Source organism: Microbispora sp. NPDC046933 (genome assembly GCF_040644635.1).
GTDB lineage: Bacteria > Actinomycetota > Actinomycetes > Streptosporangiales > Streptosporangiaceae > Microbispora.
Window position 1 is genome coordinate 229,344 of the sequence record NZ_JBEYWW010000007.1, and the last position, 54,187, is coordinate 283,530.

The 54,187-nt window shown below is 71.6% G+C and carries 60 protein-coding genes (2 of these 60 only partly in view); 29 read left to right on the plus strand and 31 right to left on the minus strand.

The window, feature by feature from the left end; translation table 11 throughout:
* Both ABZ857_RS12215 and ABZ857_RS12220 read left to right on the plus strand, forming a co-directional pair.
* Positions 1 to 24: the end of a GNAT family N-acetyltransferase gene (locus tag ABZ857_RS12215; RefSeq protein WP_357041679.1), read on the plus strand. The gene continues 498 nt to the left of window position 1, outside the view; the window shows 24 of its 522 coding nt (coding positions 499–522); its start codon lies beyond the left edge, outside the window; it ends in the stop codon at positions 22 to 24.
* A 98-nt stretch (positions 25 to 122) separates the two neighbouring features.
* Positions 123 to 620 carry a hemerythrin domain-containing protein gene (locus ABZ857_RS12220; protein WP_357041682.1) on the plus strand — a complete coding sequence of 166 codons (498 nt, stop codon included), beginning with the start codon at positions 123 to 125 and terminating at the stop codon, positions 618 to 620.
* Between the two features lie 21 nt (positions 621 to 641).
* On the opposite strand, the gene ABZ857_RS12225 is transcribed toward ABZ857_RS12220, so the two are convergent.
* Genes ABZ857_RS12225 through ABZ857_RS12235 form a run of 3 tightly spaced genes read right to left on the minus strand, consistent with a single transcriptional unit; the run spans position 642 to position 2,745 of the window.
* Positions 642 to 1,193, minus strand: coding sequence for a hypothetical protein (locus ABZ857_RS12225; RefSeq protein WP_357041685.1), 552 nt, complete (start codon positions 1,191 to 1,193; stop codon positions 642 to 644).
* Positions 1,194 to 1,253: 60 nt separating this feature from the next.
* Positions 1,254 to 1,868: a class I SAM-dependent methyltransferase gene (locus ABZ857_RS12230; protein ID WP_357041687.1), complete on the minus strand. Its 615-nt coding sequence runs from the start codon at positions 1,866 to 1,868 to the stop codon at positions 1,254 to 1,256.
* Positions 1,869 to 1,872: 4 nt separating this feature from the next.
* A complete protein-coding gene (locus tag ABZ857_RS12235; protein WP_357041690.1) occupies positions 1,873 to 2,745 on the minus strand; it encodes a LysR family transcriptional regulator in 873 nt (290 codons plus the stop codon).
* Between the two features lie 83 nt (positions 2,746 to 2,828).
* On the opposite strand from ABZ857_RS12235, the gene ABZ857_RS12240 reads away from it, so the two are divergent.
* The gene (locus ABZ857_RS12240) at positions 2,829 to 4,064 is read left to right on the plus strand and encodes an MFS transporter (protein WP_357041693.1); all 1,236 of its coding nucleotides are present in this window, start codon (positions 2,829 to 2,831) and stop codon (positions 4,062 to 4,064) included.
* Positions 4,061 to 4,288, plus strand: a complete 228-nt coding sequence (locus ABZ857_RS12245) for a hypothetical protein (protein WP_357041696.1) — start codon at positions 4,061 to 4,063, stop codon at positions 4,286 to 4,288. Before ABZ857_RS12240 ends, ABZ857_RS12245 begins: the two co-directional genes overlap by 4 nt.
* 111 nt (positions 4,289 to 4,399) lie before the next feature.
* Here ABZ857_RS12245 and ABZ857_RS12250 read toward each other — a convergent pair whose 3' ends face one another.
* Positions 4,400 to 4,798, minus strand: coding sequence for a hypothetical protein (locus ABZ857_RS12250; protein WP_357041699.1), 399 nt, complete (start codon positions 4,796 to 4,798; stop codon positions 4,400 to 4,402).
* A gap of 330 nt (positions 4,799 to 5,128) precedes the next feature.
* On the opposite strand from ABZ857_RS12250, the gene ABZ857_RS12255 reads away from it, so the two are divergent.
* Positions 5,129 to 6,061: a hypothetical protein gene (locus tag ABZ857_RS12255; RefSeq protein ID WP_357041702.1), complete on the plus strand. Its 933-nt coding sequence runs from the start codon at positions 5,129 to 5,131 to the stop codon at positions 6,059 to 6,061.
* A 200-nt stretch (positions 6,062 to 6,261) separates the two neighbouring features.
* On the opposite strand, the gene glnA is transcribed toward ABZ857_RS12255, so the two are convergent.
* On the minus strand, positions 6,262 to 7,686 hold the full coding sequence (gene glnA / locus ABZ857_RS12260; protein WP_357041705.1) for a type I glutamate--ammonia ligase: 1,425 nt from the start codon (positions 7,684 to 7,686) through the stop codon (positions 6,262 to 6,264).
* A gap of 169 nt (positions 7,687 to 7,855) precedes the next feature.
* On the minus strand, positions 7,856 to 8,878 hold the full coding sequence (locus ABZ857_RS12265) for a hypothetical protein (RefSeq protein ID WP_357041708.1): 1,023 nt from the start codon (positions 8,876 to 8,878) through the stop codon (positions 7,856 to 7,858).
* 130 nt (positions 8,879 to 9,008) lie between these two features.
* Here ABZ857_RS12265 and ABZ857_RS12270 point away from each other — a divergent pair, with 130 nt between their 5' ends.
* The gene (locus ABZ857_RS12270; protein ID WP_357041711.1) at positions 9,009 to 9,470 is read left to right on the plus strand and encodes an RDD family protein; all 462 of its coding nucleotides are present in this window, start codon (positions 9,009 to 9,011) and stop codon (positions 9,468 to 9,470) included.
* Between the two features lie 22 nt (positions 9,471 to 9,492).
* Here ABZ857_RS12270 and ABZ857_RS12275 read toward each other — a convergent pair whose 3' ends face one another.
* Positions 9,493 to 10,149, minus strand: a complete 657-nt coding sequence (locus tag ABZ857_RS12275; protein ID WP_357041714.1) for a response regulator transcription factor — start codon at positions 10,147 to 10,149, stop codon at positions 9,493 to 9,495.
* Positions 10,150 to 10,152: 3 nt separating this feature from the next.
* A complete protein-coding gene (locus ABZ857_RS12280) occupies positions 10,153 to 11,172 on the minus strand; it encodes a histidine kinase (RefSeq protein ID WP_357041717.1) in 1,020 nt (339 codons plus the stop codon).
* Positions 11,173 to 11,364: 192 nt separating this feature from the next.
* On the opposite strand from ABZ857_RS12280, the gene ABZ857_RS12285 reads away from it, so the two are divergent.
* Both ABZ857_RS12285 and ABZ857_RS12290 read left to right on the plus strand, forming a co-directional pair.
* Positions 11,365 to 11,637 (plus strand): hypothetical protein, encoded by a 273-nt coding sequence (locus tag ABZ857_RS12285; protein ID WP_357041720.1) that lies wholly within the window; start codon positions 11,365 to 11,367, stop codon positions 11,635 to 11,637.
* Positions 11,638 to 12,000: 363 nt separating this feature from the next.
* Positions 12,001 to 13,287 (plus strand): ArsB/NhaD family transporter, encoded by a 1,287-nt coding sequence (locus ABZ857_RS12290; RefSeq protein WP_357041882.1) that lies wholly within the window; start codon positions 12,001 to 12,003, stop codon positions 13,285 to 13,287.
* 11 nt (positions 13,288 to 13,298) lie between these two features.
* Here ABZ857_RS12290 and ABZ857_RS12295 read toward each other — a convergent pair whose 3' ends face one another.
* The 4 genes from ABZ857_RS12295 to ABZ857_RS12310 all read right to left on the minus strand — a co-directional run bounded on the left by ABZ857_RS12295 (position 13,299) and on the right by ABZ857_RS12310 (position 17,052).
* Complete coding sequence (locus tag ABZ857_RS12295) at positions 13,299 to 14,093, minus strand: class I SAM-dependent methyltransferase (protein ID WP_357041723.1); 795 nt, start codon at positions 14,091 to 14,093, stop codon at positions 13,299 to 13,301.
* Positions 14,094 to 14,098: 5 nt separating this feature from the next.
* On the minus strand, positions 14,099 to 14,770 hold the full coding sequence (locus ABZ857_RS12300; protein WP_357041726.1) for a DUF4191 domain-containing protein: 672 nt from the start codon (positions 14,768 to 14,770) through the stop codon (positions 14,099 to 14,101).
* A 29-nt stretch (positions 14,771 to 14,799) separates the two neighbouring features.
* Entirely contained in the window at positions 14,800 to 15,741 is a 942-nt protein-coding gene (lipA, locus tag ABZ857_RS12305) for a lipoyl synthase (RefSeq protein ID WP_357041729.1), read from the minus strand.
* A gap of 135 nt (positions 15,742 to 15,876) precedes the next feature.
* Positions 15,877 to 17,052 carry a hypothetical protein gene (locus ABZ857_RS12310; protein ID WP_357041731.1) on the minus strand — a complete coding sequence of 392 codons (1,176 nt, stop codon included), beginning with the start codon at positions 17,050 to 17,052 and terminating at the stop codon, positions 15,877 to 15,879.
* Between the two features lie 83 nt (positions 17,053 to 17,135).
* On the opposite strand from ABZ857_RS12310, the gene ABZ857_RS12315 reads away from it, so the two are divergent.
* Together ABZ857_RS12315 and ABZ857_RS12320 are read left to right on the plus strand one after the other, a co-directional pair.
* A complete protein-coding gene (locus tag ABZ857_RS12315) occupies positions 17,136 to 17,789 on the plus strand; it encodes a helix-turn-helix domain-containing protein (protein ID WP_357041734.1) in 654 nt (217 codons plus the stop codon).
* The gene (locus ABZ857_RS12320; RefSeq protein ID WP_357041737.1) at positions 17,786 to 18,073 is read left to right on the plus strand and encodes a DUF6204 family protein; all 288 of its coding nucleotides are present in this window, start codon (positions 17,786 to 17,788) and stop codon (positions 18,071 to 18,073) included. Before ABZ857_RS12315 ends, ABZ857_RS12320 begins: the two co-directional genes overlap by 4 nt.
* A 3-nt stretch (positions 18,074 to 18,076) precedes the next feature.
* Here ABZ857_RS12320 and lipB read toward each other — a convergent pair whose 3' ends face one another.
* The 6 genes from lipB to ABZ857_RS12350 form a co-directional block, all read right to left on the minus strand.
* Positions 18,077 to 18,748, minus strand: coding sequence for a lipoyl(octanoyl) transferase LipB (lipB, locus tag ABZ857_RS12325; RefSeq protein WP_357041740.1), 672 nt, complete (start codon positions 18,746 to 18,748; stop codon positions 18,077 to 18,079).
* Between the two features lie 2 nt (positions 18,749 to 18,750).
* A complete protein-coding gene (locus ABZ857_RS12330) occupies positions 18,751 to 19,491 on the minus strand; it encodes a peptidase E (protein WP_357041743.1) in 741 nt (246 codons plus the stop codon).
* 35 nt (positions 19,492 to 19,526) lie between these two features.
* On the minus strand, positions 19,527 to 20,417 hold the full coding sequence (locus tag ABZ857_RS12335) for a TIGR01777 family oxidoreductase (RefSeq protein WP_357041745.1): 891 nt from the start codon (positions 20,415 to 20,417) through the stop codon (positions 19,527 to 19,529).
* A gap of 110 nt (positions 20,418 to 20,527) precedes the next feature.
* Positions 20,528 to 22,018: a 2-oxoglutarate dehydrogenase, E2 component, dihydrolipoamide succinyltransferase gene (sucB, locus tag ABZ857_RS12340; RefSeq protein WP_357041748.1), complete on the minus strand. Its 1,491-nt coding sequence runs from the start codon at positions 22,016 to 22,018 to the stop codon at positions 20,528 to 20,530.
* A 33-nt stretch (positions 22,019 to 22,051) separates the two neighbouring features.
* Entirely contained in the window at positions 22,052 to 23,431 is a 1,380-nt protein-coding gene (lpdA, locus tag ABZ857_RS12345) for a dihydrolipoyl dehydrogenase (RefSeq protein ID WP_357041751.1), read from the minus strand.
* Positions 23,432 to 23,584: 153 nt separating this feature from the next.
* Positions 23,585 to 25,093 (minus strand): leucyl aminopeptidase, encoded by a 1,509-nt coding sequence (locus ABZ857_RS12350; protein WP_357041754.1) that lies wholly within the window; start codon positions 25,091 to 25,093, stop codon positions 23,585 to 23,587.
* A 136-nt stretch (positions 25,094 to 25,229) separates the two neighbouring features.
* On the opposite strand from ABZ857_RS12350, the gene ABZ857_RS12355 reads away from it, so the two are divergent.
* The 3 genes from ABZ857_RS12355 to ABZ857_RS12365 are packed head-to-tail and all read left to right on the plus strand — an operon-like array spanning position 25,230 to position 27,528.
* The gene (locus ABZ857_RS12355) at positions 25,230 to 25,589 is read left to right on the plus strand and encodes a GntR family transcriptional regulator (RefSeq protein WP_357041757.1); all 360 of its coding nucleotides are present in this window, start codon (positions 25,230 to 25,232) and stop codon (positions 25,587 to 25,589) included.
* Complete coding sequence (locus tag ABZ857_RS12360) at positions 25,586 to 26,599, plus strand: DUF1648 domain-containing protein (RefSeq protein ID WP_357041760.1); 1,014 nt, start codon at positions 25,586 to 25,588, stop codon at positions 26,597 to 26,599. The genes ABZ857_RS12355 and ABZ857_RS12360 overlap by 4 nt, the downstream gene beginning before the upstream one ends.
* A 5-nt stretch (positions 26,600 to 26,604) precedes the next feature.
* Positions 26,605 to 27,528, plus strand: a complete 924-nt coding sequence (locus ABZ857_RS12365; RefSeq protein WP_357041762.1) for a CPBP family intramembrane glutamic endopeptidase — start codon at positions 26,605 to 26,607, stop codon at positions 27,526 to 27,528.
* Positions 27,529 to 27,546: 18 nt separating this feature from the next.
* Here the strand turns inward: ABZ857_RS12365 and ABZ857_RS12370 are convergent, their stop codons facing one another.
* Together ABZ857_RS12370 and ABZ857_RS12375 are read right to left on the minus strand one after the other, a co-directional pair.
* Complete coding sequence (locus tag ABZ857_RS12370) at positions 27,547 to 28,512, minus strand: adenosylcobinamide-GDP ribazoletransferase (protein ID WP_357041764.1); 966 nt, start codon at positions 28,510 to 28,512, stop codon at positions 27,547 to 27,549.
* A gap of 119 nt (positions 28,513 to 28,631) precedes the next feature.
* Complete coding sequence (locus tag ABZ857_RS12375; protein ID WP_357041767.1) at positions 28,632 to 29,693, minus strand: bifunctional adenosylcobinamide kinase/adenosylcobinamide-phosphate guanylyltransferase; 1,062 nt, start codon at positions 29,691 to 29,693, stop codon at positions 28,632 to 28,634.
* Between the two features lie 167 nt (positions 29,694 to 29,860).
* Here ABZ857_RS12375 and ABZ857_RS12380 point away from each other — a divergent pair, with 167 nt between their 5' ends.
* On the plus strand, positions 29,861 to 30,067 hold the full coding sequence (locus ABZ857_RS12380) for a hypothetical protein (protein WP_139578251.1): 207 nt from the start codon (positions 29,861 to 29,863) through the stop codon (positions 30,065 to 30,067).
* Between the two features lie 80 nt (positions 30,068 to 30,147).
* Here ABZ857_RS12380 and ABZ857_RS12385 read toward each other — a convergent pair whose 3' ends face one another.
* Positions 30,148 to 31,146, minus strand: a complete 999-nt coding sequence (locus ABZ857_RS12385) for an aldo/keto reductase family protein (protein ID WP_357041770.1) — start codon at positions 31,144 to 31,146, stop codon at positions 30,148 to 30,150.
* A 56-nt stretch (positions 31,147 to 31,202) separates the two neighbouring features.
* Between ABZ857_RS12385 and ABZ857_RS12390 the strand changes: the two genes are divergently transcribed.
* Positions 31,203 to 32,378: a hypothetical protein gene (locus tag ABZ857_RS12390; protein ID WP_357041773.1), complete on the plus strand. Its 1,176-nt coding sequence runs from the start codon at positions 31,203 to 31,205 to the stop codon at positions 32,376 to 32,378.
* A 60-nt stretch (positions 32,379 to 32,438) separates the two neighbouring features.
* On the opposite strand, the gene ABZ857_RS12395 is transcribed toward ABZ857_RS12390, so the two are convergent.
* Positions 32,439 to 33,074 (minus strand): DUF3043 domain-containing protein, encoded by a 636-nt coding sequence (locus tag ABZ857_RS12395; protein WP_357041776.1) that lies wholly within the window; start codon positions 33,072 to 33,074, stop codon positions 32,439 to 32,441.
* Positions 33,075 to 33,222: 148 nt separating this feature from the next.
* Between ABZ857_RS12395 and ABZ857_RS12400 the strand changes: the two genes are divergently transcribed.
* Genes ABZ857_RS12400 through ABZ857_RS12420 form a run of 5 tightly spaced genes read left to right on the plus strand, consistent with a single transcriptional unit; the run spans position 33,223 to position 36,512 of the window.
* Positions 33,223 to 34,023, plus strand: coding sequence for a PspA/IM30 family protein (locus ABZ857_RS12400; protein WP_357041779.1), 801 nt, complete (start codon positions 33,223 to 33,225; stop codon positions 34,021 to 34,023).
* A complete protein-coding gene (locus ABZ857_RS12405; protein ID WP_193202750.1) occupies positions 34,020 to 34,298 on the plus strand; it encodes a hypothetical protein in 279 nt (92 codons plus the stop codon). Before ABZ857_RS12400 ends, ABZ857_RS12405 begins: the two co-directional genes overlap by 4 nt.
* Complete coding sequence (htpX, locus tag ABZ857_RS12410; protein ID WP_357041782.1) at positions 34,298 to 35,191, plus strand: zinc metalloprotease HtpX; 894 nt, start codon at positions 34,298 to 34,300, stop codon at positions 35,189 to 35,191. Before ABZ857_RS12405 ends, htpX begins: the two co-directional genes overlap by 1 nt.
* A 10-nt stretch (positions 35,192 to 35,201) precedes the next feature.
* A complete protein-coding gene (locus tag ABZ857_RS12415; RefSeq protein WP_357041785.1) occupies positions 35,202 to 35,750 on the plus strand; it encodes a hypothetical protein in 549 nt (182 codons plus the stop codon).
* 15 nt (positions 35,751 to 35,765) lie between these two features.
* Positions 35,766 to 36,512, plus strand: coding sequence for a maleylpyruvate isomerase family mycothiol-dependent enzyme (locus ABZ857_RS12420; protein ID WP_357041788.1), 747 nt, complete (start codon positions 35,766 to 35,768; stop codon positions 36,510 to 36,512).
* A gap of 62 nt (positions 36,513 to 36,574) precedes the next feature.
* Here the strand turns inward: ABZ857_RS12420 and ABZ857_RS12425 are convergent, their stop codons facing one another.
* Positions 36,575 to 37,018: a nuclear transport factor 2 family protein gene (locus ABZ857_RS12425; RefSeq protein WP_357041791.1), complete on the minus strand. Its 444-nt coding sequence runs from the start codon at positions 37,016 to 37,018 to the stop codon at positions 36,575 to 36,577.
* Positions 37,019 to 37,092: 74 nt separating this feature from the next.
* Positions 37,093 to 38,013, minus strand: coding sequence for a zinc-binding dehydrogenase (locus ABZ857_RS12430; protein ID WP_357041794.1), 921 nt, complete (start codon positions 38,011 to 38,013; stop codon positions 37,093 to 37,095).
* A 112-nt stretch (positions 38,014 to 38,125) separates the two neighbouring features.
* Here ABZ857_RS12430 and ABZ857_RS12435 point away from each other — a divergent pair, with 112 nt between their 5' ends.
* Complete coding sequence (locus tag ABZ857_RS12435) at positions 38,126 to 39,121, plus strand: LysR family transcriptional regulator (RefSeq protein WP_357041796.1); 996 nt, start codon at positions 38,126 to 38,128, stop codon at positions 39,119 to 39,121.
* Here the strand turns inward: ABZ857_RS12435 and nadA are convergent.
* Positions 39,118 to 40,272 (minus strand): quinolinate synthase NadA, encoded by a 1,155-nt coding sequence (nadA, locus tag ABZ857_RS12440; RefSeq protein ID WP_357041798.1) that lies wholly within the window; start codon positions 40,270 to 40,272, stop codon positions 39,118 to 39,120. The two genes, ABZ857_RS12435 and nadA, sit on opposite strands and share 4 nt — an antisense overlap.
* Before the next feature lie 195 nt (positions 40,273 to 40,467).
* Between nadA and erpA the strand changes: the two genes are divergently transcribed.
* Both erpA and ABZ857_RS12450 read left to right on the plus strand, forming a co-directional pair.
* Positions 40,468 to 40,821, plus strand: a complete 354-nt coding sequence (gene erpA, locus ABZ857_RS12445; RefSeq protein ID WP_079313357.1) for an iron-sulfur cluster insertion protein ErpA — start codon at positions 40,468 to 40,470, stop codon at positions 40,819 to 40,821.
* A 178-nt stretch (positions 40,822 to 40,999) separates the two neighbouring features.
* Positions 41,000 to 41,986, plus strand: coding sequence for a carbohydrate kinase family protein (locus ABZ857_RS12450; RefSeq protein WP_357041801.1), 987 nt, complete (start codon positions 41,000 to 41,002; stop codon positions 41,984 to 41,986).
* 10 nt (positions 41,987 to 41,996) lie between these two features.
* Here the strand turns inward: ABZ857_RS12450 and ABZ857_RS12455 are convergent, their stop codons facing one another.
* Together ABZ857_RS12455 and ABZ857_RS12460 are read right to left on the minus strand one after the other, a co-directional pair.
* Positions 41,997 to 42,323 carry a sulfurtransferase TusA family protein gene (locus ABZ857_RS12455; RefSeq protein ID WP_357041804.1) on the minus strand — a complete coding sequence of 109 codons (327 nt, stop codon included), beginning with the start codon at positions 42,321 to 42,323 and terminating at the stop codon, positions 41,997 to 41,999.
* On the minus strand, positions 42,323 to 43,456 hold the full coding sequence (locus tag ABZ857_RS12460; RefSeq protein WP_357041806.1) for a cysteine desulfurase family protein: 1,134 nt from the start codon (positions 43,454 to 43,456) through the stop codon (positions 42,323 to 42,325). Before ABZ857_RS12460 ends, ABZ857_RS12455 begins: the two co-directional genes overlap by 1 nt.
* Positions 43,457 to 43,778: 322 nt before the next feature.
* Between ABZ857_RS12460 and coxB the strand changes: the two genes are divergently transcribed.
* From coxB to ABZ857_RS12480, 4 genes are all read left to right on the plus strand, one after another.
* Entirely contained in the window at positions 43,779 to 44,474 is a 696-nt protein-coding gene (gene coxB, locus ABZ857_RS12465) for a cytochrome c oxidase subunit II (RefSeq protein ID WP_357041809.1), read from the plus strand.
* Positions 44,471 to 46,135: a cytochrome c oxidase subunit I gene (gene ctaD / locus ABZ857_RS12470; RefSeq protein ID WP_357041812.1), complete on the plus strand. Its 1,665-nt coding sequence runs from the start codon at positions 44,471 to 44,473 to the stop codon at positions 46,133 to 46,135. The genes coxB and ctaD overlap by 4 nt, the downstream gene beginning before the upstream one ends.
* Positions 46,132 to 46,527: a cytochrome c oxidase subunit 4 gene (locus tag ABZ857_RS12475; protein WP_346225722.1), complete on the plus strand. Its 396-nt coding sequence runs from the start codon at positions 46,132 to 46,134 to the stop codon at positions 46,525 to 46,527. The genes ctaD and ABZ857_RS12475 overlap by 4 nt, the downstream gene beginning before the upstream one ends.
* Before the next feature lie 141 nt (positions 46,528 to 46,668).
* Positions 46,669 to 47,838, plus strand: coding sequence for an Ig-like domain-containing protein (locus ABZ857_RS12480; protein WP_357041815.1), 1,170 nt, complete (start codon positions 46,669 to 46,671; stop codon positions 47,836 to 47,838).
* 20 nt (positions 47,839 to 47,858) lie between these two features.
* On the opposite strand, the gene ABZ857_RS12485 is transcribed toward ABZ857_RS12480, so the two are convergent.
* Both ABZ857_RS12485 and ABZ857_RS12490 read right to left on the minus strand, forming a co-directional pair.
* Positions 47,859 to 48,962 (minus strand): acyltransferase, encoded by a 1,104-nt coding sequence (locus tag ABZ857_RS12485; protein WP_357041818.1) that lies wholly within the window; start codon positions 48,960 to 48,962, stop codon positions 47,859 to 47,861.
* Complete coding sequence (locus ABZ857_RS12490) at positions 48,952 to 50,019, minus strand: alpha/beta hydrolase (protein ID WP_357041821.1); 1,068 nt, start codon at positions 50,017 to 50,019, stop codon at positions 48,952 to 48,954. The genes ABZ857_RS12485 and ABZ857_RS12490 overlap by 11 nt, the downstream gene beginning before the upstream one ends.
* Before the next feature lie 133 nt (positions 50,020 to 50,152).
* Between ABZ857_RS12490 and ABZ857_RS12495 the strand changes: the two genes are divergently transcribed.
* Both ABZ857_RS12495 and ABZ857_RS12500 read left to right on the plus strand, forming a co-directional pair.
* On the plus strand, positions 50,153 to 51,397 hold the full coding sequence (locus tag ABZ857_RS12495) for a sensor histidine kinase (protein ID WP_357041824.1): 1,245 nt from the start codon (positions 50,153 to 50,155) through the stop codon (positions 51,395 to 51,397).
* The gene (locus tag ABZ857_RS12500; RefSeq protein ID WP_357041827.1) at positions 51,394 to 52,047 is read left to right on the plus strand and encodes a response regulator transcription factor; all 654 of its coding nucleotides are present in this window, start codon (positions 51,394 to 51,396) and stop codon (positions 52,045 to 52,047) included. Before ABZ857_RS12495 ends, ABZ857_RS12500 begins: the two co-directional genes overlap by 4 nt.
* Before the next feature lie 76 nt (positions 52,048 to 52,123).
* Here ABZ857_RS12500 and ABZ857_RS12505 read toward each other — a convergent pair whose 3' ends face one another.
* Positions 52,124 to 53,755, minus strand: a complete 1,632-nt coding sequence (locus tag ABZ857_RS12505; RefSeq protein ID WP_357041830.1) for a ubiquinol-cytochrome c reductase cytochrome b subunit — start codon at positions 53,753 to 53,755, stop codon at positions 52,124 to 52,126.
* Positions 53,752 to 54,187, minus strand: partial view of a Rieske 2Fe-2S domain-containing protein gene (locus tag ABZ857_RS12510; protein WP_357041833.1) — the 3' end only. 644 nt of this gene lie beyond the right edge of the window; only the last 436 of its 1,080 coding nucleotides appear in the window; its start codon lies beyond the right edge, outside the window — the gene reads right to left on this strand; the stop codon is at positions 53,752 to 53,754. The genes ABZ857_RS12505 and ABZ857_RS12510 overlap by 4 nt, the downstream gene beginning before the upstream one ends.

The following is a 54,187-nucleotide window of genomic DNA, read 5'->3' on the forward strand; positions in this document are numbered from 1 at the left end:
CGCCGGGCGCTGCACCGTTGTTGACTCACCGACCGGCCTGGTGATAGATCCTGTGCCAGCGTCGCGGTGCACCCGGCAAGGAGACCGCCGAGGGCATGGAGGCGCCGGTACAAGGGACGACCTTGACGACATCGCATGGACGCCTGACGGCGTTCGGCAACCAGCTGATCGACGTACACATCTGGCTCCGTGAGGAGCTCGCGGCGCTGCGCGAGGACATCGACGCCTATCTCGCCGGCGGCGCGCGCCCCCGCGAACTGCGGGCCCACTGCCTGGCCTTCTGCTCCGCGCTGAACCGCCACCACACGGGTGAGGACGACGGCGCGTTCCCCGAACTCGCCCGGCGGTTCCCCGAGCTGCGCCCGGTGCTGGAGGAACTGCGCCGCGACCACCGCCTGGTGGAGGATTCCCTCCGGCGGCTCCAGGCTCTGGCCGGCCGTCTGGACCGGGCGGCGGACCCCGCCGAGGTGCGCCGTGAGCTGGACAGCCTGGCCGCGCTGATGGAGACGCACTTCGTCTACGAGGAGAAGCGGATCGTCTCGGCACTCAACGCGCTGGACGCGCCGGACTGGCGCCGCTCCCGGCCGGAGTTCCTGCGCACGGACGAGGGCGAATCCTGAGCGGGACGGGAGCAGGGCGCGTCAGTCGAAGTCGACGCAGACCACGTACCAGCCGTCCGACAGGCGCTCGGCGCCGGAGACGTCGAGAAGGCGCACGTCACCGCCCGGCAGGTAGGCGAAGCCACACTGCTCCAGCATGCCGCCGGACCCGGCCACACGAAGCTGGGTGACACCGTTCCAGCGCTGGACGCTCTCGATGGAGAACAGGCCGGCGCGGTCTCCCGTGCTCGCCCAGCGCTCGTCTTCCGGCAGTGACCGCACGTAGCGGGTGAGGGCCGGTTCGGAGACCAGGAAGGCCGCTTTCATGGGGATGTCGAAGCTCACCAGCGCGAGGGTGAGGGCTCCGGCGAGGGGCGGCACGAGGGCCCAGCGACTGCGCCTGTAGTCACGGAAGAAGAGGAGCACGACCCACATCAGCCCGGACAGCGACCACGCGGGTATGAGCACCAAGATCAGCCCGAAGCTGCCGCCGGGGGGAACCGCGGCGACGACGGTCAGGGCGCAGACCGCGACCATCGGCGCGGTGAGCGCCAGGCGCCACCACCAATCCCTGTACGTCCTGTTGCCGGCCATCCCCGCATCCTCGCCCACCATCCCTCGCCGTGACCTGGAATCCCAGAAATCGGCAGAGGTCTAGCCGCCGGGCTTCGTCCAGGTCAGGGAGTACCGGCGGAGCACGTGCCGGCGATAGCGCACCCCGGGCAGCAGGCGGCGTGCCGCGGCCCGCACCTGCCCGTAGCTCATCCGCGGCTCGGCCACCGGCATCCCCTCGGGCCCCCGCGCGTGGCGCAGCACCTTCGTGATCCGTACGACGGGGGCGGCCGCGATCGTCGCCGCCCACTCCGCAGGGGAGGCCTCGCGGGCAAGGCCGACCACCACCAGCGTGCCTCCGGGGCGCAGCGATTCGCGCATCCGGATGAGGGCCGCGTCGAAGTCCATGTGGTGGATCGTGGACACCGAGCAGACGAAGTCGTACCCCCCGACGGGCAGGGCGGCGGTGAGGAAGTCGCCCTCGACGAAGGTGAGTTCCGGCTGACCGGCGGACAGCTCGCGGGCGCGCGCGATCATCTCCGGCGAGCTGTCGACGCCGGTGACGCGCTTGGCCAGGCCGGCCAGCTTCCGCGCGAGCAGGCCGTCCCCGCAGCCGACGTCCAGCGCGTCACCGCACCCTTCGGGGACGGCGCGGAGGATGCCCGGGTGCCGGGCGACGTTGGTGTTCCAGTACGGCTCCGAGTCGGCGTGGCGCATTGGATCATCGTAGGGCGGGCGTCAAGACGAAATCCCGGAAGCGCACGGCGGGGGCGGCCGGGGCGTGATCGGTACGCCAGGTGAGGCCGATGGTGCGGCGGGCGGCCTCCGCCGCGATCCTGACGCCGACGGTGCCGGACTGGCCGGTGAAGGGCTCAGGGACGATGGCCACGCCGAGCCCGGCCGCGACCAGGCCCTCGATGGTCGCGAGGTCCTGGCTCTCGAAGGAGACCGCCGGGGACACCCCGGCGTCGCGCAGCAGCGCGTCGACCAGGGCGCGGTAGCCGAAGCCGACCGGCGTGGTGACGAGCTCCTCGTCCGCCAGCTCCCGGAGCTCCACCTCCTTCCGGTCACGTAGCCGGTGGCTCGGCGGCACGACCAGCACCAGCCGCTCCTCCTGCAGGGGGTGCCAGCCGAAGTCCCCGGACGGGCGTGGGGAGGTGATCGCGAGGTCGGCGGCCCCGGTGCGCAGGTCCTGGACGATCTCGTGCGCCGGCTCCTGACGCAGCAGGATCCGCATCCGGGGGGCGTGCTCGTGGAAGGAGCGCAACAGCCGGGGGACGAGAGAGGTGGCGATGGAGTCGAGGAAGGCCAGGCGCACCACGCCGGTGTCCGGGTCGAGCAGGCTCCGGAGGTCGGCCAGCAGCTGCTCGTAGCGTGCCGTGAGGTCGCGCGCGGCCGCCACCACGAGCCTCCCGTTGGGCGTCAGGTGGACGCCGTCCGGCGCGCGCTCGAACATCCGGGTGCCGAGCTCGGCCTCCATGCGGGCGAGGGCGCGCGAGAGCGTCGGCTGGCTGGTGCGGAGGACGGCGGCGGTGTCGGTTACGTGCTGGTGGTCGGCGAGGGCGACCAGCCAGGACAGGTCCCGGAGCAGCATGCCCGCCATCATACGCATCGCGTATCGGAACCGGCGTTCCATCGCATTGGACGCATAGCGCCAGGAAGCGCACAGTCATTGGGGTGACCGTTGTTCTTGGGATCTCTGCCGTGGAAGGGCACCTGCCGGGGACCACCGGGTATCGGCGGGTCGTCGCCGCACTGTTCGCCGCCGGGGTGGCGACCTTCGCGCTGCTCTACAGCACTCAGGCGATCCTGCCCGAGCTCGCCGCGCAGTTCGGGGTGTCCACCGCGGAGAGCACGCTGAGCGTGTCGCTCACCACGCTCGCGCTCGGTGCCGCGCTGCTGGTGGCCGGCCCCCTGTCCGACGTCGTCGGACGCACCCGGCTGATCCACCTGTCGCTGACGGCGTCCGCCGTCGTCGCGGCGGCGTGCGCGCTGGCGCCCGGGTGGCCGGCGCTCATGGTCCTGCGGTCGCTCCAGGGCATCACGCTGGCCGGGCTCCCCGCGGTGGCCACCGCCTACCTGCGCGAGGAGCTGCACCCGTCCACGCACGCCCGCGCCGCCGGTCTGTACGTCGGCGGCACGGCGCTGGGCGGGATGGCCGGTCGCCTCCTGACCGGCGCGGTCGCCCAGGCCGCCGGCTGGCGCTGGGCCCTGGCCGCGGCCGCCGTACTCGGCCTGCTGTGCGCCCTGGCCGTACGCGTGCTGCTTCCGGCCTCCCGGCGCTTCACCGCGGCCCCGGCGAGCGTCCCTGCGCTGCTGCGCGGGAGCCTGCGCGCGGTGTCGGACCGCGGGCTGCTCGCGCTGTACGGCATCGGCGGCTGCTCGATGGGAGCCCTGGTCGCGGTGTTCAACACCCTGGGCTTCCGGCTCGCGGGCGCGCCGTTCCATCTCGGCCTCGGAGCCGCCGGCCTGATGTTCCTCGTCTATCCCATCGGCTCCGTCAGCTCCGCGGTGTTCGGCCGGCTGGCCGACGGTTACGGGCGCCGGACCGTGACGCCGCTGGGCTGCCTGCTGGCCGTCGTCGGCGCCCTGGTCACGCTGCCGTCCTCGCTGCCGGTCGTGGTGCTCGGACTCGCGCTCCTCACCGCGGGGTTCTTCGCCGTCCACGGGGTGGCCAGCGGATGGGTCCCGGCCCGGGCGTACGCGGGCGGGGTGTCCACAGGCCAGGCCGCGTCGCTCTACCTGTTCACCTACTACCTCGGGTCCTCCGTCTTCGGCAGCCTCGCGGGCCGTGCCTGGACGGACGCCGGATGGCCCGGTGTGGTCGCCCTCGCCGTGCTCCTGCTCGCCGCCACCGGCGCTCTCACCCTCCTGCTGCGCAGGACCCCCGCCCTTGGTAGAACAGCCCGGTGATCCCCGACGACGCGCTCGACCCCCGGACGCTGACCGGCCTCTGGGAGCGGCGGTGGCCCGAGTGCCCGCCGTTCACCCACCGGCTTCTCGGCCCCCTGGACGCGCGCTGGCTCTATCACCCCTACGACGGAGGTGCCGACGTGATCGGGCCCACACGCGCGGCACGCGATGCTCTCAAGGGTCGGCATCGGGACTGGTTGTCCGCGCACTCCTTGGGTCTGTGAGCTTCACGGCTGCCGGGGCTCTCCGGCGCGAAGCGAGCGCGGCGGGCCCGCGGCCAAGGCCGGCGGGGACGCCTGATCCCAGGTCGGCTCGTGCTTGCCCAGGTCCCGCCGTCACCGCAGCCCATGATGCAGGCGGAGGTCGCCTCCGAAGGCTTCCGCGATCACGCGTCCCGTCTCGAAGACGAACTCCGCCTCCACCCATTGAATGGGATCCTCGGCGTCGAATCCCTTGGTCACGCAGACAAGCCGCTCGCCGACATGCCGTACGAAGGGCACCTCTGCGGGTGCGGGCACGACGTCCACACGGCTGCTGAGCTCCTCCATCGTGTAGCTCTCTCCCGGCTCGTCCGGCGTGACGCGCAGAGCCCAGTCGGCGGTGTCCCGGACCACGACGGTCGCCGTCTCCAGATGGAGCCACACGTGCAGGAGTTCGGGGACGTCGGATTCGTGGGTGAACAGGGCCGCGGTGACCGCGATCAGACGCAGGCCCTCCAGGGCGGACAGATCCATCACCTCACCGTCCAGGGCCGGGGCCTGCACTTCAACCGAGTTACCACTTCACGATCGAACTTGTCGGTGGTGGTGTCTACGCTCTCCGTTCATGCATGACGATCAACAGAAGAAGTACGAGCGGAGCCACGGGGAAAACGCCCGCTGAATCATCGACCCGCAGATGGGCGGTCGGAGGAAATTCGGGCTCTGTGAAACGACTCGTGCTCGCCTCTGTAAATGCTACGCTGCGGCACCACTGAAGATCATGACGTCCGAGTTCTTTGCCGAAGGAATGCACCGATGCGCCGATTATCAGCTCTCTTATCCGCCGTACTTGTCGGTCCGGCGGTGACGCTCTCCGTCCCGGCCGTGGCCGAAGCCGCCGTTCCCGATGTGGTCCGAGCCGTGCAGAACCAGCTCGCCAGGGGTGCGAGCGTGAAGTTCACCCAGTACGGCGATGTCTATTTGGGTGCCAGGAACAAGTATGACGGTCACCAATCCAATTCGTACCGCTTCAACCTGCTGCAGAACGGAACGGTGCTTCTCGGCAGGCGTGGCGTCGTCGCTGTGGGCACCACGCGCCAGGTGCGGTTCAACCGCTATGATCTCCCGCTGGCCAAGGAACGCGCCGCCGAAGGCGACCTGGTCTCGCAGAGCCTGCTCGCGCAGGGTCAGCCGCACCGCTGGGTCAACACGAACGGCCGGTTCTACAGCACCGGCCGCCTGTGGACCGCCGGCCTGCCCAAGGGAAAGACCTGGGCCGCGCGTGGGGCGCGTAGCGCCGGAGCCACGGCCTTCGGCGACCAGGTCCTCAACATCTTCGAGATCGCGACGCTCAAGGCACTGATCGCCCACGCGGACAGGCGGAAGTTCAACCTGCCGAACCCCTCCGGCAAAACTCCCGACCTCAGGGTGATCGGGTTCTACGACGGCACCATCACGTTCGCCGAGCTCTACCGGCTCTCACCCGCGTTCCGGGAAGTGGCGGGGGAACGACCCGACCCGGGATACGCGAAACTGGCCCTGAGCTGGAGCATCTACTTCGACAGGCGCGGTCTTCCTATCAAGGTCACCTCAGGCTGGCACACCGATAGACAGAAGAGACCCTTCAGCAGGGGAGGCGCCAGCATCGATTTCCAGTCGTGGGGTTCGGCCGCGACCATAGCGGCACCCAGACCGTCTCAGGCCGGGGTCGTCCGCGCTCCCGCCGGAGGCCTGCCCGAATGCGACGACATGGTGGAATTCATCAAAGAATACGCTCGGCCGACCTTCGAACAGTGAGACAGGGGAGCAGACGCCTTACGCGAACGTGTGGCTTTGCACACGCTCCCGATGACGTCGGGGGAGGCGGGCGTGCGAAAGGCCATCGACCGCGCCTTCGGTGTGGCGCGGGCCGATGGCCTTCCTGCGGACGCGAGTGCCCCTGAATGTGCTCTGGGCGGAGGCCGTACGGCCTCCGCCCAGAGCGGCGGTTCAGAGGATCACACGTCGTAGTAGAGCTCGAACTCGTGCGGGTGCGGGCGGAGACGGATCGGGTCGACCTCGTTCTCGCGCTTGTAGGAGATCCAGGTCTCGATGAGGTCCGGCGTGAAGACGCCGCCCTCCAGCAGGTAGTCGTGGTCGGCCTCGAGCGCGTCGAGCACCTTCTCCAGCGAGCCCGGCACCTGCGGGATGTTGCGGGCCTCCTCCGGCGGCAGCTCGTACAGGTCCTTGTCGACGGGCTCCGGCGGCTCGATCTTGTTGCGGATGCCGTCGATGCCGGCCATGAGCATGGCGGCGAAGGCGAAGTACGGGTTGCAGGACGGGTCCGGCACGCGGAACTCGATGCGCTTGGCCTTCGGGTTCGAGCCCGTGATCGGGATGCGGACGCAGGCCGAGCGGTTGCGCTGCGAGTAGACCAGGTTGACCGGGGCCTCGTAGCCGGGCACCAGGCGGTGGTAGGAGTTCACCGTCGGGTTGGTGAAGGCCAGCAGCGACGGGGCGTGCTTGAGCAGGCCGCCGATGTAGTAGCGCGCGATGTCCGACAGACCGGCGTAGCCGACCTCGTCGTAGAACAGCGGCTCGCCGTCCTTCCAGAGGGACTGGTGGCAGTGCATGCCGGAGCCGTTGTCACCGAAGATCGGCTTGGGCATGAACGTGACCGTACGGCCCGCCTGGATGGCCGTGCTCTTGATGATGTACTTGTACAGCATCAGGTTGTCGGCCGTCTTGAGCAGCGTGCCGAACCTGAAGTCGATCTCGGCCTGGCCGGCGGTGCCCACCTCGTGGTGCTGCATCTCGGTCTCGATGCCGGCCTCGATGAGGTTGCGCACCATCTCCGAGCGCAGGTCGGTGAAGTGGTCCATCGGCGGGACCGGGAAGTAGCCGCCCTTGTAGCGGGGCTTGTAACCCAGGTTGCCGCCCTCGGAGGCCTTGCCGGTGTTCCAGGCGCCCTCGATGGAGTCGATGTAGTAGTAGCCGGCGTTCTGCCGCGTCTCGAAGCGGACGTCGTCGAAGATGTAGAACTCGGCCTCGGGGCCGAAGTACACGGTGTCCGCGATGCCGGTGCCCTTGAGGTACTCCTCGGCCTTGCGGGCGACGTTGCGCGGGTCGCGGCTGTAGGCCTCGCCGGTCAGCGGGTCGTGCACGAAGAAGTTGATGTTCAGCGTCTTGTGCTGGCGGAACGGGTCGAGCACGGCCGTGGACGGGTCGGGCAGCAGGAGCATGTCCGACTCGTGGATGGCCTGGAACCCGCGGATCGACGAGCCGTCGAACATGAGGCCGTCGGTGAAGACGTTCGGGCCGAAGTTCTCGGAGGGGAAGGTGAAGTGGTGCGTCGTCCCCGGCAGGTCCGTGAACCTGACGTCAACGAACTGCACACCCTCGTCCCGGATGAACTTGAGGACGTCATCGGCGGAGTTGAACACTCTCGAACCTCCCAGGGGCATGGGCTAGCAACCCGAAAATAGGCCGATGCCGTTTCCGCCCCATGTCTCGATTGTTTCGCGCGTGTTAAGGGAAAGCGCTACCCGGGCGGTCGCGGCGATAACGTCGGCCCGCCGTTCCCCGGGCTCCATCGTACGGCCTTCTCGCAGGTCAGGTGCCTAACGCGGCCGGGCAGCGCGGCCCGCCGGATACGCCGGAGGCGCGGTCGTAGGGATCGACGGGCTCGCCGGAGGGCCGCGCTCCCCACGGGTCGCCGGGAAATCGCGGGTGAACGAATCCGTCATCCGTGTCGCAATTCGCGCCGAATAGGGCCGACCTGTCCGCGGCCAACCAGACGACGAGCTTCCCGTCCTTCACGTACGCGGAGAACTCGCTCCTGTGGCGCTCGACGACCCTCGTCATGATCAGCGGTGCGCCGGGGCGGCTGACCGGGTGGACGAACAGGTAGTCCGTCTCGATCGTGACGCCTCCGCCGGACCTCTTGGAGATCGTCGTCTCGCCGGAGACCTTCACGACGTCCCCGAGCGGCTCGGCCGTGCCGGGGGCGAGGCTGAACAGCCAGGACCGGGTGCCGGAGGGGCCGCTGTCGTCCAGGTGGCTCAGGAACTCCTCGCGCTGCCGGGGATGCAGCAGGCGGATGAACTCCTCGGGACGCTCGCCCCGCACCGTGGCCGGATCGAGGTGCGCGGCCGACAGCAGCCGCCGTACGCGCAGCAGGGCCTCGCCGATCTCCTTCTCCGTGAGCCCGCCGAGTGCCCGTGCCGCGGGCATGGCCAGCCCCTGCTCCCCGTCGGCGTAATCGACGGCGGGAGTGCCGGCGAACGGCGCCGGGACGGGGCCGTGGTCGAACAGGCCCTCCTCGCCGTCGGGGATCGGCGTCAGCACGGGCCCGGGCCGGGCGACCACCGGGCCGGAGACCATCAGGTCCTCGCCACCGGTGGCCGGGCGGACGATGCCGAGCCGCTCCAGGACGTCGGGCCGCAGGGCGACGACGAGCCCCACGAGCGCGACCAGGCCCGCGATCGCCACCAGCACGGCCGGGCGGCGCCGCCGTCCCGGCGGGAGCGAGGCCGACTCGGCCGCCGCGGTCATCCGCCGGATCTCGTCCTCGCCGAACTGCGCGACCAGCGCCTCGAAGCGCGCGTCGATGTCATCGGGGTCCGCCGGCCGCACGGTTCCCTCCAAAGCGCTCAGGTCGGAAACGACTCACGATACCGGGATTTCATGGGATGAGCCTGCCCATGATGTACGGCTTCGCGGCCGGAAGCCAGACCGGTGACCCTCCCCGATACGCTGGGAAACCATGAGTGACCGGCAGCCGCGTTGGACGCAGACCTGGCTCGGGGGCCCGCGGGCCGCCGGGGTGGACCTGGGCTACCCGGGGCAGCGCCTCGGCCTGCCCGAACAGGGCCCCGGGTCGGTCGCGGGGTGGGGGCGCAGGATCGGCGCCGTCGCCGTCGACTGGCTGCTGTGCACCTGGGCCATCGCGGGCGGCCTGCTGCGTTTCCAGGGCAACGACGTCGGCGCGGTCGGCCTCGGCGTCTTCGCCGCCGAGTACGTCCTGCTGGTCGGCACGATCGGCATGACGCTGGGGATGCGCCTGTTCGGCATCCGCGTGGCCGGTCTCGACCTCGGGCGGCCGCCCTTCCTCGGCGTGCTGGTGCGCACGCTGCTGCTGTGCCTCGCCGTGCCCGCGCTCATCTGGGACCGCGACCGGCGCGGCCTGCATGACCGCGCGGGCGGCACGGTGGTCGTCAACCTCTGACCTTCCACCCCTACGGCCGCGGTCACGGTTCGACCAGGCCGGCGCGGATGGCGTAGCGGGTCAGTTCGAGCCGGTCGCGCATGCCCAGCTTCTGCAGGATGTTCGCGCGGTGCCTGTCGACGGTCTTCACGCTGATGACGAGCGTCTCCGCGATCTCCTTGGCGGAGTTGCCCTCGGCGATGAGTTTGACGATCTCCTCCTCCCGGGGCGTCAGGATGCTGTCCGGCATGCGCTCGCCCTGCCGGGCGCGCTGGAGGTAGTCGCGGATGAGGGCGGTGACCGCGCCGGGGTAGAGGAAGGGCTCCCCGCGCATCGCCGCCCGGCAGGCCTCCAGGAGGTCCTGGTCGGCGACCGACTTGAGCACGTAGCCCGAGGCGCCGGCCTTGAGCGCCTCGAAGAAGTACTGCTCGTTGTCGTACATCGACAGGATCAGTATGCGGATGCCGGGCGTGCGCCGTGAGATCTCGCGTGCCGCCTGGATCCCGGTCATGCGGGGCATCGCGATGTCCAGGATGGCGAGGTCGATCTCCTCGGAACGGGCGGCCTCGACCGCCTCGGCGCCGTCGGCGGCCTCCGCGACCACCACGAGATCGGGTTCCGCGTCGAGGATCAGGCGCAGCCCGCGACGGACCAGCGCGTGGTCGTCCGCCAGCAGGATGCGGGTCTTACGGCTCTCCACGGCTCAGCTCTCCTTCACCGCGTGTGGGGGTACGACCAGGCGCACGTCCGTGCCGCCGCCGGGCGGGGAGTCGACGGTCAGCCGGGCGCCGATGAGAAGGGCGCGCTCGCGCATCCCCCGGATCCCGGCGCCCTCCTCGCGGGCGCCGCCGCGCCCGTCGTCGGTGATGCGCAGCGTGAGCCGACCCTGCTCCTCCGTGAGCGACAGCTTCACATGGCGGGCGTGCGAGTGCCTCGCCACGTTCGTCAGCCCCTCCTGCGCGATCCGGTAGAGGACGAGCTCCACCTCTCCGCTGAGGGCGGGCAGGCCGGCATCGACCTCACGGGTGATCGGGATCCCGCTCGCCTGCGAGAAGTCGCTGCTGAGCGCGCTCAGCGCACTGTGCAGGCCGAGGTCGTCCAGGACCCCGGGCCGCAGCCGTCTGGCGACCTGCCGCACCTCGTCCAGGCTGGCCCTGACCGTCTCCTGGGCGGAGCACAGCTCCTCCCGGAGTTCCTCGGGCGCCCGGTCGACGACGCGCTTGAGCCCCAGCAGCGCCACGGTGAGGCTCTGGCCGATCTCGTCGTGCAGCTCCCGCGCGATCCGCCGCCGTTCCCCCTCCTGCGCGGCCAGCGCGTACGCGCTGCTCGCGCTGCGCTCGGCTTCGAGACGTTCGAGCATCTCGTTGAACGTGCCGATCAGCTGGGCGAGGTCGCCGTTGCCGCTGTCGGTGAGCCGGTCGCCCGTCCTCAGCAGGTCGACCCGCCGCATGAGCGTGGTGAGCGCGTCCAGCGGGGCCAGGCTCTTGCGGATCAGCAGCGCGTTGGCCGTGATGATCAGGGCCAGCCCCACGGTCAGGACCGGTATCTCGGTGAGCAGGACCGGTGAGGACACCGTGGCCGGGGAGAGCGCGAGCACGAACGTCCCGACGGTGAACACCAGTCCGTTGATCGCGAACAGCCGCCAGAACAGGGCCCGCGCCGGGTGCCGCGACCTCGGCGCCCCCGGAGGCCGGCCGGTCTGCCGGTCAGTGCGCTCGTTCACGGCCCACAGCCTGCTCGTCCTCGTACGCGGGTGTCCATGCGGGGTGCCCCCCATCCTGCGGCCGTCCCTACATGTCATACCTCTCCCGATATGGGTGCCGAACCCGATGGTGGTGGCCCGAGCCCTCTCGAAGACTGAAACAAAGGCGGCGACGGACTGTCCCGGCCCTGCCACCGATCGGAGGTGTCTGAGATGGATGTGACCCGTGCCACCCTGCCCGGCATCGCCACCGTCCACCAGTGCGTCACCCGCGACGGCCGGCGCTTCGGCGTGCTCGTGGAGAAGTCCGGCCGTCGCAGGCTTCTCGTCTACGACCCCGCGGAGCCCGACACGCTGCTGCAGGCGATCGTCCTGGAGCAGGGCGAGGCCGACCAGCTCGCCGACCTCCTGCACAGCAGGCCCGTCCTCGACCGGCTCGCCCATCTCGAACGCCGCTTCGCCGAGTTCGCCGAAGCGGCTCGGTGAGCATGCCGGAGCCGTCCGTCTCCCGCCCGCGCGATGTCGTCGTGAACCCGATGCCGGTGACCGTCCACGGCCCCGTCGCCGGGGCGGTCGCCCCGCACGCTTTCCGGTCGCCGATCTCGTCCCGACCGTCACGCCGCGCCAAGCGGCATGTCCACGATCCGGAGGTTCGATCATTCACCGCTTCGCCAGGCCGTCCTCGTCGCGGCGCCTTCCCCCCGAGACGCGGCGTCTTTCCCCCGAGGCGCCGCGCCTTCCCCCCGAGACGCGGCGTCTTTCCCCCGAGACGCGGCGCCTTTCCCCTGAGACGCCGTGCCGGAACCCCGCCTGCCGCACGCGCACCGCCGGGCCCCCGGGGCGCCGCACGTGAGCGCCGTCGCCTCCTTCACGATCTTCCTGGCGGCCTTCGTCTTCATCGCGTCGGAGAAGGTGCACAAGGTCAAGGTGGTCCTCGTCGCCGCCGGCGCGATGGCGGTCCTGGGGCTGATCCCCGGCGACGAGGTGTTCTTCTCCGAGGCCGCCGGCATCGACTGGAACGTCATCTTCCTGCTGCTCGGCATGATGATCATAGTCGGCGTGGTCAAGCGCACCGGGGTCTTCGACTACCTCGCCATCTGGGCGGCGAAGAAGTCCAGGGGCCGGCCGTACCGGCTGATGGTCCTGCTGATGGTCATCACCGCGGTCGCGTCGCCGTTCCTCGACAACGTCACCACGATCATGCTCGTCGCGCCGGTCACCGTGGTCGTCTGCGACCGGCTTCGCATTCCGGCTCAGCCGTACCTGATCGCCGAGGTCCTCGCCTCCAACATCGGCGGCGCGGCCACCCTCATCGGCGACCCGCCCAACATCATCATCGGCAGCCGCGCCGGGCTGACGTTCAACGACTTCCTGGCCCACATGGCACCGGTCGTGGTCGTCGTCTTCGTGGTGTTCGTGCTGCTCACCCGGGTGCTGTTCCGCGGGTCGTTCCGCTGCGAACCGGAACGCGTCGCCGCGGTCATGGCGCTGCAGGAACGGCGGGCGATCACCGACCCGCGCCTGCTCGCGCGGTGCATGATCGTGCTCGGCGGGGTCGTCGCCGGGTTCTGCCTGCATGCCGTGGTGCACGTGGAACCGTCGATCATCGCCCTGGTGGGCGCGGGGGTGATGCTGCTGGTGTCCCGTGCCGACGTGCCGGACGTCCTGCGTGAGGTCGAGTGGAGCACCCTGGTCTTCTTCATGGGCCTGTTCGTCATGGTCGCCGCGCTGGTGAACACGGGCGTCATCGCGACGATCGGCGGCTGGGCCGTCGGCGCGGTCGGCGACGACTACTTCCTCGCGGCCACGGCGCTGTTGTTCGGTTCCGGCGTGCTCGGCGCGTTCTTCGACAACATCCCCTACGTCGCCACGATGGTGCCCGTCGTCGAGGAGATGGTCGCCCAGGCGCCGGACGCGGGGACCGGGCAGGCGCTGTGGTGGTCCTTCGCCCTGGGGGCCGACTTCAGCGGCAACGGCACCGCGGTGGCGGCCAGCGCCAACGTCGTGGCCGTCGGCATCGCCGCCAGGACCGGCCACCGCATCGGCTTCTGGCAGTTCACCAGGTATGGCATCCTCGTCACCGCGCTGAGCATCACGATGGCCTGGGTGTACGTCTGGCTGCGTTACTTCGCCTGACGCCGCCGGTGCTACGAGGCGCCCCGGAGACACTGGAAGATCGCCGTACCGGGGAGCAGGCGGCCGCGCAGCGGGCTCCAGCCGCCCCAGGTGCGGTCGTGGCCCGGCGGCCACTCCGGCTCGGTCAGGCCGGTCAGGACGAGGCCGGAGGCGGCGATCAGGCCCACCCAGTCGCCCATCGTCCGGTGGTGCTCCACGTACGACGGCTCGCCGTCCTCGCCGAACTCGACGTACGGCGAGCGGTCGAAGTAGGGCCGGTCGGCGGTCAGGCCGCGCGGGCCCGGATCGTCGGGGAAGGCCCACCGGACGGGGTGACTGACGGAGAACACGAACCGGCCGCCCGGCCGCAGCACCCGGCGCACCTCGGCCAGCACCGCTCCGGCGTCGGCGACGAACGGCAGCGCCCCGTAGGCCGAGCAGGCGAGGTCGAACGACTCGTCCGCGAACGGCAGAGTCTCGGCGTCGGCCTGGACGACCGGCAATCCCACCCCGGCGGACATGTCGATCCGCCGGGAGTGCTGCAACTGCCGGTAGGACAGGTCGACGCCCGCGACCGTCGCGCCCCGCCCCAGCAGCCACCGGCCGCACTGGCCCGCGCCGCACCCGATCTCCAATATCCGGCGCCCCGCCACGTCGCCGAGCAGCCGGGCCTCGGCCTCGTCCAGTCCCTCGGGGCACCACACGAAGCCGTCGTCACGCAGGAAGCCGCCGTGCTCGGCCTGGTACTCGTCGGCGGCGCCGTCCCACCATCCCCGGTTGGCCCGTGAGGTCTGCGACCGGGAGACCGGCCGCCTTCCGACATCCAATGCGATCAGCGCATCTTGGGGCCGCGCGGCATCCGGGCGCCCTTGGGGATGGGGCCCTTCGGCATCGGGATGGCCGGGGTGAGGGCGCGCATCCGGTTGTTGACCTCGGACACCGCGCCCTTCTTCAGGTTGCGGGGCAGCTTCATCATGTGCCGCTGGAGCTTGGCCAGGGGGACCTGGCCCTCGCCGTCACCGCACTGGACGTCGTACACGGGCACGTCGACCGCGACCCGCTGCACGCGCTTCTTCTCCGCGACGAGCATGCGCTGCACCCGGTTCGACGGGCCCTCGGAGACCAGGATGACCCCCGGATATCCGACGACCCGGAAGACGAGGTCCTGGTCGCGGTTGACCGCGACCGGCTTCTCCTCGACGTACCAGGTGCCGCGCAGGCTCTGCAGGATCGCGTACGTCGCCCCCGGCTGGCCGTGGAGCATCGAGTACTGCGCCTTCTGCGCGAGGCGGCTGAAGACGATCATCCCCACGAGTACGGCGGCGAAGACGCCGAACACGATCCACGTCCAGCCGAAGATCACGCCGATGACGACGAACAGGACGAGCGTGCCCAGAGCCGACGCGTAGACGATCGGCATACCCTTGGGGTTCGCCTGCTGAATGATCTGTGCGACCATCCGGAGTTGCTTGAGGCGACCCGGAGCCGCTGCGTCTTTCGCCATGGTCTGAAGGATACAAACGCCGAGCTGTCTTAATGAAAACGAGACTCACCCACGCGGGCGGCGATCGCCTGCTGGTACAGGCGGCCGGCCCGGTAGGACGAGCGAACCAGCGGGCCGGACATGACACCGGCGAAGCCGATCTCCTCGGCCTCCCGCTGGAGCTCCACGAACTCCTCGGGCTTGACCCAGCGGTCCACGGGGTGGTGACGCGGGGTGGGACGGAGGTACTGGGTGATGGTCACCAGGTCGCATCCGGCCTCGTGGAGGTCGCGCAGCGCCTGGGTGATCTCCTCGCGCTCCTCGCCCATGCCGAGGATGAGGTTCGACTTGGTGACCAGTCCCGCCTCGCGGGCCATGCTGATGACCTTCAGCGAGCGCTCGTAGCGGAACGCGGGCCGGATCCGCTTGAAGATCCGGGGCACGGTCTCGATGTTGTGCGCGAAGACCTCGGGCCTGCTGGAGAAGACCTCCTCGAGCTGGCCGCGGTCGCCGTTGAAGTCCGGCACCAGCAGCTCGACGCCGCAGCCGGGGACCATCTCGTGGATCTGCCGGGCGGTCTCCGCGTACAGCCAGGAGCCGCCGTCGGGCAGGTCGTCACGGGCGACGCCGGTCACCGTGGCGTAGCGCAGGCCCATCTGGTGCACCGACTCGGCGACACGGCGCGGCTCGTCCCTGTCGTACTCCGCCGGCTTGCCCGTGTCGATCTGGCAGAAGTCGCAGCGCCGGGTGCACTGGTCGCCGCCGATGAGGAAGGTGGCCTCGCGGTCCTCCCAGCATTCGGAGATGTTGGGACAGCCCGCCTCCTGGCACACGGTGTGCAGCCCCGCACCCTTCACCAACGACTTGATCTCGTTGAAGTTGGGGCCGTTGCGCAGCCGCGTCTTGATCCACGGCGGCTTCTTCTCGATGGGGGTCTGGCTGTTGCGCACCTCCAGGCGGAGGAGCTTTCGGCCTTCAGGAGCGACGGTCATGCGACTTCCTTCGCAGCACTCCGCGGCAACGGTCCGCGGGCCCGGGGTCCGAGCGGGAACACGGGGCCCCGCGCCGTACGCGGGCCCGCGTGCCTGTCGGGACGCTCGTTCACAAGCCCAGCTTATTACCTGCTTTCACGTGATCCTGGACAGCTCCCGGATCGTGCGGGCGAGGTGGCGGGACAGCTCGGCGTCGATCCGGTCCGACTCGCCGGGGCCGAGGCCGGCCGAGCCGTCCTCGACATCCGCCGACTCGAGCAGGACGGCCCTGAGCGCCGTCGGCGGCTCCGCCTGCCAGGCGGCCTGCTCGGCGAGCGAGTTCTCCCGGCGCGCGGCCACCAGGCCGCGGTCGGCGTCCCTGGAGAGGACGGCACGGCGGATCTCCTCGGCCGTCTCCCCGCGCCTGGCCGCGGCCATGACGGGGGTGAGGCGGCTTTCCGCCATGGTGAGCGCGTCGACGTACTCGACGACGGCCCGCGACGAGACGGCGCGGGCCGCGACCTGGTCGGCGTAGTAGACGGCGTGCTGCGCCTGGGCGGAGACGAGCCGGCGCAGCACGAGGTCGGCGAGGAACAGGGGCCACACCAGCACCCATCCGGTGACCTTGCCGATCACCTGCGACGCCATCCTGCCCCCGGGAACGGCGCTGTGCGCGTCCAGCACGGGATCACCGAAGTCGCGGTAGCTGTCCACCCGCATGCCCGTCAGGGCGTGCCGCCACTCTCCCGCGGTGGCGAGCGCCGACGGGACGAGCAGGCCGCGGCCGGGGTCGCCGCTGACGTCCCGCGCGAGCTCGGCGCCGAGCATGCCCGCCCGCTCGCGCGGCGTCAGCGTGAGCAGCAGCGGAAGGCCGACGAGCAGCACGGGCCGCCGCCGCAGACCGGCCCGCAGGTGGACGCACCGGAAGAGCCGGTCGTGCAGGTAGATCGCGGCCGGGGGTGCGGCGCCGACGGCCCCGGCGATCCGGTCGGCGGCCTCGAACAGGGTGGGTGCCTCGGCCCTGGTGACCTCCTCGGCGCCGTCCGGGGGCCGGACCGTCCGGGGCCTGGTCAGGACCGCGATGGCGACGAGCACGCCGCCGATCAGCCAGCCGAGCACGTTGCCGTGCCAGTTGACGACGATGAGGACGCCGCCGGCCAGGATGGCGGCGGTCACCGCGTGGACGACGGCCGACAGGGCGAGGGAGAGCAGCCGGGCGGCCGTACGGCCCGGCCTGTCCAGCCGCCGCCCCAGGAAGCGGAGGAACCGCCTCCTGGCGTCACGGGGGAGCAGATCGGCGCGGACCTCGCCGGGGGGTGAGGAGAGGTTCATGCCGCGAGTATGTCCGAGGCCGTCCCGCCCCGCGAGATGCCGGAAAACTGCAATCGACTGCAACTTTGCAGTAGAGTGCAGTAATGACCGAGGGGCTGCGGGAGCGCAAGAAGCGGCAGACCCGGCGGCGCATCGCCGAGGTGGCGGTCGGGCTGTTCGTCGAGCGCGGCTTCGACAACGTCACGATGGCCGAGGTCGCGCAGGCCGCCGAGGTCTCGGTGAACACCGTCTACAACTACTTCCAGGCCAAGGAGGACCTGGTGCTCCCGCCCGAGGAGGCGTCGCCGCAGCGGCTGGCCGACATCGTGCGGGAGCGGCCGCCGGGCCGGTCGGCGGCCGTCGCGGTGCTGGAGCGCCTGCGCCGGGAGATACGCGGGCGCGAACGCGCGGTCGGGCTGAGCGCGGGATTCGGGCGCGTGCTGGAGATGATGCGGGCCGCCCCCACGCTGACCGCCCGGCTGGAGGACCTCGGCCGCCAGATGACCGAGGCGCTGGCGGTCGCGCTGGCCGAGGAGACCGGCGCGGACGCCGGCGATCCGCTGCCGCGCGTGGTCGCCTGGCACATCGGCTGCCTCCACTCGCTGGTGTACGCCGAGATCGGGCGGCGTACGGCGGCGGGGGAGAGCCCGGACGCCATCGCGGCCGCCGTGCTGGAGTTGCTCGACGTCGCCGAGAGCCTCCTGGGCGAGCGCGTCCGCACCTATGCCGTACGAGAGGGACGACCGTGTTCAGGGTGACGATCAGAGGGAAGTTCAAGGGCCTCGACGACGCCGGCCGGGCCGCCGTGACGGCGGCGGGCGGCGCGGCCTACACCGAGGGCGGCACGTTCACCCACGACGCGAGCGTGTCCGCCTTCACCTTCCGCTGCCAGGTGCCCGCGGGCCCCGACGACGGCGAGGACGAGGCCGCGCTGGGAGCGATGGCCGCGCTGGACGCGCACGGGCACCCGTACGAGATCCTGCACGTCGCGGTGACCGACATGCGGCAGATCAAGATCCGCCGGAAGGGCCGCGGCGCGTAGCCGTCAGGCGAGATCCTCCTCGTACAGGTCGTACGGCTCCTCGCCGAGGGCCTCGGCGAGGCGCTTGCCGGCGAACGGGATGACCTCGTCGACCGTGATCCGCCGGCCGGTCTCGGCCGCCAGCGACGTGACCCCGGCGTCGTCGCCCGTGATGCGGGTGTACCAGCTCAGGTCGTTGACGCAGTTGAGCGCGAAGCCGTGCATGGTGACCCCGCCGGAGACGCGGATGCCGATCGTGCCGAGCCTGCGGTCGGGCAGCCCGTGCGCGGGGTCGCCGGGCACCCACACCCCGCCGCGGCCCTCGACCCGCCGCGCCGTCAGCCCGAAGTCGGCGCAGACCTGGATCAGGACCTCCTCCAGCAACCGGATGTAGGAGACCACGTCGCCGATGCGGATGATGGGGTAGCAGACGAGCTGCCCGGGACCATGCCAGGTGATCTTCCCGCCCCGGTCCACGTCGATGACCGGCGTGCCGTCGACCGGCCGCTCGTGCGGCAGCGTCCGCTTGCCCGCCGTGTAGACGGGGGCGTGCTCCAGCATGAGGCACAGGTCGGAGATCTCGTCGGCCGCCCGCCGGGCGTGCAGCCGCCGCTGCAGGGTCCAGGCCTGCTCGTACGGTACGTCGACGCCCAGGCGGACGATGGCCACGCCCTTCACATTCCCATCGCCCTTCACGTTCACAGCGTAGAGGTCAGCAGCCGGGGCTCGATACGCAGCTCCTTGACCGCGGAGCCGTCCCGCTCGATCCGGTAGGCGTACCCCTCGGGGTCCGTGGTCACGGCCTGGATGAACTCCGTGCCGACGTAGTGCAGCGCCACGCCCTCGTCGGCGGCGTACCCCTCGGGCAGCTCGCCCGACGCGACCGACTCGTGCAGCAGCGCCCGGCGCTGCGGGTCGGAGTTGTAGTGGACGCCGCAGGAGTAGGGGAGCAGGCCCAGGCCCTCGGCCCAGGGCCGCAGCCGCGGCCCGAACGAGTCGGTGTTGCCGCCGACGTGCCAGCACAGCGCGCCGGCGCTCTGCCCGGACAGCACGATCCCGGCCCGCCACGCCTCGGCGAACGCCTCGTCCAGGCCGTGCAACCGCCACAGCGCGGCGAGGTTGGCGACGCTGCCGCCGCTCACGTAGATCGCGTCCTGCTCCAGGATCCACTCGCGGGGGTCCTCGACGTTCGGCATCGGGAAGACCGTCAGGTGGCTCACCTCGACGTCCCAGCGGGCGAACGCGCCGTACATCTTGAGCAGCCAGTCGGCGTCGTCGCCGGTGGCCGTGGCGAGCAGGCCGAGCTTGGGCCGGTCCTGCCCGGTGAGGTCGAGGACGTAGCGCAGCAGCGCGGTCGGCTCGATGAAGCCGTACCGCTCCGTCTGCCGGAACGACCCGCCTCCGATGGCGACGATGTGCGACTGCCCGATGCGGCTCATGCCCACCACTCCCGTGTCCCGGATCGAATGACTCTTCAGAGTACGGCGGCCAGCGCCTCGCCGATGGTGGGATGGGCGAACCGATGACCTGCGTCGAGCAGCCGCCGGGGGAGCACCCGCTGGCCGGCGAGCAGGGCCTCCTCCGCGAACTCCCCGAGCGCCAGGCGCAGCGCGAGACGCGGGGCCGGCAGCGGCATCGCCGGGCGTCGCAGCGCCTTCGCGAGCGCGGCGGTGTAGTCGGCGTTGGTCACCGGCTCGGGAGCCGTGAGGTTGACCGGCCCCGCCAGCTCGTGCGCGAGCAGGAAGCGGACCGCGTCCACCCAGTCGGGCAGCGAGATCCACGAGACGTACTGCCTGCCGCTGCCGAGCACGGCGCCCGCGCCCATCTTGAAGATCGGCAGCATCCGGGCGAGCGCGCCGCCCCGGCCGCTGAGCACGACGCCGGTGCGCAGCAGAGTCACCCGCACGCCCGCCTCCCCGGCGGGTGCGGTGGCGGCCTCCCAGCCGCGCGCCAGATCGGCCAGGAAGCCCGTGCCCGTCGGCGCGGACTCGTCCACCGCGCGGTCGCCGGTGTCGCCGTAGAAGCCGATCGCGGAGGAGGACAGCAGCACCCGCGGTCCGCCCTCGGCACGGGCCAGCGCCTCGGCGAGGGTGCGCGTGCCGCCGACGCGGCTGTCCACCAGCTCCCGCTTGTACGCCTCGGACCACCGGCGGTCGCCGATCCCGGCGCCGGCCAGGTGGACGACGACGTCCGCGCCCTCCAGCGCCCCGGGGTCGAGCACCCCGCCCGCCGGGTTCCAGAAGCGCTCGTCGGGCCCGGCGGGCGCGCGCCGTACGAGGCGGCGCACCTCGTGCCCGTCGGCGCGCAGCGCGCGCACCAGGGCCGTTCCGAGCAGTCCCGAGGAGCCCGTCACCACTGTCGTCATGGTCTCCACGCCCGGATCACTACCCGGAAACGAGGGGGGCCGCCCCGCGAAGCGCGGGACGGCCCCAGTGGCGTCCGGGCGTACGGCTCGCGCCGGCCCCGGGCGTACGGCTACGCCAGGCCGAGCTGGGCCTCGAAGCGGCCCTCCTCAAGGCGGTGCTTGATCGTCGTGAGGAACCGGGCCGCGTCGGCGCCGTCCACCAGGCGGTGGTCGTAGGTCAGCGCGAGGTAGACCATCGAGCGGACCGCGATGACCTCGCCCTCCGGCGTGTCGACCACGACCGGGCGCTTGACGACCGCGCCGGTGCCGAGCATGCCGACCTGCGGCTTGTTCAGGATCGGCGTGTCGAACAGCGCGCCCCGGCTGCCGGTGTTGGTCAGCGTGAACGTGCCGCCGGTCAGCTCGTCCGGGCCGATCTTGTTGGTGCGGGTGCGCTCGGCCAGGTCGGCGATCTTACGGGCGAGGCCGGCGATGTTGAGGTCGCCCGCGTTCTTGATCACCGGGACGATGAGGCCGCGCTCGGTGTCCACCGCGATGCCGAGGTTCTCGACCTCGTGGTAGGTCACCTCGTTCGTCTCGTCGTTGATGACGGCGTTGAGCTTCGGGTGGACCTTCAGCGCCTCGATCGCCGCCTGCGCGAAGAACGGCATGAACGACAGCTTCACGCCCTCGCGGGCCTCGAAGGCGGACTTGGCCCGGGCGCGCAGCGCGGCGATGCGGGTCACGTCGACCTCGACGACCGTGGTGAGCTGGGCGCTGGTCTGCAGCGACTCCATCATCCGGTCGGCGATGACCTTGCGCAGGCGCGACATCTTCTCCGTACGGCCGCGCAGCGTGGTGTCGACCTTCACCTCGGGAGCCGGGGCGGCCACGGCGGCCGGGGCGGCGGGCGCCTGGGCCGGGGCGGGCGCCGCCTGCGGAGCCGGAGCGGCGGCAGCGGCGGCGGCCTGCTCGCGCTGGACGCGGGCGGCCTCGATCACGTCCTGCTTGCGGATCCGGCCGCCGACGCCGGTGCCGGTCAGCGAGTCGAGGTCGACGCCGTGCTCGGCGGCGAGCTTGCGGACCAGCGGCGTGACGTACGGGCTCTCACCGGACGGCAGCGGGGTCGGCTCGCTCGGCTGCGGTGCCGGGGCGGGCGCCTGCGGCTGCGGGGCCGGGGCCTGCTGGGCCGGGGCGGGCGCGGGTGCCGGGGGCGCCGGCTGCGGCGTCACCACGGCGGGCGCGGGCTGCGGGATCGACGAGATCGGCGCGGCGGGCTCGGGCGCCGCCGCCTGCGCCGGGGCCGGAGCGGGCTCCGGCTCGGGCTCGGGCTGCGGAGCGGGAGCCGGAGCCGCCGGCTCGGCGGCGGCCGGAGCGGCGCCCGCCTCGGAGTCGATCAGGGCGAGCTCGGCCCCGACCTCGACCGTCTCGTCCTCAGCGACGATGATCTTGGTCAGGTAGCCGGCGGACGGCGAAGGGATCTCGGTGTCGACCTTGTCGGTCGACACCTCGAGGAGCGGCTCGTCGGCCTCGACGCGGTCGCCTTCCTTCTTCAGCCAGCGTGTGACGGTGCCCTCGGTAACGCTCTCGCCGAGCTGGGGCATGGTTACGGAGACCGGCATGGTGTGTCTTCTCTCGCGTTCGCTAGGAGGGCTTCAGTTGTGGACGTGCAGCGGCTTGCCGGCCAGGGCCAGCATCGCCTCGCCGAGGGCCTCGGACTGGGTCGGGTGCGGGTGGATGAGCTGGGCGACGTCGGTGGCCGTGGCCTCCCAGTTGAAGATCAGCTGGGCCTCCGCGATCAGCTCGCCCACCCGGCTGCCGACCATGTGGACGCCGAGCACCCGGCCGTCGCGCTCGGCGACGACCTTGACCTCGCCCTGGGTCTGCAGGATCTTGCTCCTGCCGTTGCCGGCGAGGTTGTAGTTCAGCTCGACGACGTCGTGACCGCGCTCGCGGGCGACCGACGTGGCGATGCCCACCGACGCGACCTCGGGCTCGGAGTAGGTGATGCGCGGCACGCCGTCGTAGTCGATCGGCACCGGGTTCAGCCCGGCGATGTGCTCGGCGACCAGGATGCCCTCGGCGAAGCCGACGTGGGCGAGCTGCAGCGTGGGGATCAGGTCGCCCACGGCGTACACGCCCGGCACGCTGGTCTGGCAGAACTCGTTGACGAGCACGTAGCCGCGCTCCGTCGCGACGCCGTTCTCCTCGTAGCCGAGGCCGGCCGAGACCGGGCCGCGGCCGACGGCGACGAGCATGATCTCGGCGTCGAGGGTCTTGCCGTTCTCCAGGGAGACGACGACCCCGGTGTCGGTGGTCTTGACGCTTTCGAACCGGGTGCCCAGCTCGTACTTGATGCCGCGGCGGCGGAAGGCGCGCTCCAGCAGCTTGGAGCTGGACTCGTCCTCCAGCGGCAGCAGGTGCGGCAGCGCCTCGACGATCGTGACCTCGGCGCCGAACGAGCGCCAGACGCTGGCGAACTCGACGCCGATGACGCCGCCGCCCAGGATGACGACCGAGGACGGGATCCGGTCGAGGACCAGCGCGTGGTCGCTGCTGATCACCTTGTCGCCGTCGATGTCGAGGCCGGGCAGCGACTTCGGCACCGAGCCGGTCGCCAGCACGACGTTGCGGCCCTCGTACACCTGGTCGCCGACCACGACGCGGTTGGGACCGGCCAGGCGGCCCTCGCCCTCGACCACGGTGATCTTCTTGCTCTTGATGAGCCCGGCCAGGCCCTTGTAGAGGCCCCCGATCACCTTGTCCTTGTACGCGTGGACGCCGGGGACGTCGATGCCCTCCAGCCGGGTGCGGACGCCGAACGACTCGCCCTCACGGGCCTGGTCGGCGAGCTCGGCCGCGTGCAGCAGCGCCTTGGTGGGGATGCAGCCGCGGTGCAGGCAGGTGCCCCCGACCTTGTCCTTCTCGATGAGGACGACGTTCATGCCGAGCTCGGCCGCCCGCAGGGCACAGGCGTAACCACCGCTACCGCCACCTAGGACGACGATGTCGTAGGGGCCGCTGCCATCAGCCACTGGAATGCTCCTTGGTCGTATTCACACCGCCGGAAGGACCCGGCAGCATCTTTTCACTTGTCCCGGAAGATCGTGGCCCCGGCCCGGGCCCGCGCGGGCACGCCGCGGCGGAGCCGTCTTCCTGTTCGAACAGCCCGCAGGGGCTCTTTCTGGTTAAACAGCCCGCGCGGACGTGCCGTTCCCGGCGTAGCGCTCGGCGACGGCGACGAGCGTGCGGGTCAGCGCGCCGGTGCCGCCCTTGGGCGTGTAGCCGTGCGGCTCGCCCTTGTTGAACGCCGGCCCGGCCATGTCCACATGTGCCCAGCGAACGCCCTCGGGCACGAACTCGCGCAGGAAGATGCCCGCGGCGAGCATGCTGCCCCACCGCTCGGGCTGGAGGTTGGCGATGTCGGCGACCGCGGAGTCGAGCCCCTTGCGCAGCTCGGCGGGCAGCGGCATGCCCCAGGCGCCCTCGCCCTGCTCGCCGGCGATGCGGACGATCTCGTCGCGCAGGGCGTCGTCGTTGGCCATCACGCCGGCCGTACGCCACCCGAGCGCCACGATCTGGGCGCCCGTCAGGGTGGCGACGTCGATGATCACGTCGGGCTCGTCCTCGGCGGCGCGGGCGATGCCGTCGATCAGCACCAGGCGGCCCTCGGCGTCGGTGTCGAGCACCTCGACGGTCTTGCCGCTGTAGGTGTGCAGGACGTCGGAGGGGCGCTGGGCGCTGCCCGAGGGCATGTTCTCGGCCAGGCAGAGGTAGCCGACCGCGTTGACGGGCAGCCCCAGCCTGGCGATCGCGACGAGCGCGCCGAACACGGCTCCCGCGCCGCCCATGTCCGACTTCATCCAGTCCATGGAGGCGGACGGCTTGAGCGACAGGCCGCCGGAGTCGAAGGTGATGCCCTTGCCGACGAAGGCGACCTTCCGGGTGGCCTCGGGGTGGCTGTAGGCGACGCGGACCAGGCGCGGCGGGTTCACCGAACCCTGGCCGACGCCGATGATGCCGCCGTAGCCGTCCTCCTTGAGCCTGATCTCGTCCAGCACCTCCACCGACAGGCCGGCCTCGCCGCCGGTCTCCTGGGCGATCTCGGCGAAGCGCGCGGGCCACAGGTCGGACGGCGGCGTGTTCACCAGGTCGCGGACGAGGGTGACGGCGTCGGCGAGCGTCGCCGCGTGGGCGACGGCCTCCTCGGCCCCGGCCGCGCCGGACAGGACGGCCAGCTCGCCGACCGGAGGCCTGCGGTCACCGCCGGTCCGGTATCGCGCGAAGTCGTAGGCGCCCAGCAAACCGCCCAGCGCCACGGCCTCCGCCTCGGCGGCCGTACGGGCGGGCAGGGCGAGCGCGGCGGACGCCGTGCCGGTGAGGGAGCGGACGGCCGCTCCGGCCGCGCGGCGCAGGGTTTCCAGGTCGTAGCCGCCCTCGGGCGCGTCGCCGAGGCCCACGGCGACGGCGACGGGCGCGGGCAGCGCCCCGAGAGTCGGGATCTTGACGACCTCTTCGGCCTTGCCGGTGAACCCCATGGTGGTGAGGATCTCGGCGAGTCGTCCGTCCAGGGCCTGGTCGAGGCCTTCGCCTCCGGGAGCCGGGCGTGGACCCTCCGGGGTCGTGTGGACGCCGATTATGAGAGCACTGGTCTCGATGGAGACCGCGTCAGATGCGTTTATGCGCACTGTGGTCACGTGAGCCGATGCTAGCTGGGCTTACTCGGCTACGCATAAACGAGGGTTCATCCTACCTATCGGTAATCTTGATGATGCCAATGAAACCAGCACCATCGCGATCATCTGGGCATATGGTGCTAATGTCATTAGCACCATGTTGCTCACGCTCGATCTCAACGATCCGCGGCCCCTGCACGAACAGGTGGCCGCCGCCATAAGGCGTGCGATCGGGGCCGGGGACGTCGCGCCCGGCGATCGGCTGCCGCCGGCCCGCGACCTGGCCCACGCGCTGGGCGTCAACGCGAACACCGTGCTGCGCTCGCTCCGCGACCTGCGGGACGAGGGACTGCTGGAGTTCCGCCGCGGGCGCGGGGTGTCCGTGCTGCGGCGGCCGAACGGCCGCGAGGCGCTCCGGGCGCGTGCGCGCGACCTGCTCGACGAGGCAGCCGAGTACGGCCTCACCGCGGACGACGTCGTCGCTCTCATCAAGGACCTCAGCGAGGAGATGGCATGACCGACCCGAACCACGGCTCCCTGACCGGCTTCCGCACCCGATTCCTGCTGGCCGCCGCGGCCTGGGCCGTCCTGGTCGCCGCCGTGCTCGTGGCGGTGCCGCTGGCGTTCGCCGGCCGTCTGCCCGACCCGCTGGCCACTCACTGGGGGTCGTCCGGGCGGCCCGACGGCTCCATGCCGCTCGCCGCCTTCGTGGTCTTTCTGGTCGTGCTGTGGGCCGTCCTCGCGGGGATCGGCGCCGGCGTCGCGGCGCGGGCGCGTGTGCTGGTCCGCCGGTCGGCGCGCGCCTGGTCCTGCGCCGGGCTGGCCTGGGCGGGCGGACTCATGGTCATCACGCAGGCCTTCACGATCGCCGCCAACCTCGATCGCGGCCACTGGACCCGCGCGGCGGGCCTGAGCTGGCAGGTCGCGGTGGTCGTCGCCGCGCCGATCGCGCTCGGGGCGCTGGGCTGGCTCGCCGGCCGGCACGGCCCGGACGTTCCCTCGGGGCCACCGCAGGCGGGACCGGTGATCGACCTCGACCCGGGGAAGCGGCCGGTGTGGGTCTCCACCGCCACCGCGCCCTGGGCGGCCTGGCTCGCGCTCGTGGCGCTCGCCGCCGCGGTGATCATCGCGGGCGTGGCCCTGTCCGGCCTGTTCCCCGGCGGCTGGGGCGCCGTGGTGCCGCTCGCCCTGGTGGGCGTGGTCGGCGCGGTGCTGTCGTCGGTCTCGGTGCGGGTCGTCCCCGAAGCGCTGACGGTGTCGGTCGGCCCGCTGCGGTGGCCCTCGCGCAGGGTGCGGATGGAGCGCGTCGAGCGGGCGTGGGTGGAGGAGCGGTATCCGGCCCAGGTGGGCGGATGGGGCTACCGCGGCCTCCCGGGACGGGCCACGATCATGATCCGCGGCGGCGAGTGCCTGGTCGTGCGGTACACCTCCGGCGGTGAGCTGGCGATCACGGTGGACGACGCCGAGACCGGCGCCGCCCTGCTCAACGCCCTCGCCGCCCGGCGGCACCCCTCCGTCGAAAGGTGACGACCGTGATCCGGCGCAACGCCGACGTCTGGCTCTTCCTCCTCGTCGCGTTCGGGGCCTCGTGGCTGATCGCGCTGCCCGTCTGGATGGGGGCCGTACGGCTCGGCACGCCGGCCTTCGCGCTGGTCGGGGGGCTGATGATGCTGACGCCCTCCCTCGGCGTACTGGCCGTGTGGCTCACCCGGCGGCGCGGCACTCCGCTGAAGGAATGGGCGCGGGTGACCGGGCTCACGCTCGGACCGGATCGGGGCCGGACGGCCGCGCTCCTGGTGGCGGCGCTGCTCGGCGTGCCGCTTCTCGTGGCCGCCGCCCTCCTGGTCAGCGCCGCCGCCGGCGTGGTGAGCCTCGACCTCGCCGGGCTGAGCCTGTTCCGCGCCCAGCTCGGGGCGGTCCTGGACCGGGTGCCCATGGACCCGCGGGTCCTGTACGCCGTGCAGGTCGTGCAGGCCGTGCTGATCGCCCCGTTCCTCAACGCGATCCCCGCGCTCGGGGAGGAGTGGGGCTGGCGGGGCTGGCTGCTGCCGCGCCTGCTCGGCGACCCCGCCGTCTCGTCCGAGCCCGGCGCGCGCCGGGTGTGGCCCGCGCTCGTGCTGTCGGGCGTGATCTGGGGTCTCTGGCACGCTCCCCTCACGTTGAAGGGCTACAACTACCCGGCGCTCGGCGCCTGGGCGGCGGCGCTGTTCGTCGGCTTCTGCGTCATCTTCGGGGCGCTGCTCGGCTGGATGCGGCTGCGCTCGCGCAGCGTGTGGCCCGCGGCCATCGCGCACGGCTCGGTGAACGCCGTGACGGGCCTGGCGCTGCTCCTCGGCGACGCGGCCGCCCCGCCGAACGCGGCGCTCGCCGGGATCACCGGGGTCGTCGGCTGGGTGCTGCTCGCGGCGGTCGTCCTCGCCGTCTACCGGCTGCGTCCCGTCGCCGCGCCGCGCTGACGCGCGCGTTCACGCGCCTCAGACCAGCAGGACGGCGGCCAGCAGCGTCACCGTCGTGGCCGTCTCCACCAGGGCGCCGAGCACGTCGCCCGTGACGCCGCCCAGCCGCCGTACGGCCCGGCGGCGCAGCAGCGTGGCCGCCCCCAGCCCGGCTGCCATCGCGAGCAGCAGCCCGGCCGCCGTGATCAGATACGGATCATCCGACAGGCGGTGCAGCAACCCGGCGGGCCGCAGACCCGCGTCGGCGGCCCACTCGTAGACCTCCCCGGGGGACAGGTCCTGGCCGGAATACGAGGTGTAGCCGAAAGCGTCTGTCAGGCCGGGCGCCCCGTCCACGGCGACCTCGGACCCGCCGAGATCCGGGCTGCGGAGGACCAGGGGGCCTCCGGCCGCCACGAGGGCGAGCGCCGCGATCACGGCGGCCGTCGCGAGGGTGGCCCCGATCGCGGCGCCCCGCCGTACGGTGCCGGCGACGAGCGCGCCGAGGCCGGTGGGACGGGCGGCGGGCACGCCCTCGCGGCACGCCCACGTGACCGCCAGCCTGCCGGTCGCCGCGGCCGCCACCAGCGCGACCCAGGCGGCCGTGCCGCCCCGCGCCAGCACGGCCACCTGCACGAGCAGGGCGATCACGACGGTGGCGACCCCGAACGGCCCGATGTCGGAGCGCTTCATCACGTCCAGCGCGCCGTCGGCCGGCTTGCCGCTGCCGAGCCCGTCGGCCAGGTCCGCGAGGCCGTCCAGATGCAGGGCCCGCGTCAGCCACGCCAGGGCCCCCACCGCGAGGACGGCGCCGAGCAGCGGCGAGCCCGACACCGCACCGGCGGCCTCGAGCACCACGGCGGCGGCCAGGCCGAGCAGCACGCCGACGAAGGGCGCCAGCGACATGGCGCGTCCCGCCACGGCGCGGTCGACCTCCACCGGCCGTACGGGGAGGACGGTGAGGGTCCCGAGCGCGAGCCGCCAGGCCGCGCCGAGGCCACTCATGCCACCTCCTCGCCTGGCGGCTCGGAGTCGCATGAGCGAATCACACGGTGCTTACTGGTTCGCTCGCTTCGCTCACTCACGCGGGAGGGTTCATCGGGCACAGGGGCAGATCGTAGTTGTCACAGAGGCAGCGGGACGACCCGGCCGGAGACCACCAGGGCGACGTCCTCGGACTCGCGGGCGAGGGCCTGATTGAGGCGGCCGAGCGCGTCGCGGAACAGCCGTCCGGCAGGGGTGGCCGGGATCACGCCGAGGCCCACCTCGTCGCTCACCGCCACCACCCGGGCGCGGGTGCCGCGCCAGGCGGCCATCAGTGCGTCACACCGCTCCGCCACCCGGGCGAGGGCGGCGCGGTGGTCGGCCGCGGGCGCGCCGTCCGGCCAGGCGGCGCACTCGTCGAACACGGCGGCCAGCCAGGTGCCGATCCCGTCGACGAGGAACGTCCCCGAACCGCCAGACAGGACGGGCACGAGGTCGGTGGTCTCCACGGTCCGCCAGTGCGCCGGGCGCCGTTCCCTGTGGGTCCGTACGCGGGCGAGCCAGGCCGGGTCGTCGCCGCCCGAGGGCCCGGTGGCCACGTAGGTCACCTCGGGGTCGGCGGCCAGCCGGAGCTCGGCCTCCTCGGACTTGCCGGACCGCGACCCGCCCAGCAGCAGCGTCCGGCGTGGCCGCACCCACGGCTCCGCCTCCGCGCTCGCCGTGTCCGCGCTCGCCGTGTGCACGACGGTCCCGTCGGGGACGGCCGTCGCGCCCCAGAAGCCGAGGCGGCGGACCAGTTCGCTCTCGGCCGGGACACGGTGGTCGAGGTGCACCGCGACGATCCGCGTCGCGGGCGTGACCCGCCCGCGGCGGCGCAGGTCGCCCAGCCGCTCCGGCCGGTCGGGCAGGTCCATGAGCAGCACGTCGAAGGGCGCGCCCGCGTCCCGCCCGGCTGAGCCGGTGGCGGGCCCGACGGCGTACAGCAGGCGGCCGCCGCCGGGCCCGGTGACCTCGCAGCCGTCGGCCGTGTGGCGGATCAGGTAGCCGTCGGGCGAGCGGGCGTCCATGAGCCGTACGCGGCCGTCGATCAGGACGGAGGCCGGACGCCGGTGGCCGGGGGCGAGCCGGCCGCAGGACGCGCAGGGACAGCCGGGGACGGGCCAGCCCTCCGGGCCGCCGGTTCCCTCCAGACGGATCTCCATGCCGCTGCCTTTCCGCGTCCGTGACGATCGGGCGGTCCCCGCGTCGACGGGGGAGAGGACGCCGGGGAGAGAGAGGATAGGGTCCGGCTGCACGGTCTTTGTGCCGCACCGGCCCCGGCGTGAAGTCCCGGTGCGGTGGCGGCGAGGAACCGAAGGAGCGGGTGCGGATGATTTGGCGGTGGCGTTACGAGGACGCGAACGGCGGCGAGGTCACGGACCGGCCGCTGCCCCGGGAGATCTTCTCCAGCCAGTCGGACGCGGAGTCGTGGCTGGGGGAGAGCTGGCGCGAGCTGCTCGAGGCCGGTGTCGAGCAGGTGACGCTCATGGAGGACGAGCGGATCGAATACTCGGGAATGTCGCTGCGCGCCGAGTGAGCCGGGCGGGGGCCGGGACCGCGACGAGCGCGGTCGCGACCCCCGCGACGACGCCGGTCCGGCGGGACCGGAGCCGGGGGTCAGGGACGCGCGGACGGGCTGACGGTCTTGGCCGGGTCACGCTCGACGACCGGGCCGAGCACGTCGTCGATCTTCTTGAGCACCTCGGCGTCGAGCTTCACGCCCGAGGCCTTGACGTTGTCGCGCACCTGCTCGGGCTTGGTGGCCCCGATGATGGCCGACGACACGTTGGGGTTCTGCAGCACCCACGCCACGGCGAGCTGGGCCATGGAGAGCCCGAGGTCGGCCGCGATCGGCTTGAGGTCCTGCACCCGGCGCAGCAGGTCGTCGTCCATCAGCCGGCCGATGAAGCCCGACCCGGCCGGGTCGGTGGCGCGGGACCCGGCCGGCGGCGGCTGGCCGGGCAGGTACTTGCCGGTCAGCACGCCCTGCGCGATCGGCGACCAGACGATCTGGCCCAGGCCCTCCTTCTCGCACAGCGGCACGACCTCGGCCTCGATGACCCGCCAGAGCATCGAATACTGCGGCTGGTTGGACACCAGCCGGTCGAAGCCCATCTCGTCGGCGATCTTCAAGGCCCGGGCGATCTGGTCGGCCGACCACTCGCTGACCCCGACGTACAGCACCTTGCCCTGCCGTACGAGGTCGTCGAAGGCCCGCAGGGTCTCCTCCAGCGGCGTCTCGACGTCGAAGCGGTGCGCCTGGTAGAGGTCGACGTAGTCGGTCTGCAGGCGGCGGAGCGACCCGTTGATGGACTCCGTGATGTGCTTGCGGGACAGTCCCCGGTCGTTCTTGCCCTCGCCCGTGGGCCAGTAGACCTTGGTGAAGATCTCCAGCGACTCGCGGCGCACGCCCTTCAGCGCCCGGCCGAGGACCGCCTCGGCCCTGGTCCCGGCGTAGACGTCGGCGGTGTCGAAGGTCGTGACACCCTCGTCGAGAGCCGCGCGGACGCACTCGACGGCGGCGTCCTCCTCCACCTGCGACCCATGGGTGATCCAGTTGCCGTAGCTGATCTCGCTGACCATGAGGCCACTGCGGCCAAGATGACGGTATTCCATGCACCCGACCCTAGGTCATGCCGTCCGCCCGGGCGGTTCGCGGTAAGGTGCCCGGCGTGCGCCGGTTGATCGTTTCTCGCCCCGTACGACTGGCTCTGGCCGTCGCGCTGGTCGCCGGTGTCGCCGCCGGGCTGGTCGTCGCCGCCCGCCGCCGCCGCGCCGTCGTGCCGGCACCGGCCGCTCCGAGCCCTGCCCCCTCCGCGCCGCTGGGCCCTGCCCCGCCGCGGGATGCGGGAGACCCGGCCGGGCGCGGCCCCGAGCCGGTGCTCGGGTGGCCCACGGCTGAGGACCTCGAGAGGTACGACCGGCCGGAGGGCGGCGCGCCGATCGCCCGTCTCCTCGGCGGGCTCCCCCGGATCGAGCGGCCGCGCGGGACGAAGGCGCGCCGCTGGACGGCCGCGCTCGTCGCGCTCGGCCTGCTGGCCCTCGGCGCGCAGATGCTGGACAACGCCGTGTTCCGCCCGGAGCCCGGGGCGTCGTTCGGCTGGACGGCGTACGCGGGAGACCATGCCGAGCCCTGCCTCGCGGCCGGTTGCCCGTTGGCGGGGAACCGCGTGCCTTCCGGCCGGTCCGACGAGTCCTGTCCCGCGTCCGGCTGTGGCGTGGTGCGGGACCCCGCGCCGTCCGCCGATCCCGTCGCCGACGTGCCGGTGGGGCCGCCGCCGTCCCGCGACCCCACGTGCGCGGTCCGGAAGAAGGCCGCGACTCCTGTCGTACGGCCGATCTCCCGCCGCGTGACGGCAGCGGTGAACCGGCAGTGGCGGCGGATAGAGAAATGGCTGAAGGCGCACGCGCCCAGGACGTACGCCTCACTGAACGGGCCGGCCGGCCCCCGGCTGGTGGCGAAGGCCGAGGCGCGGCTGGGGACGCGCATCCCCGACTCGCTGCGGGCCTCGCTGCTGCGCCACGACGGCGCACGCGGGCCGGCGGCGTTCCGGCTCCCGCCGTATCACACGATCATGGGCGCGCGTGGGCTGGTCTCCTCCTGGCCCGAGGCCTGCGAGATGGGCGGAGGCATCCCCTTCGCCTACTCCTCCGACTTCGGCGACTACCTGGTGACGAACTCCGCCACCGGCGGCGTGGGCTCGGCGGACTGGGAGCTGCCGTACTTCGAGGACGAGTGGTCGTCGTACTACGCGCTGCTCAAGGCCACGGCGGACGCCCTCGCCGGCGATCGCCCCGTGGACGGGTCGGTCCCCGTGGTGCGCGAGGGCGTCCTGGAGTGGAAGTGAGGCCCTCCAGGTCAGGCAGCCGAGGTAGGTCGGGCAGCCGAGGTCAGGCGGCCGCGTGGGTCACTTCTTCGCGGCGGCCGTGTTCTTGAGGGCGACCGGGAGGCCGCCGGGCAGGACGGTCGGCTTGGGGAAGCGCAGGCGGCGCATCTGGGACGAGCGCATCGCCGCGTAGAAGCCCACGCCCTTGAGGTCCTCGCCCGGGAACTTCGCCGCCGCCTCCTTCTTCACCTTCGTGGCCACGTAGAACGAGCTCGCCAGCACGAGCACCATCACGACCGGCAGCGACAGCGTGTAGATCAGCATGACGGCCGAGCGGACCGGGATCGGGAACGGCACCATCGACAGCAGCATGATGACGAACACGACGGGCAGGAAGTACTGCCCCGGCAGCCGCCGCGAGTCCACCCAGTCGCGGGCGAACTTGCGCACCGGGCCGCGGTCGCGCGCCGGAAGCGCCCGTTCGTCGCCGCGCAGCATGGCCTCGCGCTGCTTGCTGCGTAGCGCCTTGTCGCGCTCGCGCGCCAGGCGGTAGGCCTCCTTGCGGTTGGCCGGAGCGGTCACCGGGGAGCGGCGGCGGCCCTGCGCCTCGCTCCGCTTCGGGGTGGGACGGCCCTTCCCCGGGGTGCCGTGGGGCTTAGGATCCTCTACAGGGACGGGGGAGTCCTCCGCTGAGGTCTGGGTGCGACGTCGGAACACGTCGCCCAGCCTACCGGGAGTGCAACTTAGTGACGCCCTCGCGCGTTATGCGTAGGGTGAACCCAGGCGGCATGACCGCCTGTACGAGGGGCTTGAGACGGCTGGGGTCACCCACGCACAACCTTGGAGAAGGGGACGGCCGACGCGCATGAGCGTGATGAAGAGACTTTCCATGATCTTCAAGTCCAAGGCTAACAAGGCCCTGGACAAGATGGAGGATCCGCGGGAGACGCTGGACTATTCCTATCAGCGCCAGCTTGAGCTGCTGCAGAAGGTCCGCCGGGGCGTGGCCGACGTGGCCACCAGCCGCAAGCGGGTGGAGCTGCAGATCAACCAGCTCGAAGGGCAGGCCGCGAAGCTGGAGAACCAGAGCAGGCAGGCCCTGTCGGCCGGGCGGGAGGATCTGGCCCGCGAGGCGCTGACCCGCCGCAACGGTCTCAACGCCCAGATCGCCGACCTGCGCATCCAGTACAACAACCTGCAGGGCGAGGAGGAGAAGCTCACCCTCGCCAGCCAGCGGCTCCAGGCCAAGGTCGACTCCTTCCGTACGAAGAAGGAGACCATCAAGGCCACCTACACGGCAGCCGAGGCCCAGACGCGGATCAACGAGGCGTTCTCCGGCATCTCCGAGGAGATGGGCGACGTCGGCCTGGCGATCCAGCGGGCCGAGGACAAGACCGCGCAGATGCAGGCGCGCGCGGGCGCGATCGACGAGCTGCTGGCCAGCGGCGCGCTGGACGACTTCACCGGGCAGCGCGACGACATCCAGGCGGAGCTCGACCGCATGGGCGCCGGCTCGGACATCGAGCTGGAGCTCGCCAGGATGAAGGCCGAGCTCGGCCAGGGCCCCGCCCCCAAGAACGCCATCGAGGCCGGGCAGCAGGGCCAGTCCGTCCCGTCCAACCAGCAGCACACGCAGCAGCTGCGCCAGCCGGGGGAGGGACTGTGATCGTCAGGATCATGGGTGAGGGACAGGTCGAGATCGGCGCCGCCGACATCGACGTCCTGAACGAGCTCGACACCGAGGTGGAAGCCGCGATCGAGTCGGGCGACGAGGACGAGTTCCGCACGAAACTGCACGCCCTGCTCGACAAGGTGCGTCAGGTCGGCAAGGCGCTGCCGGACGACTCGCTGGAGCCGTCCGAGCTGATCCTGCCGCCGGCCGACGCCTCGATCGAGGAAGTGCGGGAGATGCTCGGGGACACCGGGCTCATCCCTGGCTGATGGCCCCCACGCGGTTCGCCCCTGATCGCGGCCTCACCGTCCGGATGACCGTGACGATGTTCCTGCTCGGGCTGCTCTACGTCGCGTTCGTGGCCGTCCTGGTCGCGGTGGGCGTACGTGCGGTCACCGTGCTCGTGATCGCCGGGGGTCTCCTGCTGGCGCAGTACTTCCTGTCCGACAAGATCGCGCTGTTCGCGATGCACGGGCGGGAGGTCTCCCCGCAGGAGGCCCCCGAGCTGCACGGGATCATCGACCGGCTGAGCGCGATGGCGGGGATGCCGAAGCCGCGGGTGGCGATCGCCGACTCGGACATCCCGAACGCGTTCGCCACCGGGCGCAACCAGAAGAACTCGGTGGTCTGCGTGACCACCGGCATCCTGCGCAGGCTCGACGCGCGGGAGCTCGAAGGGGTGCTGGCCCACGAGATGTCCCACGTGGCCCACCGGGACGTGGCGGTGATGACGATCGCCTCGTTCCTGGGGGTCGTGGCCGGCCTGATGACGCGCTTCGCGCTCTACACCGGTCTCGGCGGCCGGAGGAACGACAACGGCCCTCCGGTCGGCCTGATCATCTTCGCGGTCTCCGGCCTGGTCTACGCCGTCAGCTTCCTGCTGACGCGGGCGCTGTCGCGCTACCGCGAACTGGCCGCCGACCGCGCGGGCGCGCTGCTCACGCAGCAGCCGAGCGCGCTGGCCAGCGCCCTGGTCAAGATCAGCGGCGACATCGGCAGGATCCCGACCAGGGACCTGCGCGAGGCGCAGCCGTTCAACGCCTTCTTCTTCGCACCGGCCCTGTCGGGCCAGAGCATCGCCTCGCTGCTGTCGACCCACCCGTCGCTGGAGCGCCGGCTGGACCAGCTCGCCAGGATCTCCGCGGCGCTGGGCCGCGGATGAGGGGGCGCTGATGGGCTGGTTCGACGCCCTGCTCGGCCGTTCCAAGCCCGCCAGGCCCGACCTGGACGCGTTGTTCGCCCTGCCGTCGGCCGCCGTCACGCTGCAGGCCGCCACCGGCTTCGCCCCGGCGGGAACCGGCTCGGTGTGCTTCCGCGCCGCCGAGGGCGGCGCCTTCGCCCGGCTCGAACAGGACATCGAGGCCCTGATGGGCAGGGTCGAGGTCTCCCGGGACTCCTACGGCTACACCTGGCTGCAGGTGCGCAACCCCGACGTGGCCGGGCTCGTGACCGACCTGCACGCCGCCAACTCGTCCCTGGAGTCGGCCGGGTTCGGCCCGTCGCTGCTGTGCTCGCTCGTCACCTTCGCCGGCCCCTCGCACAGGAAGCTGGCGATCGTGTATCTCTACAAGCGCGGCACGTTCTACCCCTTCGCTCCCGCCGGGGAACCGCGCCGCGACAACGCGCTGGAACTGCAGGTGCGCGGCGTCCTGGACCGCGAGCTCACGATCGAGCCCGAGCTCGCGAGCTGGTTTCCCGTCTGGGGCGCCCCCGGCCTCTGACCTTCGGGAGCCCCCATGACCGAGTGGACCCACCTGCGGCACACCGAGGCCGCGGCCGCGGAGATCGGCCGGATGGCCGCCGTCGTACGCGGAGCGGACGGCACGACTCCCGTGCCGACCTGTCCCGGATGGGACCTCGGGGAGCTGGTCGCGCACACCGGCGCCGTGCACCGGTGGGCCGCCGCGATGGTGCGGGACGCCGCCGACCGCCGATACGACCGCGCCGCGATGGACCACGGGTTCCCCGAGGACTTCGCCGAGGCCGCCGACTGGCTGGAGGCGGGAGCCGTACAGCTGACGGACGCGCTGAAGAGCCGTGACCCGGACACGGAGATGTGGGGATGGGCGGGGGACCGGCACGCCCGGTTCTGGTCCCGCCGCCAGCTCCACGAGACCGTCGTCCACCGCGCGGACGCCGAGATCGCCCTCGGCATCGCCCCCCGGATCGACGAGGACGTCGCGGCAGACGGGGTGGAGGAGTTCTTCGACGTGCTCCCGTACGCCCGGTGGCGGCCGCGCGTCGCCGAGCTCAGGAGCGACGGGGAGGCGATCTCCTGGCGGACCGGCACCGGTCTCGCCTGGCTCGTGCGGCTCACTCCCAAGGGGTTCACCTACGAGAGGTCCGAAGGCCCCGCCGACGTCATCGTAGGCGCGCCGACGGCCGGGGACCTGATGCTGACGCTGTGGAACCGGCGCGAGCCCGACACGGTCCGGGGCGACGACGAGCTGCTGCGGTTCTGGCGCGAGCGCGCCCACATCTAGCGCGGATCCGGTGCCCCTCCCGGCGATCGGAACCTTGCCGGACGGGGCACGGGTGTGCCCGGTCAGGGGGCCTGGACCGGGCGGGCGAGCACGGGGGCCTCATAACCGGGGAAGAGCGCCGCGGCGACATGCCGGGTGTCGCTGTACTCGACGACGGAGGTGATCCTGCCGTCGCGGACGGTGTAGACACCGATGCAGCGGTTGTCGTAGACGGTGCCGAAAACGGTGTCGGCCTTGGACGTCCACTCGGCGACCACGCGGTCTCCTTCGGCGATCGTGCCGACCAGTTCGATCGTCATGCTGCCCGGGACGAGGATCGGCCCCATGCCGCCGAGGAAGTCGTTGACGATCGCGTCGCGGCCGTGCCATGTCTTGGAGATGGGCAGGTCGCCCGGGTAGTGCCAGGTGGCGTCGGCGGCGAAGCTATCGTAGATGACGTCGGCGTCGCCGTCGCGGACGGCCTCGACGTAGCGGATGACGACTGTCCTGGGGTCGGTGGTGGTCATGGTCCTGCTCCTTCGCTCGTTCTTCGCGGTGGCCGGAGTGATTCGGGTGGCCGGATTCGGGCGGCCGGAGTGATTCAGGGAAGGGTGAGGACGGCCTTGCCGCGGATGCGGCGGTCGCGTAGGTCGGTGAGTGCGGTGGCGGTGTCGGCCCAGTCCGCGACGCGGCCGATCTCGGGGTGCAGGCGGCCGTCGGCGGTCAGCCGGACGAGCGTGGCGAGGTCGTCGCCGAGCGGGGTGCCGGCGTCGAGATAGTGGAAGTGGCGGATGACGGCGGACTCCGGCCCGGAGAAGAAGTCGAAGAAGTCGAGCGTCGCCGGGGTGCGGCTGGCCTGCCCGAACCAGATGAGCACGCCACGCCTGGCGAGCCGCGCCAGGGCGATGGGAAGGGACGCGCCGCCGGTCGACTCCAGCACGATGTCGTATGGCCCGCGCGCGTCGGCGACGTCGTGCACGATCTCGGCCGCGCCGAGTCCGGCCAGCCGGGCGCCGCGTTCGGCGTTCCGGGTAACCGCGGTGACCTCGGCCCCGGCGGCGGCCGCGAGCTCGGTCACGTAGTGTCCCACCCCGCCGGACGCGCCGGTCAGCAGTACGCGCCGTCCGAGCACGGGTCCGGCCGCGCGTAGCAGCCGAAGCGCGGTCAGCCCGGCGAGCGGCAGCGCCGCGCCCTGGATCGCGGAGACGCCGTCCGGCAGCACGGCGAGCGCGTCCGCCGGCACCGCCACGTACTCCGCCCAGCCGCCCGCCATCGGGTGGCCGACGACGCGGGTGATGCCGGTGGGCCCGCTCCCGTCGGCGGCCGGCTGGACCACGAGCCCTGAGATGTCCTTGCCGGGCACCCCGCCGGTGACGGGCGCCTCCAGTTTGAACGTCTCGCCCCGGTTGACAGAGAACGCCTCGACCTTCACCAGCGCCTCGTTCGCACCCGGAGCCGGTTCGGGGACGTCGGCGAGCACAACTGGCTCGGCGGGGTCCCCGGTCGGGATGTATGCCTTCATCGTTGTCGCCTCCTCGTGGCGTCTGAGGCAACTTCACCGTTTGGGACGGGGGCCGGGCCAACAACGCGTCCACGCGCCCGACAACGCCGGGTTGTCACCTATGCTCAGCGGCATGGATCTTGACCTCGTCCTGGTCCGTGCGTTCGCCGAGACCGCGGAGAGGCTGCATTTCGGGCGTGCCGCCGAACACCTCGGCATCAGCCAGCAGGCGTTGTCCAAGCGCATTGCCCGCCTGGAGACGCTGCTGGCCGTACGTCTGTTCGAGCGTGAGGGCGGCGTCCGGCTGACCGAGGCCGGGGAACGGTTTCTGCCCGCCGCGCGGCGGACGCTCGCGGCGGGCGAGTACGCGGTCGCGGCGGTGACGGGCGCCCCGCCCGTCGTACGGATCGACACGTGGGGTCATCTTTACGCGCCGATGCGGACCGTCGCCCAGGCGGCGGAGGCGCTCGGCGGGGTGCGTCTGGAACCAGGCCCGGGCCGGGACTGGCCGTCGGTCGCACGGTCCTTGCTGAACGGTGACACCGACCTGGGGTTCGGGCGAGTGCATCCGCTGCCGGACGGCGGCGACGCGGGTCTCACTCGGCGACTGGTGCGGTTGGAGCCCGTCGACGCGGTGGTCAGCGCGGCCCATCCGCTGGCCGGAGCCGACGAGGTGCGCCCGGCCGACCTGCGCGACAGCACACTGTGGTGCCCGGCGGAGCTGAGCCGCCTGGACTTCCTCCGCCGCTTCGGTGACGAGTTCGGGATCACCCGGCGGCAGGACGGCCCCAACCTGGGCCTGGAGCACCTCGTCCGGCGGATCCGCGACGACGCCTCGTGCTTCACGCTCTTCCCGGCGGACGCGCCGCTGCCCGACCACACGGGCCTGCGCTCGATCGCGCTCACGGCGCCGACCCCGCTGTACGCGTGGTCGCTGGCCTGGCGCGAGTCCTACGGTCACCCGCTGCTCGACGCCCTGTTGCGCGGCTTCGCCGACGCCGGGCGAGCCCGGCGGTGGCTGGAATTCACACCCGGCCGGGACTGGCTCCCCGACATCGACCATGCGAGCTTGGCGGCTGGTCAGACGGACCGCGGCCGTGCCGGCACGGCCGCGGTCCGCTACGGCTAGGGCAGGGCGAGCATGCGGTCGAGGGCGACCTTGGCCCAGTGGGTGGTGTCCGCGTCGACCGTGATCTGGTTGACGACCTCGCCGTCGGCCAGCGACTCCAGCGCCCAGACCAGGTGCGGCAGGTCGATGCGGTTCATCGTGGAGCAGTAGCACACGGTCCGGTCGAGGAACGTGATGGTCTTGTCGGGGAACCGGTCGGCCAGGCGGCGCACCAGATTCAGCTCGGTCCCGACGGCCCAGGAGGACCCGGCCGGGGCCTCCTCAAGCTTCCGGATGATGTACTCGGTCGAGCCGACGAAGTCCGCCTTGGTCACCACCTCGTGGCGGCACTCCGGGTGCACGAGCACGTTCACCCCGGGGATGCGGGCCCGCACCTCGTCCACGCACGCGGCGGAGAAGCGCCCGTGGACCGAGCAGTGGCCCTTCCACAGGATCATCTTCGCGTTCTCCAGCTGCTCGCGGGTGAGGCCGCCGTTCGGCCGGTGCGGGTTGTAGACCACGCAGTCGTCCAGGGACAGCCCCATCTCCAGCACGGCGGTGTTGCGGCCCAGGTGCTGGTCGGGCAGGAACAGCACCTTCTCGCCCTGCTCGAAGGCCCAGTCGAGGGCGCGCCGGGCGTTGGAGGAGGTGCAGACGGCGCCGCCGTGCCGCCCGCAGAACGCCTTGATGTCCGCGCTGGAGTTCATGTACGTGATCGGCACCACCCGGTCGGCGATGCCGGCGTCCTCCAGGGCGTCCCAGCAGTCCTCGACCTGGGTGAAGGTCGCCATGTCGGCCATGGAGCAGCCGGCGGCCAGGTCGGGGAGCACCACTTTCTGCGTGTCACCGGTCAGGATGTCGGCCGACTCGGCCATGAAGTGGACACCGCAGAACACGATGTACTCCGCCTCGGGCCGGGCGGCGGCCTCGCGGGCGAGCTTGAACGAGTCGCCGGTCACGTCCGCGAACTGGATGACCTCGTCACGCTGGTAGTGGTGACCGAGCACGAACAACCGGTCGCCAAGCCGCTCCTTGGCCACGCGGGCGCGCTCCACGAGGGTCGGATCGGACGCGGGAGGCAGCTCGCCCGGGCAGTCGACGCCGCGTTCGCTGTGCGGGTCGGTGTCCCGGCCGAGGATGAAGAGCGGAAGGCCGGTCTCGGTGATCGTCACGACCACACCCCCTCGGGGACTTATCGTCTAACTGACGACTAATCATTACACATCACATCGCCTGGTTCGTCGCGCGGTTGCCGGTGAGGCACGTGGAATGTGTAGGGCTTCACGGGTGTTGGTAGCGTCTAGGTAGGACGTCAGAACCAATCGACCGCCCCGATGGGCGGTTGGCGCAGACGCGGGAGTCAGCACATGACGGTTGAGAGCAGCGAGACCACGCAGCAGGGCCTGATCCTGACTGACGCGGCCGCCGCCAAGGTCAAGAGCCTGCTCGAGCAGCAGGGCGAGGAAGGGCTGCAGCTCCGGGTGGCGGTCCAGCCGGGTGGCTGTTCCGGCCTGCGTTACCAGCTCTTCTTCGACGACCGGTCGATGGACGGCGACGTGGTCTCCACCTTCGGCGGCGTGAACGTCGTCACCGACCGGATGAGCGCGCCGTATCTCATCGGGGCCACGGTCGACTTCGTGGACACCATCGAGAAGCAGGGCTTCACCATCGACAACCCCAACGCGACCGGGTCGTGCGCCTGCGGCGACTCGTTCAACTGACGGCGATCGCGCGTCCGGCGACGCCGGGGCGCGTGCGATGGAGCGTGCGTCGGACGCCCCGTACGGTTTCTCCCGTGCGGGGCGTCGTCATGTCCCGAGACGGTACGCTCAGTAGGTTCGGCGGGATCAACGTCCCCGCCCCTGTCTCCCTGATGCTGACAACGAGGAGAATGACCCCGTGCGCATCGCCGTCACCGGCTCCATCGCCACCGACCACCTGATGACGTTCCCCGGCCGCTTCGGCGACCAGCTCATCGCCGAGCAGCTCGACCGGGTGTCGTTGTCGTTCCTCGTCGACGATCTGCAGATCCGCCCTGGCGGATGCGCGGCCAACATCGCCTTCGGCATGGGCTGCCTCGGGCTCACCCCGATCCTCGTCGGCGCCGTCGGCACCGACTTCGCCGACTACCGTTCCTGGCTGGAGCGCCACGGCGTCGACTGCGACTCGGTCCACGTCTCCGAGCTGCACCACACGGCGCGCTTCCTGTGCACCACCGACGAGGACCACAACCAGATCGCCTCGTTCTACACCGGCGCGATGGCGGAGGCGCGGGAGATCGAGCTGGGCCCGATCGCCGGGCGCCTCGGCGGGCTCGACCTCGTCCTGATCAGCCCCAACGACCCGGCGGCGATGCTGCGGCACACCGACGAGGCGCGCCAGCGGGGCATCCCCTTCGCGGCCGACCCTTCGCAGCAGCTCGCCCGCATGCCCGGCGAGGAGATCCGCCAGCTCGTGGAGGGCGCGGCGTACCTGTTCAGCAACGACTACGAGCTCGGGCTGATCGAGCAGAAGACCGGCTGGTCCGACGAGGAGATCCTGGACCGGGTCGGCGTCCGCGTGACCACCCTGGGGCCCAAGGGCGCCAGGATCGACCGGAAGGGCGAGCCGTCGCTGCACATCTCGCCGGCTCCGGAGCTGGGCAAGGCCGACCCGACCGGCGTCGGCGACGCCTTCCGCGCCGGGTTCCTCGCGGGCGCCGCCTGGGGGCTGTCGCTGGAGCGCTGCGGCCAGATCGGCAACCTCACCGCCACGCACGTGCTCGAGCGGGTCGGCTGCCAGGAGTACGAGCTGAGCCAGCGGGTCTTCCTCGAGCGCTTCGCCGCGGCGTACGGCCAGGAGGCGGCCGACGAGGTCGGCGGGCACGCCCGCTGTCACCACGCCTGAACAGGGGCTCTCAGTAGTTGCGGCGCACGTGGATGGACCAGCCGCCCTGGGGCAGCTCGTAGCTCCCCACGTGCTCGTGTGACTTCAACCGGCACCAGGCCGGGACGTCGGTGAACGCGGCGGGGTCGTCGGCCAGCACGGCGACCACGCCGCCCATCGCCACCTGGTTGATCCGCTCGGCCAGCATGATGATCGGGATCGGGCACTTGCGGCCCAGCGCGTCGATCGTCAGCGCGGGCGGCTCCGCGGGCTGGACCGGCCCGGCGGGCTCGGGCCGCGCCGCCGTCTGGGCCGCCTCCGGAGACCTCCGGGCGTCGCCCGCCCGTCTGCGCCACATCAGTGCACCCCCAAGCTCGACCGGATCCGCCGCACGATGTCCGGGAGCACCGCGAGGAACCGATCGATGTCGTCCTCGGACACGCCACGGGGCAGCGATACCCGCACATTCCCATGCGTAAGCACGCCCATTGCCTCCAGAACGTGCGATGGACGAAGCGTACTCGCCGTGCAGGAGCTTCCGGACGAGACGGCGAAACCGGCCTTGTCGAGCTCGGTCAGCAGCGCCTCGCCCTCGACGTACAGGCAGGAGAACGTCACGACGTGCGGCAGCCGCAGGACCGGGTCTCCGACGACCTCCACGTCGGGCACCAGACGGGGCACCTCGGCGCGGATCCGGTCGACCAGGGCCGACAGCCGCCGCCCCTCGGCCTCCGCCTCCTCGGTCCGGGCGCGCAGCGCCGCCGCGGCGGCCACGATCGCGGGCACGTTCTCGAACCCCGGCACGCGCCGCCGCTCCCGCTCGTCCTCGGGCAGCGGCGAGCGCCAGCGCACGCCCTTGCGCACCGCCAGCACGCCCACCCCGGCCGGGCCGCCCCACTTGTGCGCGCTCGCGGTGAGGACCGACCAGCCCCCGGGGACCGGCAGGCGGCCCGCCGACTGGGCGGCGTCCACCAGCAGCGGCACGCCCGCCTCGCGGCAGGCGCGCGCCGCCTCCTCGACCGGCTGGAGGGTCCCCACCTCGTGGTTGGCCGTCTGCAGGCAGGCCAGGGCCGTGCCGGGCCGTGCGACGGCCTCGGCGAACGCGCCGGAGTCCACCCGGCCCGTACGGCTCACGCCCACGATCTCCACCTCGCCGCCGGCGCGCTCGTGGACCTCGCCCGCGTGCAGCACGCTGGAGTGTTCCACGGCGCCCACCACCAGGCGCGTCCCGGCGCGGCGGCGGCCGGCCAGGGTGCCGAGCACCCCCAGGTGGACGGCCTGCGTCCCGGAGGAGGTGAACGACACCTCGTCGGGCCGGGCGCCGATCAGTTCGGCTACCTCTGCCCGCGCGCGCTCCAGTAACATCTGGGCGCGGCGCGCCGTGCCGTACAGGCGGGCGGGATCGGCCCAGCCGGCGTCGATCGCCGCCAGCAAGGCGTCACGAGCCGCGGGATGGAGAGGTTCGGTCGAAGCCGCGTCCAGGTAGGCCACAGTTAGGACATTAACGGGGGCTGCTCAGAGGGGCGGCGCCGGTCCGCGCTAATGTGTCCCCCAGCGTGAACTCAACCAAGTAAAGGGCAGACCGGCCAGAACGCTGATGCCGGTCTCACCCAAGGGTCAATTGGAAAAACCGCCCAGGAGAGGAACTCTTGGGCTTCATCTGTGGGGTAGGCGATCCGTGAGTCCGACCCGCCGTACGACACGGCGACCGTGGGCACGCCGCCGGTTGCCCGGAGCCGCCGCCGTGGCGCTGCTGGTGGCGTCCGGGACGGCGTGTAGCAACCAGGCGATCGATCAGTGGTCCCGTGGGGGCATGCCGGAAGGTGTCACCAAGCAGGCCGGCATCGTCCAGACGCTCTGGAACGGGAGCTGGATCGCGGCTCTCGCCACCGGTGTGGTCGTCTGGGGACTGATCCTCTGGGCGTGCATCTTCCACCGTAAGAAGAAGAACAGCCCCGATCAGCTGCCTCCGCAGGTGCGTTACAACCTGCCGATCGAGATCCTCTACACGGTGGTCCCGGTCATCATGGTGGCGGTCTTCTTCTACTTCACGGCCCGTGACGAGACGGAGATCACGCGGATCACCAAGGACGCCCCGGTCAAGGTGGCCGTCGAGGGCTACCAGTGGAGCTGGCGCTTCACCACGGAGTACCAGGGCCAGAAGGCCGTGGTCGCGGGCGTGCCGGTGGACCTCAGCAAGCAGAGCCCGGAGAACCCGCAGGGTCCGCAGCTCGTGCTGCCGGTCAACACCCAGGTGCAGTTCGACCTGCACTCGCCCGACGTCATCCACTCGTTCTGGGTGCCGGCGTTCCTGTTCAAGCAGGACGTCTTCCCGGGCAACGTGCACAACCACTTCCAGATCACGACGCTCAACAAGACGGGCGTCTTCGTCGGCCGATGCGCCGAGCTCTGCGGCACCGACCACAGCAAGATGCTGTTCTCCGTGAAGCTCGTGCCGCAGGCCGAATTCGACCAGTACATCAAGAGCCAGGCGGGGAGTGCGCAGTGACCGCCATCCAGGAACCGGCCGGCATCGTCGCCCGGCCGTACACCAAGGGCACGGTCATCGCCAAGTGGCTGTCCTCGACCGACCACAAGGTGATCGGGCACCTCTACCTGATCACGTCGTTCGTGTTCTTCCTCATCGGCGGCCTCATGGCGCTGGTGATGCGGGCCGAGCTCGCGCAGCCGGGGCTGCAGGTCGTGTCGACCGAGCAGTTCAACCAGCTGTTCACGATGCACGGCACGATCATGCTGCTCATGTTCGCGACGCCGCTGTTCGCCGGTTTCGCCAACGAGCTGATGCCGCTGCAGATCGGCGCCCCCGACGTGGCGTTCCCCCGCCTGAACATGGTGAGCTACTGGCTCTACCTGTTCGGCAGCACGATCGCCGTGCTGGGCTTCTTCACCCCGGGCGGGTCCGCCTCGTTCGGCTGGACCGCGTACGCGCCGCTGTCGAACGCGGTGACCTCGCCGGGCCTCGGCAGCGACCTGTGGGTCATGGGCCTCGCGCTGTCCGGTCTCGGCACCATCCTCGGCGCGGTGAACTTCATCACCACGATCCTCACCATGCGGGCCCCCGGCATGACGATGTTCCGGATGCCGATCTTCACCTGGAACATCCTGCTGACCAGCATCCTGGTGCTGCTGGCCTTCCCGGTCCTGGCCGCCGCGCTGCTCGCCCTGGAGGCCGACCGCAAGCTGGGCGCGCACATCTTCGACTCGCCCACGGGCGGGGCGATGCTGTGGCAGCACCTGTTCTGGTTCTTCGGGCACCCCGAGGTGTACATCATCGCGCTGCCGTTCTTCGGCATCATCACCGAGATCCTTCCGGTCTTCAGCCGTAAGCCGATCTTCGGGTACATCGGCCTGGTCGGCGCGACCATCGCCATCGCGGGCCTGTCGGTCACCGTGTGGGCCCACCACATGTTCGTGACCGGCCAGGTGCTGCTGCCGTTCTTCTCGTTCATGACGTTCCTGATCGCCGTGCCGACCGGCGTGAAGTTCTTCAACTGGATCGGCACCATGTGGCGGGGTCACCTGTCGTTCGAGGCCCCGATGCTGTTCGCGGTCGGCTTCCTGGTGACCTTCCTGTTCGGTGGCCTGACCGGCGTCATCCTGGCGTCGCCCCCGCTGGACTTCCACATCAGCGACACCTACTTCGTCGTCGCGCACTTCCACTACGTGGTCTTCGGCACCGTGGTGTTCGCGATGTTCGCGGGCTTCTACTTCTGGTGGCCCAAGTTCACCGGCAAGATGCTCAACGACAAGATCGGCAAGCTCCACTTCTGGCTGCTGTTCTTCGGCTTCCACCTGACCTTCCTGGTGCAGCACTGGCTGGGCGTCATCGGCTTCCCCCGGCGGTACGCCGACTACTCGCCCGCCGACGGCTTCACCGACCTGAACATGGTCTCCTCGGCCGGCGCGCTCCTGCTGGGCCTGTCCACCCTGCCGTTCTTCTACAACGTCTGGGTGACGTGGCGGAAGGCGCCCAAGGTCACCGTGGACGACCCGTGGGGCTTCGGCGGCTCGCTCGAGTGGGCGACCTCCTGCCCGCCGCCGCGGCACAACTTCCTGTCGCTGCCGCGGATCCGGTCCGAGCGCCCGGCGTTCGACCTCAAGTACCCGCACATCACCGCCAAGCCTGAGCTGGTGGAGGAGTCCCGATGAAGATCCAGGGATGGATGTTCCTGCTCTGCGGCGTCTTCTTCGCCGCCGCGGACGTGGTCTACTGGTTCTGGTCCAAGGAGCCGACCGGCACCACCGCGATGGCGATCTCCGTCGGCCTGGCCCTCATGATCGGCTACTACCTGCTGTTCACCGCGCGCCGCATCGGCGACCAGCCGGAGGACAACAAGGAGGCCGAGATCAGCGACGGCGCGGGCGAGATCGGCTTCTACAGCCCGCACAGCTGGTGGCCGCTGTTCGTGTGCCTGTCGGCCGCGCTCACCTTCTTCGGCTTCGCGGTCGGCTGGTGGCTGTTCTTCATCGGCCTGTTCTGCACGGTCATGGCCATGATCGGGTTCGTGTTCCAGTACTACCGGGGCAACTTCTCGCACTGATCGCGTGAAGCCCGCTGGGCGGCCGGTCGGCGATCTCGCCGGCCGGCCGTTCGCGTTCTTTGCCGGCACGCGGTCCCCGGACTGCCCGAACGGTACGTCACCAGGGAATAACCCCCAGGAAGCGATACTAGGGGGACGGACGTGCGTGCTGGTGCGGGGGCGCTGGCCCTTCTCGTGATGGTTGCCGGGTGTTCCACGTCAGGTGGGCGGGACGAGGATCGGGGCTCCGGGACGGCGATCAGCGTCAGCCCGCTCGACGGCGCCGCCGACCTGCCGCCCGAGCTTCCCATCCTCATCGGCGCGGCGGGCGGCAAGCTCACCCACGTGGCCGTACAGGCCGCGGGAAAGCCCGTCGCGGGCGTGTTCAGCCCCGACCACACGCAGTGGCGCAGCGAGCGTCCCATGGCCCCGGGGACGGCCTACAGCGTCGAGGCGACGGCCGCGGGCTCCGGCGGCTCGACGACCAGGACCGTCCGCTTCGCCACGAAACAGGCCGCCAAGACCTTCGGTATCTCCACCCTGCTGCCCAACAAGCAGGACACCGGCCTGACGGTCGGCGTCGGCATGCCGATCATCATCACCTTCGACAAGCCGGTCACCGACCGCGTGTCCGTCGAGCGCAACCTGATCGTGCAGGCGTCCAAGCCCATCGACGGCGCCTGGCACTGGCTCGACGACAAGAACGTGGTCTTCCGCCCGGAGAAGTACTGGCCGACGTACACCAAGGTCCGCGTCACCGCGCGCCTGGCCGGCATCAGGGGCGGCGAGGGCATGTACGGCAAGCAGGACTACGTCCGCGACTTCGAGATCGGCCGTTCGCAGATCAGCGTGGCCAACACCCAGACCCACTACATGAAGATCGAGCGGGACGGCAAGCAGATCAAGAACGTGCCGATCAGCGCGGGCATGGGCGACGTGCTCCGCCACCACACCACCAGCGGGATCCACGTGGCGATGTCCAGGGAGGACGTCACGGTCATGACCTCGCCGGACGCCTCGCCGGGGCAGGCCGGCTACTACGAGACGACGGTGTACAACAGCGTCCGCATCTCCAACACCGGCGAGTACGTCCACGGCGCCCCGTGGTCCGTCGGCGACCAGGGCAACTCCAACGTCAGCCACGGCTGCGTGAACGTCAGCCCGGAGAACGCCAAGTGGTTCAAGAACAACACCCTGATCGGCGACCCGATCATCGTGACCGGGACGCCGCGCAGGCTGGAGGCGACCAACGGCTGGAGCTACTGGCAGGACTCCTGGCCCGCCTGGCTCAAGCGGAGCCGTCTGCGCGCCGCTCCCGCCGACGCCCTCTGAGCGCCCTCGACCGGGGTGAGTCACGTCTTTGTCTCGTAGCGGCGGAAAGCCGCCCAGCACATCGCCAGGGCCGCCGCGAACGCCGGCAGCCATGCCAGGCGGGCGCCCACCCAGCCGGGATCGCCGGGGACGGTGTGCAGGCCGGGCAGCGCCCGGCCCGCGAGCCGCAGGGCCGCCGCCGTGACCGCGATCATCGCGGTCTGGTGCCACAGAAAGATCGTCATCGCGGAGAGGTTGGCCGCCGCCACCAGCGCCCAGGCGGCGGGACGGCGCAGCACCCGCCGCAGCGGCCCGGACAGCACCAGGGCCGCCCCGCACTGGGCCAGCCCGAACGTGACGGCCGCCAGCGTGGGCGGGGACTGGTTGGAGACCGGCGCGCCCGGCACCCCGACCATGGACGCCGGATAGCCCGCCCACAGGACGAGACCGGCGGTGGCGGCGGCCCCGCCGAGCAGCAGCGCCCATCCGGTCGCCCGGCCGCCCAGCCGCCCGCCCGCCCAGAGGCCGCCGAGGCAGTACGGCACCAGCCAGCCGGTCCCCACGTTGATCCAGCCGATCCAGGACGGCCCGTCCAGGCCGAACCTGACGAGGTCGGCCACCGCGACGGCCGCGAGCGGCCACACCGGGTGCAGCCGTGCGGCGAGCGGGGTCGCCGCCGTCAGCGCCGCGAAGACCAGCAGGAACCACATCGGCGACCACACCAGCTTGACCAGCGCGTACACGCTCCCCGGGTCGGCGCCCCAGGCGAGCATCGCGAGCGCCGCCGCGCTCCACACCCCCAGCACGGGCGCGACCGGGCGGAACAGCCGGGCCATCCGGGCGGCGGCCCACCGCCCGTGGCCGGCGCCCCGGCCCCGGGCGCGGCCGTGGCTCTCGACGGCCACCCGCCCGCCCACGAAGAAGAACACCGCCATGGTCTGGAGCAGCCAGGAGACGGGCGCGAGCTGCGGCATGTACTTCAGCGGGCTGGTGACGCGCAGGACGCCGCTGTCCGCGACCGGGGCGGTCACCAGCCAGTGGCCGAGCACCACACCGGCGATGGCGAGGGCACGCAGCGCGTCGACGGCGCGGTCACGGCGGGCCGGTGTCGCCTCCTCGACGCGCCGGACGAGGTCATGAATCACGGCTCACCTCGGCGGGAGCATGCCCGGAGACGATCCGGGCGATGTTCGCCAGCGCGGGCGATCCGTCTTTCAGATAGTCGCTGTGACCGCCGTCGCCCGCGGCGAAGATCCGGGCGCCGAACCGTGGATCCAGGGGATCGCCTCCGAGCCCGATCGTGCCGAAGGGAAGGCGCACCGCCGCGTGCGGCAGGTGGCCGACCCAGTCCCCGGTGCCGCGGGCGGCCCAGACGGCGGCCCCGGTGCGCATCGCCGGCGCGTCGTCCACCCCCGCGCCGGGGCTGCCGTACAGGACGATGTCCGCGACGTCCAGCCCCGGCGCGGCCCGGCCGCACACGACGCCGCCGTACGAGTGACACAGCAGGCTGATGCGGGCGGCGGGCCTGAGCCCGGCCAGGTCGTGGACGAAGGCGCGCAGCGCGGGGGCGGCCTCGTCCGCGCGGCCGGGGGTCAGCGCCTGGAGGCTCGCGGTGCTCGGGGGGCGGTATCCGAGCCAGGCGACGACGGCCCCCCGGCTCCCGAGCGCCCGCTGCAGCCGCATCGAGCCGCCCCGCAGCAGCCCGTACGTGTCGAGGCCGGTGCCGGAGCCGGGGACGATCACCGCGATCCGGTCGGCGGCGGCCAGGTCGCCGAACACCTCGGCGGCCCGGCCTCCGTCGCGTCCGTCGAAGGACAGGAAATGCCGGGTGGGGTCGGCCATCGCCCGCAGCATCGCGGCCCGCCATCGGTGACCGGCCGCCGCGGCGGCCCGCATCGCCGCCTCGACGGCGCCGCGGGTGGCGGCGTACCGCTCGGCCAGGCTCGCGGCGGTCGCCTCACGCAGCGGGGGCAGGGGAGGCGGGACGGGCGCGGGGACCCCCTCGGGACGTGCCGTGCCGGTCACCGGGACGGCGAGCGCGGCGGCGACGAGCGAGGCGAGAAGCCTCCGGCGCAGGCGGCTTCCACGCGGGGGGCTCCCGGCCGGCCGAGGGCGAAGAAGTGCGAGCGGGTTGCGGCGGGGGAGGGGGAGCGGCGCCGGTGGCCGGTCGTGGGCGCCCGGCGGCTCTACGGTGTCGATCACCCGGATCACGCTGCCGTGCGGCGCGTCCGCACCGCATCGGACCGTCAGGGACATTTGCCGCGGCACCGGCCGACCGTGGATGTAGACCTCTGGGCGGATGCCCGTGAAAAGGACACACCGCTACCCTCTGGTCATGCAGGTCGCATCCCCCAGTCCGTGGCCGAGGCGGCTGCCGCCCGGGGCCTGGGTGGTCCTCGCCTGGTGCGGGGGCACGGCGTTCACGTTCCTGATGCGGCTGCGCCTGCCCGGCGAGTGGTATCCCGCCGCGCACCCGGGGGCGCAGTTCTTTTGGTGGGACAACCTGGCGTTCTTCGGGGTGGGCACCGTCCTGGTGGTGGTGGGCGGCGCCCTGCTGGGCCGCCGTCCCCTTTCCGCCCTGTCACTGCCGCTCGCCGCCTCGATCGTCGGCACCGTACCGCTGGGTGTGGCGGAGATCCCGATGCCCCAGTTCCTCGCCGCCGGTGTCGCGGTGTTCTTCATCGCCGCCGCGCGCCCGCACGGGACCGGTGTCGCCGCCGTCGTCATGGCCCTCGTCGTGCTCGCCGGCTTCCTGGCCACGCGGCTGCTGTTCGGCTGGCCGATCGGCACCTCCACCGAACTCGCCGTGGCCCTGGCGACCGTCATCGCCTGGCTGCTCGGGAAATCGGTGCGTGAGTCCCGTGAGCACGCCGAGGAAGTGCGCGCCCGCGCGGCGACCCAGGCGGTCACCGACGAACGGCTCAGAATCGCCCGTGAGCTGCACGACATGGTCGCGCACAGCATCGGCGTCATCGCGCTTCAGGCCGGCGCGGCGCGGCGGGTGATCGACACCCAACCGGAGCGGGCGCGTGACGCGCTCGGGGAGATCGAGACGGCCGGCCGGCAGACTCTTTCCGGGTTGCGCCGGATGCTCGGCGCGCTGCGGAGCCACGAGCCCGCGCGTACAGCGCGGCCGGCGCCCCTGGAATCGGCACCCCTGGAACCGGCACCCCTGGAATCGGGGCATCGTGAGCCGGACTTCGGCCTCGCCGACGTCGACCGGCTGGCCGCCACGATCACCCAGGCGGGCGTACGGGTCGACGTACGCCGGTTGGGGGAGCCTCGTCCACTGCCGCCGGAGATCGACGTGTCGGCTTACCGCATCGTCCAGGAGGCCGTCACCAACGTGGTGCGGCACGCCGGCACGACGTCGTGCCGGGTGTGCATCGACTACCGGGACGAGGAGGTGCGCATCGAGGTGCTCGACGACGGGCGCGGCGGTGAAAGCGGGGAAGGTTACGGCCTGCTCGGGATGCGCGAGCGGGTCGGCGTCCTGCATGGGACCTTCGCCGCCGGGCCGCGTCCCGAGGGAGGCTTCCGGGTCGAGGCCCGGCTGCCCGTGCCGACGGGAGTGCGATGACCGTCCGCGTGCTGCTCGCCGACGACCAGCCGCTGATCCGCGCCGCCCTGCAGATGGTCATCGCCGACGCGCCCGACCTCGCCCTGGCCGGGGAGGCGGGCACCGGCGCGGAGGCGGTGCGGCTGGCGGAGGACGTCGAGCCCGACGTCGTGGTGATGGACATCCGCATGCCCGGTATGGACGGCATCGAGGCCACCCGGCTGATCACCACGGGCTGCGGCGCCCAGGTCCTGGTCCTGACGACCTTCGACGACGACGAGTACGTCTACGGCGCGCTGCGCGCCGGGGCGTCCGGGTTCCTCGTCAAGGACATGGCCCTGGACGACATCCTCGCCGCCATCCGGGTGGTCGCCGCCGGCGAGGCCCTGATCGCCCCGCGCGTGACCCGCCGGCTGATCGAGGAGTTCGCGGGCCGTCCCGCGCCCGGCCCGCGGCCTCGCCGGGTCGCGGGGCTCACCGAGCGGGAGGCCGAGGTGCTGACCCTCGTCGGGCGCGGCCTGTCCAACGCGGAGATCGCCGCCGAGCTGTTCATCAGCGCCGCCACCGTCAAGACGTACGTGACGCGGCTGCTCGCCAAGCTCGGCGCCCGCGACCGCGTGCGGCTCGTCATCATCGCCTACGAGACGGGCCTCGTGTCACCCGCCGGGTGAGCGGGAAACACAACGGCCCGGCGGGGGAGTGGTTCCCCCCTGCCGGGCCGTTTCGTGCCGGTCGGTCAGGTGCCCGTCAGTGGAGCTCCTTGCGGTCGCCGGCGCCGACGGCCGCGTGCTCCTCCGCGTGCTCCTCCTCGTGGTGGCCGTCGGTGAGCGGGACCCGGTCGGTCCCGTACGCCTGGCTCATCTTGGCGCGGAGCCGGCCGATGGCGCTGCGGGCGCCCTTGGGCGGGATGCCCTCGCCGTCCTCGGCGCTCTCGAGAACCAGGATCTCCTTCTTGCCGCGGATGTGCTCGGCGATGTCCTCCGCCGGCGGCGTGTGGACCTCGATGTACTGGCCGTTCGGCAGCCGCTTGATGACGCCGGACTCCACACCGTGGGACAGCACCTCGGCGTCCTTGCGCTGGAGGCCGATGCACATCCGGTAGGTGATCCAGTAGGCGATGGCCGGGCCGACGAAGATGGCGATCCGCCCGAACCAGGTCGTCGTGTACAGGTCGACCTTGAAGTTCGCCGAGATCTCGTCGTTGGCGCCCAGCAGCCACAGGATGCCGTAGAAGGTCATCCCCGCGATGCCGATCGCGGTGCGGTGCGGGTTGTTGCGCGGCCGGTCGGCGACGTGGTGCTCGCGGCGGTCGCCGGTGATCCACTGTTCCAGGAACGGATACAGCGCCAGGCCCGTCATGATGATGCCCAGCGGCACGAGCGCCGGGATCAGCACGCTCAGCGTGACGGTGTGGCCGAGGAAGTTGATCTCCCACGCCGGCATCAGACGCAGCGAGCCTTCAAGGAAGCCCATGTACCAGTCGGGCTGTGATCCCGCCGAGATGTCCGCCGGAGTGTACGGCCCGAACAACCAGATCGGGTTGATCTGGGCGAACGTGCCGAGCAGCGCGATGACCCCGAACGTGAACAGGAAGAACGCGCCCGACTTGATCATGAAGGCCGGGTAGAACGGAGCGCCCACCACGTTCTTGTCGGTCCTGTTCTTGCCCGGCATCTGCGTGTGCTTCTGCACCCACATCAGGATCATGTGCGCCGAGACGAGCGCGAGCAGGATGCCCGGGATCAGCAGGATGTGGATCGAGTAGAACCGCGAGATGACGTCGTGGCCCGGGTACTCGCCGCCGAACAGGAAGAACGAGATGTAGGTGCCCACGATCGGGATCGACTGGGCGACGCCCTGGGTGATCCGCAGACCCGCGCCGGAGAGCAGGTCGTCGGGGAGGGAGTATCCGGTGAGGCCCTCGAAGAGCGCCAGCGAGAGCAGGAGGATGCCGATGATCCAGTTGAGCTCGCGCGGCTTGCGGTACGCCCCGGTGAAGAAGATCCGGAGCATGTGCACGGTCATGCCGCCCACGAACAGCAGCGCCGCCCAGTGGTGGATCTGCCGCATCAGCAGACCGCCCCGGATGTCGAAGCTGATGTGCAGCGCCGAGGCGTAGGCCTCCGACATCTTCACGCCGTACAGCGGGGCGTAGTTGCCCGTGTACGTGACCTCGCCCATGCTCGGCTTGAACCAGAACGTCAGGAACGTACCGGTCAGCAGCAGGATGATGAACGAGTAGAGCGCGATCTCCCCCAGGAGGAACGACCAGTGGTCGGGGAAGATCTTCCTCAGGTTGCGCTTGAGGAAGTTCCCCGCGCCGATGCGGTCGTCGACGAAGGTCGAGGCGCCTGCGATGGCCTTCGGGGGAGCGTTCATGATGCGTTCTCCCTAGCTTCGGCTTCAGCGTCGCCACGCTCCCAGAAGCTGGGACCGACGGGGACCTTGAAGTCGGACTTCGCGACGAGGTAGCCCTCCTCGTCGATTCCGATGGGGAGCTGCGGCAGCGGGCGGGCGGCGGGGCCGAAGACGACCTTCGCTCCGTCCGCCGCGTCGAAGGTCGACTGGTGGCACGGGCAGAGGATGTGGTGCGTCGTCTGCTCGTAGAGAGCCGCCGGGCAGCCCACGTGGGTGCAGATCTTGGAGTAGGCGACGATGCCGTCGTGCGTCCAGTTCAGGTTCGTGCCGGACTTGAACTCCTCCGGACGGAACTTGAGCAGGATCAGCGTCGCCTTGGCCAGAGCGTTCAGGTCCTCCTCGTAGCCCTCGGGGACCACAGAGAGGATGCCGCCGGGAGAGTTGAAGTCGGCC

Coding starts and splice junctions, on each gene's coding strand:
- sucB (WP_357041748.1), bottom strand. CDS start 22,018: ATGCCGGTCTCCGTAACCATGCCCCAGCTCGGCGAGAGCGTTACCGAG.
- ABZ857_RS12375 (WP_357041767.1), bottom strand. CDS start 29,693: ATGGAGATCCGTCTGGAGGGAACCGGCGGCCCGGAGGGCTGGCCCGTC.
- erpA (WP_079313357.1), top strand. CDS start 40,468: ATGACGGTTGAGAGCAGCGAGACCACGCAGCAGGGCCTGATCCTGACT.
- ABZ857_RS12310 (WP_357041731.1), bottom strand. CDS start 17,052: ATGAACCTCTCCTCACCCCCCGGCGAGGTCCGCGCCGATCTGCTCCCC.
- ABZ857_RS12225 (WP_357041685.1), bottom strand. CDS start 1,193: ATGGCCGGCAACAGGACGTACAGGGATTGGTGGTGGCGCCTGGCGCTC.
- ABZ857_RS12355 (WP_357041757.1), top strand. CDS start 25,230: ATGTTGCTCACGCTCGATCTCAACGATCCGCGGCCCCTGCACGAACAG.
- ABZ857_RS12400 (WP_357041779.1), top strand. CDS start 33,223: ATGAGCGTGATGAAGAGACTTTCCATGATCTTCAAGTCCAAGGCTAAC.
- ABZ857_RS12360 (WP_357041760.1), top strand. CDS start 25,586: ATGACCGACCCGAACCACGGCTCCCTGACCGGCTTCCGCACCCGATTC.
- ABZ857_RS12425 (WP_357041791.1), bottom strand. CDS start 37,018: ATGACCACCACCGACCCCAGGACAGTCGTCATCCGCTACGTCGAGGCC.
- ABZ857_RS12370 (WP_357041764.1), bottom strand. CDS start 28,512: ATGAGTGGCCTCGGCGCGGCCTGGCGGCTCGCGCTCGGGACCCTCACC.
- ABZ857_RS12420 (WP_357041788.1), top strand. CDS start 35,766: ATGACCGAGTGGACCCACCTGCGGCACACCGAGGCCGCGGCCGCGGAG.
- ABZ857_RS12235 (WP_357041690.1), bottom strand. CDS start 2,745: ATGCTGCTCCGGGACCTGTCCTGGCTGGTCGCCCTCGCCGACCACCAG.
- ABZ857_RS12455 (WP_357041804.1), bottom strand. CDS start 42,323: ATGTGGCGCAGACGGGCGGGCGACGCCCGGAGGTCTCCGGAGGCGGCC.
- ABZ857_RS12285 (WP_357041720.1), top strand. CDS start 11,365: ATGGATGTGACCCGTGCCACCCTGCCCGGCATCGCCACCGTCCACCAG.
- coxB (WP_357041809.1), top strand. CDS start 43,779: ATGCCGGAAGGTGTCACCAAGCAGGCCGGCATCGTCCAGACGCTCTGG.
- ABZ857_RS12315 (WP_357041734.1), top strand. CDS start 17,136: ATGACCGAGGGGCTGCGGGAGCGCAAGAAGCGGCAGACCCGGCGGCGC.
- ABZ857_RS12415 (WP_357041785.1), top strand. CDS start 35,202: ATGGGCTGGTTCGACGCCCTGCTCGGCCGTTCCAAGCCCGCCAGGCCC.
- ABZ857_RS12435 (WP_357041796.1), top strand. CDS start 38,126: ATGGATCTTGACCTCGTCCTGGTCCGTGCGTTCGCCGAGACCGCGGAG.
- ABZ857_RS12380 (WP_139578251.1), top strand. CDS start 29,861: ATGATTTGGCGGTGGCGTTACGAGGACGCGAACGGCGGCGAGGTCACG.
- ABZ857_RS12335 (WP_357041745.1), bottom strand. CDS start 20,417: ATGACGACAGTGGTGACGGGCTCCTCGGGACTGCTCGGAACGGCCCTG.
- lipA (WP_357041729.1), bottom strand. CDS start 15,741: ATGACCGTCGCTCCTGAAGGCCGAAAGCTCCTCCGCCTGGAGGTGCGC.
- ABZ857_RS12475 (WP_346225722.1), top strand. CDS start 46,132: ATGAAGATCCAGGGATGGATGTTCCTGCTCTGCGGCGTCTTCTTCGCC.
- ABZ857_RS12230 (WP_357041687.1), bottom strand. CDS start 1,868: ATGCGCCACGCCGACTCGGAGCCGTACTGGAACACCAACGTCGCCCGG.
- ABZ857_RS12300 (WP_357041726.1), bottom strand. CDS start 14,770: ATGGCGAAAGACGCAGCGGCTCCGGGTCGCCTCAAGCAACTCCGGATG.
- ABZ857_RS12505 (WP_357041830.1), bottom strand. CDS start 53,755: ATGAACGCTCCCCCGAAGGCCATCGCAGGCGCCTCGACCTTCGTCGAC.
- ABZ857_RS12250 (WP_357041699.1), bottom strand. CDS start 4,798: ATGGATCTGTCCGCCCTGGAGGGCCTGCGTCTGATCGCGGTCACCGCG.
- ABZ857_RS12330 (WP_357041743.1), bottom strand. CDS start 19,491: ATGAGCCGCATCGGGCAGTCGCACATCGTCGCCATCGGAGGCGGGTCG.
- ABZ857_RS12385 (WP_357041770.1), bottom strand. CDS start 31,146: ATGGAATACCGTCATCTTGGCCGCAGTGGCCTCATGGTCAGCGAGATC.
- ABZ857_RS12500 (WP_357041827.1), top strand. CDS start 51,394: ATGACCGTCCGCGTGCTGCTCGCCGACGACCAGCCGCTGATCCGCGCC.
- ABZ857_RS12270 (WP_357041711.1), top strand. CDS start 9,009: ATGAGTGACCGGCAGCCGCGTTGGACGCAGACCTGGCTCGGGGGCCCG.
- htpX (WP_357041782.1), top strand. CDS start 34,298: ATGGCCCCCACGCGGTTCGCCCCTGATCGCGGCCTCACCGTCCGGATG.
- ABZ857_RS12495 (WP_357041824.1), top strand. CDS start 50,153: ATGCAGGTCGCATCCCCCAGTCCGTGGCCGAGGCGGCTGCCGCCCGGG.
- ABZ857_RS12430 (WP_357041794.1), bottom strand. CDS start 38,013: ATGAAGGCATACATCCCGACCGGGGACCCCGCCGAGCCAGTTGTGCTC.